Annotated in this window: 45 protein-coding genes (1 of these 45 cut by a window edge); 23 read left to right on the top strand and 22 right to left on the bottom strand. The window is 67.1% G+C overall.

The window, feature by feature from the left end; translation table 11 throughout:
- Positions 1 to 3,357, bottom strand: the 5' portion of a protein-coding gene (locus tag QW863_RS14270; protein WP_315713707.1) for a VCBS domain-containing protein. Its footprint begins 2,955 nt before the window's first position; the window shows 3,357 of its 6,312 coding nt (coding positions 1-3,357); it begins with the start codon at positions 3,355 to 3,357; its stop codon lies beyond the left edge, outside the window.
- A 606-nt stretch (positions 3,358 to 3,963) separates the two neighbouring features.
- Here QW863_RS14270 and QW863_RS14275 point away from each other — a divergent pair.
- The 3 genes from QW863_RS14275 (at position 3,964) to QW863_RS14285 (ending at position 7,194) form a co-directional block, all read left to right on the top strand.
- Positions 3,964 to 4,725 carry a transglutaminase-like cysteine peptidase gene (locus QW863_RS14275; RefSeq protein ID WP_315713706.1) on the top strand — a complete coding sequence of 254 codons (762 nt, stop codon included), beginning with the start codon at positions 3,964 to 3,966 and terminating at the stop codon, positions 4,723 to 4,725.
- Between the two features lie 196 nt (positions 4,726 to 4,921).
- Positions 4,922 to 5,671: an ABC transporter ATP-binding protein gene (locus QW863_RS14280; protein ID WP_315713705.1), complete on the top strand. Its 750-nt coding sequence runs from the start codon at positions 4,922 to 4,924 to the stop codon at positions 5,669 to 5,671.
- Positions 5,668 to 7,194, top strand: a complete 1,527-nt coding sequence (locus tag QW863_RS14285) for a permease (RefSeq protein ID WP_315713704.1) — start codon at positions 5,668 to 5,670, stop codon at positions 7,192 to 7,194. Before QW863_RS14280 ends, QW863_RS14285 begins: the two co-directional genes overlap by 4 nt.
- 5 nt (positions 7,195 to 7,199) lie before the next feature.
- On the opposite strand, the gene QW863_RS14290 is transcribed toward QW863_RS14285, so the two are convergent.
- Positions 7,200 to 8,105, bottom strand: a complete 906-nt coding sequence (locus QW863_RS14290; protein ID WP_315713703.1) for an alpha/beta hydrolase — start codon at positions 8,103 to 8,105, stop codon at positions 7,200 to 7,202.
- A 110-nt stretch (positions 8,106 to 8,215) separates the two neighbouring features.
- Here QW863_RS14290 and QW863_RS14295 point away from each other — a divergent pair, with 110 nt between their 5' ends.
- Positions 8,216 to 9,034: an MBL fold metallo-hydrolase gene (locus tag QW863_RS14295; protein WP_315713702.1), complete on the top strand. Its 819-nt coding sequence runs from the start codon at positions 8,216 to 8,218 to the stop codon at positions 9,032 to 9,034.
- Here the strand turns inward: QW863_RS14295 and QW863_RS14300 are convergent.
- Complete coding sequence (locus tag QW863_RS14300) at positions 9,031 to 9,483, bottom strand: cupin domain-containing protein (RefSeq protein ID WP_315713701.1); 453 nt, start codon at positions 9,481 to 9,483, stop codon at positions 9,031 to 9,033. The genes QW863_RS14295 and QW863_RS14300 overlap by 4 nt on opposite strands.
- A gap of 327 nt (positions 9,484 to 9,810) precedes the next feature.
- On the opposite strand from QW863_RS14300, the gene QW863_RS14305 reads away from it, so the two are divergent.
- Complete coding sequence (locus tag QW863_RS14305; RefSeq protein WP_315713700.1) at positions 9,811 to 10,275, top strand: DUF4399 domain-containing protein; 465 nt, start codon at positions 9,811 to 9,813, stop codon at positions 10,273 to 10,275.
- Positions 10,276 to 10,362: 87 nt separating this feature from the next.
- Here QW863_RS14305 and QW863_RS14310 read toward each other — a convergent pair whose 3' ends face one another.
- Both QW863_RS14310 and QW863_RS14315 read right to left on the bottom strand, forming a co-directional pair.
- Positions 10,363 to 11,619 carry an aminopeptidase gene (locus QW863_RS14310; protein WP_315713699.1) on the bottom strand — a complete coding sequence of 419 codons (1,257 nt, stop codon included), beginning with the start codon at positions 11,617 to 11,619 and terminating at the stop codon, positions 10,363 to 10,365.
- Between the two features lie 1,084 nt (positions 11,620 to 12,703).
- Positions 12,704 to 13,099 (bottom strand): GFA family protein, encoded by a 396-nt coding sequence (locus tag QW863_RS14315; RefSeq protein ID WP_315713698.1) that lies wholly within the window; start codon positions 13,097 to 13,099, stop codon positions 12,704 to 12,706.
- Positions 13,100 to 13,445: 346 nt separating this feature from the next.
- On the opposite strand from QW863_RS14315, the gene QW863_RS14320 reads away from it, so the two are divergent.
- Entirely contained in the window at positions 13,446 to 14,012 is a 567-nt protein-coding gene (locus tag QW863_RS14320) for a hypothetical protein (protein WP_315713697.1), read from the top strand.
- A 59-nt stretch (positions 14,013 to 14,071) separates the two neighbouring features.
- Here the strand turns inward: QW863_RS14320 and QW863_RS14325 are convergent, their stop codons facing one another.
- From QW863_RS14325 to QW863_RS14345, 5 genes are read right to left on the bottom strand one after another with little or no spacing between them, the layout of a single operon-like run.
- Positions 14,072 to 17,245, bottom strand: a complete 3,174-nt coding sequence (locus QW863_RS14325; RefSeq protein WP_315713696.1) for a CusA/CzcA family heavy metal efflux RND transporter — start codon at positions 17,243 to 17,245, stop codon at positions 14,072 to 14,074.
- A complete protein-coding gene (ihpB, locus tag QW863_RS14330; RefSeq protein WP_315713695.1) occupies positions 17,238 to 18,221 on the bottom strand; it encodes a divalent metal ion exporter adaptor subunit IhpB in 984 nt (327 codons plus the stop codon). The genes QW863_RS14325 and ihpB overlap by 8 nt, the downstream gene beginning before the upstream one ends.
- Positions 18,218 to 19,486, bottom strand: coding sequence for a divalent metal ion exporter subunit IhpA (gene ihpA / locus QW863_RS14335; RefSeq protein WP_409977919.1), 1,269 nt, complete (start codon positions 19,484 to 19,486; stop codon positions 18,218 to 18,220). The genes ihpB and ihpA overlap by 4 nt, the downstream gene beginning before the upstream one ends.
- Positions 19,487 to 19,544: 58 nt before the next feature.
- Positions 19,545 to 19,964, bottom strand: a complete 420-nt coding sequence (locus QW863_RS14340; RefSeq protein ID WP_315713694.1) for a hypothetical protein — start codon at positions 19,962 to 19,964, stop codon at positions 19,545 to 19,547.
- 21 nt (positions 19,965 to 19,985) lie between these two features.
- Positions 19,986 to 20,573: a LysE family transporter gene (locus QW863_RS14345; protein ID WP_315767894.1), complete on the bottom strand. Its 588-nt coding sequence runs from the start codon at positions 20,571 to 20,573 to the stop codon at positions 19,986 to 19,988.
- 282 nt (positions 20,574 to 20,855) lie between these two features.
- Between QW863_RS14345 and QW863_RS14350 the strand changes: the two genes are divergently transcribed.
- From QW863_RS14350 to QW863_RS14385, 8 genes are all read left to right on the top strand, one after another.
- A complete protein-coding gene (locus tag QW863_RS14350) occupies positions 20,856 to 22,331 on the top strand; it encodes an amidase (RefSeq protein ID WP_315713692.1) in 1,476 nt (491 codons plus the stop codon).
- A 206-nt stretch (positions 22,332 to 22,537) separates the two neighbouring features.
- On the top strand, positions 22,538 to 22,717 hold the full coding sequence (locus QW863_RS14355; protein WP_315713691.1) for a DUF2256 domain-containing protein: 180 nt from the start codon (positions 22,538 to 22,540) through the stop codon (positions 22,715 to 22,717).
- 4 nt (positions 22,718 to 22,721) lie between these two features.
- Positions 22,722 to 23,174: a DUF3429 domain-containing protein gene (locus QW863_RS14360; RefSeq protein ID WP_315713690.1), complete on the top strand. Its 453-nt coding sequence runs from the start codon at positions 22,722 to 22,724 to the stop codon at positions 23,172 to 23,174.
- Positions 23,175 to 23,239: 65 nt separating this feature from the next.
- Positions 23,240 to 23,989 carry an aspartate/glutamate racemase family protein gene (locus QW863_RS14365; protein ID WP_315713689.1) on the top strand — a complete coding sequence of 250 codons (750 nt, stop codon included), beginning with the start codon at positions 23,240 to 23,242 and terminating at the stop codon, positions 23,987 to 23,989.
- Positions 23,990 to 24,205: 216 nt separating this feature from the next.
- The gene (locus QW863_RS14370) at positions 24,206 to 25,291 is read left to right on the top strand and encodes an ABC transporter ATP-binding protein (RefSeq protein ID WP_315713688.1); all 1,086 of its coding nucleotides are present in this window, start codon (positions 24,206 to 24,208) and stop codon (positions 25,289 to 25,291) included.
- Positions 25,292 to 25,316: 25 nt separating this feature from the next.
- Positions 25,317 to 26,363: an ABC transporter substrate-binding protein gene (locus QW863_RS14375; RefSeq protein WP_315713687.1), complete on the top strand. Its 1,047-nt coding sequence runs from the start codon at positions 25,317 to 25,319 to the stop codon at positions 26,361 to 26,363.
- Between the two features lie 4 nt (positions 26,364 to 26,367).
- On the top strand, positions 26,368 to 27,237 hold the full coding sequence (locus tag QW863_RS14380; RefSeq protein WP_315713686.1) for an ABC transporter permease: 870 nt from the start codon (positions 26,368 to 26,370) through the stop codon (positions 27,235 to 27,237).
- Positions 27,234 to 28,049: an ABC transporter permease gene (locus QW863_RS14385; protein ID WP_315713685.1), complete on the top strand. Its 816-nt coding sequence runs from the start codon at positions 27,234 to 27,236 to the stop codon at positions 28,047 to 28,049. The genes QW863_RS14380 and QW863_RS14385 overlap by 4 nt, the downstream gene beginning before the upstream one ends.
- Positions 28,050 to 28,243: 194 nt before the next feature.
- On the opposite strand, the gene uraH (QW863_RS14390) is transcribed toward QW863_RS14385, so the two are convergent.
- Positions 28,244 to 28,585, bottom strand: a complete 342-nt coding sequence (gene uraH / locus QW863_RS14390) for a hydroxyisourate hydrolase (protein WP_315713684.1) — start codon at positions 28,583 to 28,585, stop codon at positions 28,244 to 28,246.
- Positions 28,586 to 28,614: 29 nt separating this feature from the next.
- Here uraH (QW863_RS14390) and QW863_RS14395 point away from each other — a divergent pair, with 29 nt between their 5' ends.
- Entirely contained in the window at positions 28,615 to 29,808 is a 1,194-nt protein-coding gene (locus QW863_RS14395; RefSeq protein ID WP_315713683.1) for an MFS transporter, read from the top strand.
- Positions 29,795 to 31,147 (top strand): amidase, encoded by a 1,353-nt coding sequence (locus tag QW863_RS14400; RefSeq protein ID WP_315713682.1) that lies wholly within the window; start codon positions 29,795 to 29,797, stop codon positions 31,145 to 31,147. The genes QW863_RS14395 and QW863_RS14400 overlap by 14 nt, the downstream gene beginning before the upstream one ends.
- On the opposite strand, the gene puuE is transcribed toward QW863_RS14400, so the two are convergent.
- The 3 genes from puuE to QW863_RS14415 all read right to left on the bottom strand — a co-directional run bounded on the left by puuE (position 31,138) and on the right by QW863_RS14415 (position 33,914).
- Positions 31,138 to 32,565: an allantoinase PuuE gene (puuE, locus tag QW863_RS14405; protein WP_315713681.1), complete on the bottom strand. Its 1,428-nt coding sequence runs from the start codon at positions 32,563 to 32,565 to the stop codon at positions 31,138 to 31,140. The two genes, QW863_RS14400 and puuE, sit on opposite strands and share 10 nt — an antisense overlap.
- 5 nt (positions 32,566 to 32,570) lie before the next feature.
- Entirely contained in the window at positions 32,571 to 32,927 is a 357-nt protein-coding gene (uraH, locus tag QW863_RS14410; protein ID WP_315713680.1) for a hydroxyisourate hydrolase, read from the bottom strand.
- A gap of 81 nt (positions 32,928 to 33,008) precedes the next feature.
- On the bottom strand, positions 33,009 to 33,914 hold the full coding sequence (locus QW863_RS14415; RefSeq protein ID WP_315713679.1) for a LysR family transcriptional regulator: 906 nt from the start codon (positions 33,912 to 33,914) through the stop codon (positions 33,009 to 33,011).
- A 131-nt stretch (positions 33,915 to 34,045) separates the two neighbouring features.
- On the opposite strand from QW863_RS14415, the gene QW863_RS14420 reads away from it, so the two are divergent.
- From QW863_RS14420 to QW863_RS14430, 3 genes are all read left to right on the top strand, one after another.
- Positions 34,046 to 34,984 carry a ring-cleaving dioxygenase gene (locus tag QW863_RS14420; RefSeq protein ID WP_315713678.1) on the top strand — a complete coding sequence of 313 codons (939 nt, stop codon included), beginning with the start codon at positions 34,046 to 34,048 and terminating at the stop codon, positions 34,982 to 34,984.
- Positions 34,981 to 35,613 (top strand): alpha/beta hydrolase, encoded by a 633-nt coding sequence (locus QW863_RS14425; RefSeq protein ID WP_315713677.1) that lies wholly within the window; start codon positions 34,981 to 34,983, stop codon positions 35,611 to 35,613. Before QW863_RS14420 ends, QW863_RS14425 begins: the two co-directional genes overlap by 4 nt.
- 112 nt (positions 35,614 to 35,725) lie before the next feature.
- On the top strand, positions 35,726 to 36,931 hold the full coding sequence (locus tag QW863_RS14430) for an amidohydrolase family protein (protein ID WP_315713676.1): 1,206 nt from the start codon (positions 35,726 to 35,728) through the stop codon (positions 36,929 to 36,931).
- On the opposite strand, the gene QW863_RS14435 is transcribed toward QW863_RS14430, so the two are convergent.
- The 4 genes from QW863_RS14435 to QW863_RS14450 all read right to left on the bottom strand — a co-directional run bounded on the left by QW863_RS14435 (position 36,915) and on the right by QW863_RS14450 (position 42,055).
- Positions 36,915 to 38,171 carry a carboxylate-amine ligase gene (locus QW863_RS14435; protein WP_315713675.1) on the bottom strand — a complete coding sequence of 419 codons (1,257 nt, stop codon included), beginning with the start codon at positions 38,169 to 38,171 and terminating at the stop codon, positions 36,915 to 36,917. The two genes, QW863_RS14430 and QW863_RS14435, sit on opposite strands and share 17 nt — an antisense overlap.
- A 20-nt stretch (positions 38,172 to 38,191) precedes the next feature.
- Positions 38,192 to 39,967 (bottom strand): N-acetylglutaminylglutamine amidotransferase, encoded by a 1,776-nt coding sequence (locus QW863_RS14440; RefSeq protein WP_315713674.1) that lies wholly within the window; start codon positions 39,965 to 39,967, stop codon positions 38,192 to 38,194.
- A 25-nt stretch (positions 39,968 to 39,992) separates the two neighbouring features.
- Complete coding sequence (locus QW863_RS14445) at positions 39,993 to 40,820, bottom strand: class II glutamine amidotransferase (protein WP_315713673.1); 828 nt, start codon at positions 40,818 to 40,820, stop codon at positions 39,993 to 39,995.
- 353 nt (positions 40,821 to 41,173) lie between these two features.
- Positions 41,174 to 42,055 carry a LysR family transcriptional regulator gene (locus QW863_RS14450; protein WP_315713672.1) on the bottom strand — a complete coding sequence of 294 codons (882 nt, stop codon included), beginning with the start codon at positions 42,053 to 42,055 and terminating at the stop codon, positions 41,174 to 41,176.
- A 111-nt stretch (positions 42,056 to 42,166) separates the two neighbouring features.
- Here QW863_RS14450 and QW863_RS14455 point away from each other — a divergent pair, with 111 nt between their 5' ends.
- Positions 42,167 to 42,586 (top strand): CidA/LrgA family protein, encoded by a 420-nt coding sequence (locus QW863_RS14455; protein ID WP_315713671.1) that lies wholly within the window; start codon positions 42,167 to 42,169, stop codon positions 42,584 to 42,586.
- Positions 42,561 to 43,271 (top strand): LrgB family protein, encoded by a 711-nt coding sequence (locus QW863_RS14460; RefSeq protein WP_315713670.1) that lies wholly within the window; start codon positions 42,561 to 42,563, stop codon positions 43,269 to 43,271. Before QW863_RS14455 ends, QW863_RS14460 begins: the two co-directional genes overlap by 26 nt.
- Before the next feature lie 5 nt (positions 43,272 to 43,276).
- On the opposite strand, the gene QW863_RS14465 is transcribed toward QW863_RS14460, so the two are convergent.
- The 4 genes from QW863_RS14465 to QW863_RS14480 form a co-directional block, all read right to left on the bottom strand.
- Entirely contained in the window at positions 43,277 to 44,107 is an 831-nt protein-coding gene (locus tag QW863_RS14465; RefSeq protein ID WP_315713669.1) for a type 1 glutamine amidotransferase, read from the bottom strand.
- 23 nt (positions 44,108 to 44,130) lie between these two features.
- On the bottom strand, positions 44,131 to 44,961 hold the full coding sequence (locus tag QW863_RS14470) for a hypothetical protein (protein WP_315714356.1): 831 nt from the start codon (positions 44,959 to 44,961) through the stop codon (positions 44,131 to 44,133).
- A gap of 131 nt (positions 44,962 to 45,092) precedes the next feature.
- Positions 45,093 to 45,557, bottom strand: coding sequence for a hypothetical protein (locus tag QW863_RS14475; RefSeq protein ID WP_315713668.1), 465 nt, complete (start codon positions 45,555 to 45,557; stop codon positions 45,093 to 45,095).
- Positions 45,558 to 45,706: 149 nt separating this feature from the next.
- The gene (locus QW863_RS14480; protein WP_315713667.1) at positions 45,707 to 46,402 is read right to left on the bottom strand and encodes an HAD-IA family hydrolase; all 696 of its coding nucleotides are present in this window, start codon (positions 46,400 to 46,402) and stop codon (positions 45,707 to 45,709) included.
- A 106-nt stretch (positions 46,403 to 46,508) separates the two neighbouring features.
- Between QW863_RS14480 and QW863_RS14485 the strand changes: the two genes are divergently transcribed.
- Together QW863_RS14485 and QW863_RS14490 are read left to right on the top strand one after the other, a co-directional pair.
- Positions 46,509 to 47,195, top strand: a complete 687-nt coding sequence (locus QW863_RS14485) for a hypothetical protein (RefSeq protein WP_315713666.1) — start codon at positions 46,509 to 46,511, stop codon at positions 47,193 to 47,195.
- Between the two features lie 132 nt (positions 47,196 to 47,327).
- Positions 47,328 to 49,352 carry a YgiQ family radical SAM protein gene (locus QW863_RS14490; protein ID WP_315713665.1) on the top strand — a complete coding sequence of 675 codons (2,025 nt, stop codon included), beginning with the start codon at positions 47,328 to 47,330 and terminating at the stop codon, positions 49,350 to 49,352.
- The last annotated feature ends 550 nt before the right edge of the window (positions 49,353 to 49,902 follow it).

Consider the following 49,902-nt stretch of genomic DNA (forward strand, 5'->3'; position numbering starts at 1 on the left):
TGTGCCGGAATTGTCGACGGTGACACCGGCCAGGGTCGCGGTCTCGTCTGCAGCAACCTCGAGCGTCGAGCCGTCGCCGATCGTGATGTCGACATCGGTCAACGACGCGCCGCCCTGAACGGTCAGGATCGCCGTCATTTCCGCAAGCGGACCGGTCTCGCCGATCAGCAGCTCTCCGCCAGCGACGGCGCTGCCGTCGATCGTGCTGTCGCCGTCGACGGAGATCGTCCCATCGCTGGTGATAGCGCCGCCGGCGATGCTCGTGCCGCTCAGAGAGAGAGCACCAGCCAGCGCAATGGTGATCGCGGCGGCGTTCGCATTCGTGATCGTCTCGTCCTCGAACGCATTGCCGCTGCCGGACACGGCGATCGTGTCGAAATTGTCGAGCGTCCCGCCGATCAGCGCGGCGTGGCCGATCAGGGCCACCGCTCCGCCGGACTCGTTGATCAGCGTGCCGCCGCTGACGCGCGCCTGTGACAGGGTCAGCGTTCCGGCGTCTTCGACCGTGATCGTACCGTCGGTATTGTCGATGCTGGTGTCGTTGGCGAGCGCAAGCGCGCCACCCGCCTTGATGTCGATCAGGCCGACGTTCGTGACGATCTCGTTCGAGATGGCATTTCCGGCGCCAGACACGTCGACCGCGCCGAAATTGGTCAGCTGGCCATTGCTGATGTCGGCTCCGCCTTTCAGGACGAGCAGACCGTTGGCTTGCGGTGGCGTTTGCCCGTCGTTCTCCAGCGTGCCAAGATTCTGAACGATCGGCATTCCCTGGATCAGAATGGTGCCGCCATCGATGCTGCCACCCTCCAGGGTCAGCGTCGCGCCCAGGTCGACCTGGATGAGGCCGGAGCTGTCCTCATCGGCGTTCGCAACGTCACCATGCACGGTCAGCGTACCGCCGGACAGCTCGATCGTTCCGGTGTTGAAGATGCCGGCGTTCGCCCCGAACACGCCGCCGCCAGCCAGCAGCACGGTGCCGGCATTGTGAAACTCGCTTTGTTCGAGGATCTGCGCGGAGCCGCCGACGGTGATCGTCGCACCCGAGAAGTTGTAGATGAGCGAGTCGGCCTTGGCCGTCAGCGCGCCGCTGATCGTCAGCGTGCCGTTATTGTCGAGCTCCGGAACGGCGCCGCCGCCGAAATCATTCAGCGTGACCGATTTGGCGTAGGCGTAGGCGTCGTCGTCGACCGTCACCGGAAAGGCCGGCGTCAGGCCGTGCAGCTGATCGGTGATGATGATGACGTCATCATCGGCGGTCGGAGCCAGACCGGTTGCCCAGTTCGCGCCGTCGCTCCACAGATGAACCTGCCCCCCGCTGCTCTCGCCAGGCTGCGTCGTGGCGATCCAGACCACCGCCGGATCGTCGGTGCCGGTGATCGTCACCGTGACCGTCTGCGTCGATGTCGCGCCTTGCGAGTCCGTCACGGTCACGGTGTAGGTGAGCGTCAGCGTCTGGCCTGCGGGAATGAAATCCGCGACATAGACCGGCAGGTTGGCGAAGCTCCAATTGATCTTGCCGGTGCCGCTTCCGGTGCTGTCGGAGGCCAGAGACGCAGTCAGGGCCTGTTCGAACAGCGCGAACGGGGCCGGCGGAATGCTGCCGCCGCCCTCCAAAACCGCGCTGGTCAGCTTCGCCGAGACGGTATGGCTGTCCGTGAGATCAACGTCCTTGAAGGTCAGCGTGCCCGAGGTCGGATCGTCCGATGTCAGCGGGCCGCCGGGCACGCTGGTGCCGCCCTCGAACGCGATGGTCTGGACGCTCGCGACGATCTCGGGCTTGTCGTTGGTCCCCGTCACGGTGATCGTGATCGGGACCAGAGCGAATTCGTTGGACGGCGCAAAGTTGTTGTCGACGCGGACGATGTAAGTCAGCGTCAGCGTTTCACCTGCCGCCAAAAAATCGAAATACTTGTCGGGAACGCTGTAGGTCAGCGTCGCCGTACCGAAATTCTTGTTGTTCGGATCGGGCGTGACCGTGATCTTCACCGCGGTCGCCAGGACGTCCTGCAATTGTAGGGCATTCAACGAGGCCGTGACGTCGGCCTGCTGCGCGCTCTTATAGGCGTAGGAACTGAAACTGACGGACACCGTCGGCCGGTCGATGCCATTGACGTCGACGAAATTGACGCGACTGAGCACGGCGTCGAGATCGGCGCCGTTCCCGGTCTGACCGGCGCGCTCCATAATTCCGAAAGCCGTCATCAGCCGGCCGCCGGTATCGAGAATCCTGACTTCCGGCGGACCCGGGATGTGCGACAGCTGCTCGCCGGTCTGGCCAGTCCCGGTCGTCGCGCCGGTGTCGTCGACCACGCGGATGATCGGCGTCGCGCTGGTGCCATTGGGCAAGGTCAGCGGCGTCAGCGTCTGCGGCACCCCGATGTCGGTGAAATGGGTCGTCGACTTCGGATTGCTGTTGTCGGTGAACTTCAGCGTGAAGACGTCATTGATGAGCTTCTGGATATCCGGCGTGAGCGGGACAGCGCTCTGATTCACGATTCCGTTGCTGATCTGGATCTGCTGTCCGGCCTGATTCACCACAGCGATCGGCTGCAGCGTCGTCTTGTCGAACAGGACGTAGGAGCCGGTGTGGCCATCGGGCTCGACCAGCACCTGGAACTTGGCATCGGGCAGACTGCCCTGCCCCGGCACCGTGAAGTCGATCTCGACCAGCACGGCCGTGCCGCGAATGCCCATGGTCGCCACGGGCGTGTCGACCTTCATGTCGCCGTGCTTGGCGGTCTCGCCGGCCACGAACGAGATCGTGCCGGCGACGAGGCTGATCAGCGAGGAATTGTTCGACCCGTTGGGGTCGTACACCATTTCATTCAGCACCATCCGCGCATTGGACGACAGGCCGAACACGGTGCCGTCGATGAAGGTGATGCCGAGCGTCGAATCCGAGCCGGACTGGACGACGTCGCCCTTCTCGACGTTGTCGCCGTTGTGAAGGAGGATCGAAACGCCGTTGCGGATGACCGTCGCGGTGCCCTGCAGCTTGGTCACATGGCCGATGACCTTGCTCACGCTCGCGGCCGCCCCGGCCTGGCTGACCTGCACCGCGCCGGAGAGCGCGTTGACGAGGTCGCCGGTCAGATGCGCGCCGTCCGGCGAGGCCAGCGGCGCGCGTTTCTCGCCCTTGAAATAGTCCGGCAGCACCATCTCGCGTCCGTCGGACGACAGGATCAGGTCGAGACCAGACTGCTTGAAATCGGCATTGAACAGAAAATGCGCGTCCGGAACGACGATCGCGTCGGTCGGCGCATGGGCATGCGGCGTCTCCAGCCGCACGTGACCGTGCGAAGAGGCGCCCCGGCCTTCGGAGAAAAGCGCGGCGTCAAAATTGCCAGCGTAATTCAAGGGGCCACCGACTATGGTTAATGAATACATAAGAATGAGTGTTCAAGGCGTGCATATCACTGGCAAGTGTCTGGCGGAACCACCTTCAGCTTGTGCTTCAGGTGGCCAAAAACGGCGGCTTCCGCGGGATCGCTACGATGTTGTCGAGTTTCTGCCCTCTTTAAAGCTGACCCCGCCCGAGACCTGCCAAGTCAAAATTCACGTCGCTTCAGAAAATCAAAGTAATTCCAAGTATTCATAGGCCATCCAATACCTTTGCCGACATCAACATCCGCACCGGCTTACCCCTGACAACGGATTTCAAGTGGAGGACTGCGGGTAGGAGAACAAGAATCGACGAATTGCATCAATTTGGCAGGAGCTGCGGCTGAGGTCGAAGCACAACTTCACCGCGAACCCTCCAGACCTTCGCGACCATCGTTCAGCTTTCGCTAGGATTTGTCGCATCGGAGCAACACAACGTTCAGCGTAAATCCTGCGATTTGGTCGCCGGATTGCCGGTTTTAAGCAGAGGCCAAGCCTCCGCACCCATGCTGACCCCCAACAAGCATCCGGTTCCGTCAGGCGCTGCGTCGCGCCGGCCGAGATCCGGGCACGGGGCGTCACATGAATTTTCTCGCGCTGATGCGCGCATCGCTGGCGGCCGCGGCCGCCAGCGCCGCCATATGGATCGGCAGCCCAGCGGGCGCCGGTCCTGTCGCGCAGCCATTGGGGTTCGCAAACGCCATCGAGGATACGGCCGAGCCATTCGGCCTGCCGCGGGTCGGCCTGGAAGCAGGCCCGTTGCGCGACAAGTGGTTGGCGCTCGCGCGCAAGCTCGAAGACGAGCGCGTGCAGCTTGCGCTGTGCGATGGCGACCGCGAGCGCTGCGTCTCCCCTGCCGCCCTCAGCCTGCTGGCGATCGTCGATCAGGGCCGTCTCCGGGCGGGACGGGCAAGGCTCGGCGAGATCAATCGGGCGGTCAATCTGGCCATCCGGCCGGCCAGTGATCTCGCTCAATATGGCCAGGTGGACGTGTGGGCCTCCCCTCTCGCTACCTTCGAACGCCGTGCCGGCGATTGTGAGGACTACGCGATCGCCAAGCTCGTCGCGCTTCGGATGGCCGGCGTTGCCATCGACGATCTGCGGATCGTGATCCTGCACGATGTCGTCCGGGACGAGGATCACGCCGTCGCGGCGGCGCGCCTCGACGGGCATTGGCTGATGCTCGACAATCAGCGCATGGCGATGATCCAGGACAGCGATGCGCGGCAGGTGCGGCCGTTGTTCGTGATCGACGAGACCGGCATCTCCCGGTATCAGGCCTTGCCCCTGATGGCGGAGGTCCGGGCGCTGTCGCCTGAGGGGACGGCTTCCGTGAACTATTGACGATCGCGCATCGTTGCCGCGTGCCCACAACTTGAGACGTGGCCGGGAGTTCACGGGACGAGGACGGCAGGAATGCGGCCAGTGCGCCGACGGAACCGGCCGGCACCGAAGGACACGATGCGGCGGCTCGTTCACCGCGCCGCAACGAGTTGCATCCACATTGCAGACGCGAACCGAACGAGGCGATAGTGCCGTCATGACCCCAGGCAGCCCCGCCCTCGCCGTGCGAGGACTGACGAAATGTTTCGAGCGGCCGGCGGTCGATGCGCTCGACCTCGTGGTGCGCTCGGGTGAATTCTATGCACTGGTCGGCCCGAACGGCGCCGGCAAGACGACGACGCTGCGCATGGTCGCGGGCCTGCTGCGGCCGGATGCCGGGCGGATCGAGATCTTCGGCATCGATGCACTGCGCGACCCGATCGCCGCCAAGCAGGTGATGGCCTGGGTCTCCGACGAGCCCATGATCTACGACAAGCTCACGCCGCTCGAATATCTCGAGTTCGTCGCCGGACTGTGGGGCATCGATCCGGCGGCCTCGAGTAACGCGGCAACCGAACTTCTGGTCTCGCTCGGGCTGGAGCCGCATCTGCACGAGCGCTGCGAAGGCTTTTCCAAGGGCATGCGCCAGAAGGTCGCGCTCGCCGGCGCGCTGATCCACGACCCGCGGCTGATCATCCTGGACGAGCCGCTGACGGGCCTGGACGCGGTGTCGGCGCGGCACGTCAAGGGCCTGCTCGCCGAGCGCGTCCGCCGCGGCGGCACGGTGATCATGACCACGCACATTCTCGAAGTCGCCGAGCGCATGGCCGACCGGATCGGCGTGATCGCCGCCGGGCGCGTCGTCGCCGAAGGCACTCTGGCCGAGCTGCGCCAGCAGAACGGTCGCACCGACACCAGCCTGGAGGAGTTGTTCATCGCACTGGTCAACGTCGCGTCCGCGGCATGACGCGGGCGGCGACGCTCGCCTGGTTCGCCCGTCACGAGCTCCGGCTCGCCTGGCGGGAATGGCTCGGCATGATCACGGCCGGCAGGCGCCGCCGCACGCGGGCCGCCATCATCGGTCTCGTGCTGTTCGGCGCCCTCATGCATCTGCCGGCCTGGGTCGTGGTCGGTCGCTACGCCGATCTCGAGCTGCCGCTCGACAAGACCGCGCTGATCGTCATCACCGCGACCATCATGCTGTCCTGGGCGCTGATGCTGTCGCAGGCGATCGAATCCGTCACACGCGTGTTCTACGCCCGTGCCGACCTCGATCTCATCATGTCGTCGCCGGTGCGGCTGGCCGAGATCTTCTCCGTCCGGATCGCGGCGATCGCGCTCTCCGTGACCAGCATGGCGCTGCTGCTCGCGACCCCCTTCGTCGACGTGCTGCTGATCGAGGGCGGCGCACGCTGGCTCGCGGCGTTCGTCGTGGTCGCAGCCGTTGGCCTGTCGGCGGCCGCGGTCGCCATTGCCATCACGATCGTCCTGTTCCGCCTCATTGGTCCGGCGCGAACGCGGCTGGTCGCCCAGATCCTGGCTGCCGTGATCGGCGCCGGCTTCGTCATCGTGCTGCAGATCGCGGCGATCGTCTCCTACGGCACGCTGTCGCGCTTCGCCATCCTCACCTCGGATGCCGCGGCCGCCATCGCGCCCGATCCCGACAGTCTTGTTTGGCTACCGGCTCGAGCGGCGCTCGGCGACGGCCAGGCGCTGCTGATTCTGCTGGCAGCCGGACTGTTGTTGCTCGGCGTCGTCATGATGGTGTTCTCGCCGCGCTTCGCCGACACCGCGATCAGCGCCGCGGCCCAGGGCATCTCCAGCCGCGCCGGCGCACGCGTCAGGTCGTTTCGGGGCGGCTCGCGGCAGCAGGCGCTGCGGCGCAAGGAGTTCATGCTGCTGCGGCGCGATCCCTGGCTGATCTCGCAGACGCTGATGCAATTGCTCTATCTGGTGCCTCCGGCGCTGCTGCTGTGGCGCAGCTACTCCGACAGCTCGCAGGCGGTGTTCCTGATCACGCCGGTCGTCGTGATGGCGGCGGGCCAGCTCGCGGGCGGCCTCGCCTGGCTCACCATCTCCGGCGAGGACGCGCCCGAGCTGGTGGCGACGGCGCCGCTGCCGGCGACGCGCATCGTGCGCGCCAAGGTCGAGGTCGTGCTGATCACGATCGCGATGATCTTCGCTCCGCTCGTGCTTGCGCTCGGTTGGGTCGCACCGGCGCAGGCGGTGGTCACGGCCGTTGCCGTTCTGGTCGCGACCGTCTCCTCCACGGCCATCCAGCTCTGGTTCCGGATCCAGGCGCGTCGCAGCCAGTTTCGCCGCCGCCAGACCTCGTCGCGGCTGGCGACCTTTGCCGAGGCGTTCTCCTCGATCGGCTGGGCGGCGACCGCGGCGCTGGCGCTCGCGCTGCCCGAGGCCGCCATCGTCTGCGGCCTGATGACCGCGGGCCTGTTGCTCGCGGCCTGGAAGCTGAGCCCGGCGCGGGCGTGAAGCGTTCAGCGCAGCAGCTCCGTCACGGCGGCGGCGAACGCCTCCGGCTCTTCCTGCGGCAAATTGTGGCCGGCCCGCGCGATCACGCGATGGCCGATCCGGTTGCTGAACTTCGCAGCATGCGCCTGGCCGTCCGTTGCCGGGATCACGCCGTCGGCGTCGCCATCGAGCGTGATCGTAGGCACGGTGATGACGGGCAGGGTCGCCAATCGCCGCTCCAGCTCCTGATAGCGCGGATCCCCATCGGCCAGCCCGTAGCGATGCCGATAGCTGTGGATCACGACATCGACGTGATCGGGATTGTCGAACGCCTCCGCCGCGCGCGCGAAGGTCGCATCGTCGAAGCGCCACTGCGGCGACCATTGCTGCCACAGCAGCCGTGCGATGTCGGCGCGGTGGGCGGCGAGCCCGGCGCGGCCGCGCTCGGTCTGGAAGTACCACTGATACCAGAACGCGAACTCGCGCGGCACCGGCGCCGGCTCCAATGCCCGCGCAATGTCCTGGATCAGATAGCCGTTCACGGAGACCAGGCCCGTGCAGCGCTCGGGCCACAGCGCCGCGCCGACGCAGGCGGCCCTGCCACCCCAATCATAGCCGGCGAACACGGCGCGCGGGATCGCCAGCGCATCCATCAGCGCGACCAGATCGGCGCCGACCGCGGCCTGCTGGCCCGAGCGCGGCGTCGATGCGTCGCGGAAACGAGTGGGTCCATAGCCGCGCAGATAGGGCACGATGACGCGGCAGCCCTGCGCGGCGAGGCGCGGCGCGACCTCGACATAGGAGTGGATATCGTAGGGATAGCCGTGCAGCAGGATGACGACGGGGCCATCGGCCGGCCCGCTCTCGACATAGGCAATGCGGAGCACGCCTGCGTCGATCTCCCGCAACGGCTGCAACACCCGATCCGTCATGCCATCTCTCCACGTCGTCGCGCCGCGCTCTCGAGCCGGGCGTTGCGCCGAGGATAGTTCTGATCCGGATTCCCCGCTACACTCACACGCGCTGTCGAAGGGGAACTGCCATGCTGCGCTCGCTGGTCTCGCTGCTTGCCGTGCTGGTCGCGTTCGCATCGCCCGCTCTGGCGCAATCGGGGCCGCGCACCAGCGAGTGCCTGGCGATGGCCGGCAACCAACCGCGCGCGATGCCGGTCAGCCTGCGCCGGACGGCGGCTGCCGGCAACGAGGTGACGATCACCTATGCCGGCCACTCGACCTACTTCATCGACACGCCGATGGGCATCCGCATCGCGACCGACTACAGCGGCGCCTATCAGGTCGGACGGCTGCCCGACGTGATCACCATGAACCGCGCGCATTCGACGCACTACACGCTGGCGCCCGATCCGCGCATCCCGCATGTGCTGCGCGGCTGGGGCGACGACGGCAAGCCGGCCCAGATCTTCGAGCGAATCGGCGACGTGCTGATCCGCAACATCACCACCGACATCCGCCGCTATTTCGGAGATTCCATCGGCATCGACATGATCAAGGACGGCAACTCGATCTTCATCTTCGAGGTCGCCGGCCTGTGCATCGGCCATCTCGGCCACCTGCACGTCAAGCTCGACGAGACTCATTTCGCCGCAATCGGCCGGCTCGACGTGGTGATGGTGCCGATCGACGGCACCTACACGATGTCGCTCGACGGCATCTCGGAGATCACCAAGCGTCTGCGCGCCTCGGTGGTGCTGCCGATGCACCGCTTCGCGACGCCGCTCGACGAGTTCATGCGCAAGATCGGCCAGCAGTTCGAGATCGACCGCCGCGCCGAGCGCACCTTGAAGATGTCGCGCGAGCTGCTGCCACAGGTCCCGACCGTGATCATCCTCGACGGCGTCTAGGCGCCCGCAAGGCTGGTGCCGCGGCGGCCTTCCGGCGTCAGGAACATGCGCTTGAGCTTGTTGATGACCCGCACCGCGAGGCCGAGCACGTAGGGCTGGGTCTTCAGGCAGAAGGCGAGCTTCTTGACGTGACCCTCGACATGCCATTTGGCATGCGCGCCGTCGCGGAAGAAGATCACGTCGCCCGGCCCGTAGCGCTTCGCCGGCATGCCCTCGCTCTCCAGCGTGATCGCGCCTTCGAGGATCAGGATGGTCTCGTCGAAATCGTAGTACCAGTTGAACTTGCCCTCGGTGCAATGCCAGACGATGGTCGAGCCCAGCCCGTCGCTGCTGCGCGCGATGGTGCAGGAGGTCGCGGTCGGATTGCCCTCGATGATCCAGGACGGCTCGATCGGAGCGGGCGCCAGGTCGACGGTGAGATTGGCGGTTTCGATCAAGGACGGAGACATCTTGGACCTCAAATGCATGGGACTGAAATGACCGGGCGAACGCCGGCACGAGCTTGCGACCGTAGCCGATTGCACCTAATGGCTGCTTTCCGCGATCGTTAAGATTTGAACAGACCACCGCGACCAGCCGTCGCATCACAAACACGCAAGCGCTATAAACTTCACGCGAACGCCGCAATTTGTTCGCGGCCTCGCCAAACCTGCTGATCTACTGTTTGCTCGCACTGCAAGATGCGGACAGGTGCCCCTCCGGTCGCCCTGCCCATCCTGCGCCGTGCCGTCACCTTTAAAGATTTTCCGCCTTCGCAGAGATAAGGATTTCCCAGGATGCGCCGACTGAGCCTCGCACTCGCCCTCACGCTGTCCGCCGCCGCCCTTGCAACCAGCAACCTCGTCATGGCGGGCGAAACGCCCGCCCCCGAAAACGCCAAGGCCTACTTCATCAACCTGAAGGACGGCGACACCGTCTCCTCGCCGGTCCTGATCCGCTTCGGCCTGTCCGGCATGGGCGTCGCGCCGTCCGGCACCGAGGCTCCCAACACCGGGCACCACCACCTGCTGATCGACGCGCCCGCGCTCGAGGGCGACGCACTCAACGAGGCGATCCCGGTCGATGCCGGCCACGTGCATTTCGGCAAGGGCCAGACTGAAGCCTCGGTCAATCTCACGCCGGGCAAGCACACCTTGCAGCTCGTGCTCGGCGACTGGAGCCACATCCCCCACAACAAGCCGGTGATGTCGGAGCGGATCACGATCGACGTTCAGGCCACCACCGGCAGCGCCAAGCAGTAGGCAGGTTCGATCGACGACGACACCGCCGCGAGCATCGCTCGCGGCTCGCTTCGGGCCGGTGCACGCGTGGCGCCGGCCCGTCATGCGTCAGGCCCACTCGCCCTTGCGGAACACCGGGACGCGGCGGCCATCTTCATGGAGGCCGTCGATGTCGGTGTCGGCCGCGCCGATCATCCAGTCGATGTGGATCAGGCTTTGGTTGCCGCCCTGGGCTGCGATCTGCTGCGGCGACAGCGACGTGCCGTTGACGAAGCATTTGGAGTAGCACTGGCCGAGCGCGATGTGCGAGGCCGCGTTCTCGTCGAACAGCGTGTTGTAGAACAACAGGCCGCTCTTGGAGATCGGCGACGAGTGCGGCACCAGCGCGACTTCGCCGAGCCGGCGCGCGCCCTCGTCGGTGTCGAGCACCTTGTTCAGCACCTCCTCGCCCTTCGAGGCCCTGGCCTCGACGATGCGGCCCTCCTCGAACCTGACCTGGATGTTGTCGATCAGCGTGCCCTGATAGGACAGCGGCTTGGAACTGACGACGTGACCCGACACACGGCGGCAATGCGGCGTCGTGAACACTTCCTCGGTCGGAATGTTGGCGTTGCAGGTGATGCCGTTCTTGGCAGTCGAGGCGCCGCCCTCCCATTCATGGCCGTCGGCAAGACCGATCGTCAGGTCCATGCCGGGTCCGGTGTAATGCAGCGCGCTGAAACGCTGGCCGTTGAGCCACTCGGTGCGCTCGCGCAGCACCGCGTTGTGGCGCTCCCAGGCAGACACGGCATCCTCGCGGTCGACACGCGACGCTGCGAAGATCGCGTCCGCGAGCTTCGCCACCGCGACCTCCTCCGGCACGTCCGGGAAAACCAGCTTGGCCCAGGACGGGCTCGGATAGGCAATGATGTTCCAGTTGGTCTCGAAATTGGTGATCTTTTCCAGCGCCGGCTGATAGGCCTTGGAGTTGGCCTTGCTGGCGCGCGCCACCTTGGCCGGATCCTGGCCGGACAGCAGCATCGGATTGTCGCCGACGATGGCGAGCCGCGCGGTATTCTCCGAGAACGCCTTGGCCATGCCCTGATAGAGCCAGTCGGCGGCGCGATCGAAGCTGTTGTCACGGCCAAAACGGTAGCGCGCCAGCGTCAGTTCCTCGTCGGAGAAGAACGAGGTCACGATCCCAGCGCCGGCCTTGTAGGCGTGCTCGGCGACCTTGCGCACCAGCGGCAGCGCCACCGACGGCGCGGTCAGCAGCAGATCCTGACCCGGCTGCAATTGCAGGCCCACCTTCACCGCCACCTCGGCCAGGCGGTCGAGCTTGACGGGATCGATGGCGGCATCGAAGTTGCGCGGATGTGCGGTCATCAGGGGATCCAGTTCCGTTTCTTTGCGGTGTTGAAGAGATAGGCCAATCGATGGGGCGGTCAATGGTGAACGGGAGACGGCTCCTGCATCGCCTCTCCGCCCTCGTCGCCGTGCAGGGCATGGCCCGGACAACTGCCGTGAAGGTGTTCGGAAACATAGCCGACACCTCAAAACGGGCCCTATGGATCCGCATCAGTCGCTCTCCAAAGCTAAGCCGCGAGCTCGGTGCCCGCCCTCCCCTGGAGGGGGGAGGGTCGCCTCGTGGTGAGCGAAGCGAAACGTGAGCCGGGGTGGGGTGATCTCTCCACGTGCACAAGCGCTCGCGGAGAGATCACCCCACCCCGCTCGCCCGCTTCGCGGGCGACCGACCCTCCCCCTCCAGGGGAGGGTGGGCACCGAGCCATTGGCGCCGTCGTGATCAACAATTTTGAGGCATATGGGATGTGCATATGGGGATGTGCGTCCGTAGCCTCGCGGCGCCCCGGGCGTCCGAGTGATACAGTGGTCTCACCCTCTTCAAACGAGAGGGTGCAGGGAAGGCCGGACCTCGACTGAGGCCCGTGGCCCGCCTGCTCAAAAAATGCAGGCGGCAGGTACCACAGGTCCAGCCGGATGATCCGGCCCTCCCTGCGCGATGGCGCTACGGCTGCTTCGCGTTCTCCCCGGTGCGCCGGGCTTTTGGGTCACCGTCACCCACGCGGCGCCATTGGCGCCAGCGCAGGCTTGATACTGGCATCGGAGTATCAGGACCACGCGACTTGACCGTGCGAGCCGATGTTGTTCGTCCGCGCGAATGACCACGCTGCAAACCGGCCCGCCCATCACATCCCACCTCCACGCTTCGTGACGACCGCGCAGCGCCCCTCGTCGATGAGGCGGGACAGCGACAAACAATCATGATTTTCCGAAATTGCCAAGCAGGATATTTTTTCTGCCGGGACTGGACAGCCCAAATCAGCCTGGACTTGCTCGTGAAATCGGATTCCGGACGCAGCGGCGATCGGGCGGATATGAAGCCTCGACAGGCTTGTCCGATCTCGGCGTGAGGGGCATGAGTCGCCCGACGAGCGGCATTCTGATTGCGTCAGTCCTCGACGCGCAGCCCGTCACCATCGACGTACCAGTCGGCACGTGACGCCCAATGCACGTGGCGATCGGGAGCGGTGCCGAGCGGCTCGTCGAAGCTCCCGGCGGGAATGATCGCCTCGCGGCCGCTGCGCGTCAGATGCGGCATCGTGCTGCCGCAAGTGCTGCAGAAGGCGGTGGCGAAGCTGCGCGCCTGCGGCAGGTCGAACCGTGTGACGTTCGCCTTGCCCCGCATCCAGCGCAGCGCCGACGCCTTGACGATGACCTCACAGGAGTGCGCCGTGCCGCTGGCCTTGCGACAGCGCGAGCAATGGCAATTGAGGAAGTTGTCGAACGGCCCATCGACCTCGAAGCCGACCCGGCCGCAGAGGCAACTGCCGCGGAACGTGGTCATGACGATCTCCTGTCGTGGTCTGGAACGGAATGCCCAAGAGCGCGGCACGCGTGGAGGATGTTACTTATCCTGATTGCATCTTTGTGGCTATTAGGACGACTGAAGGCCAGCCGCGGTCGCCGCGCTGTTAGTAGGTAGTCTGATCTTCCCAAAGCGGAACATCCATTTGTTGTGAGTCATCCTCGACGCCGAGAGTCAATCTTTTCGAATGATTTGGAACCAGTCCGAGCGGGCAGCGCCGTCCCGCATTTGCATGGCTCGGGGGCGATTCGGTCACTTTGAGGACATGTTTGGACGTTGATTGGCGCGCGGCAGGGGGATTTCACAGTGTACAGGAGTCCTCCGAATGTACCGCGTTGTAATTGTCGTCGCCGCATTGCTGGCTCTCTCCGTTCAAGCCGAGGCCCGTCCTCGTCACCATCATCATCACTACTCGTACCGACACCATCACTCCTTCATGAACGCCATGGCCTCGATCCCCGGCGAGGGCCGCGTCGTCGGTGGCCGGCCGTCGGGATGCCCGCATGCCTTCTGCGGCTGCGAAGCGTCGCTCTACACGTTCGGCCGGGTCATTCCCGAGTTGAATCTCGCATCCAACTGGCGTCGCTTTCCACGCGCGGCTCCCGCACCGGGCATGGCGGCGGTCCGCTCCGGCCACGTCATGATCCTGCAGCAGCAGGTCGCCGGCAATGTCTGGTATGTGCATGACGGCAATTCCGGCGGTCACGTCACCCGCGAGCATCCGCGGTCGATCGCCGGCTACGCGATCGTGAACCCGAACGGCGGTTCCACGATGTTCGGCGCAGCGGCTCGTGTCACGCGCGAGGCCCGTGCGCCGAGATATCAGCGGTTCGCCCGCAATGCACGCTCCGACGGCTGGATGGCCAGCGCGGCGCCGATAGCCTTCAACTAGGTCCCGACGCCGTCGCGGGCGGGCGGCATGCAGCTATCAAGTCGGGAACTGCATGCCGCTTATGCCGACGCGGACCGCACCTCGCGTCTGAACAGCACGTAGAGCGCCGGCAGCACCAGCAGCGTCAGCATCGTCGACGAGATGATGCCGCCGATGACGACGGTGGCGAGCGGGCGCTGGACCTCGGCGCCGGCGCCGGTCGCGATCGCCATCGGCACGAAGCCGAGCGAGGCGACCAGCGCCGTCATCAGCACCGGCCGCAATCGCGCCAGCGCGCCCTCCTCCACCGCGGCCCGCACCGAGCGTCCCTCGCGGCGTAGCCGTTCGATGAAAGCGATGATGACCAGGCCGTTGAGCACGGCGACGCCTGACAGCGCGATGAAGCCGACGCCGGCCGAGATCGACAGCGGCAGGCCGCGCAGCAGCAGCGCCGCGATGCCGCCGGTCAGCGCCAACGGCACGCCGGAGAACACCAGCGCGGCATCGGCGAACGAACCCATGCTCATGAACAGCAGCAGGAACACCAGCGCGAGCGCGATCGGCACCACGATCGTGAGACGCTTGGTCGCCGACACCAGTTGCTCGAACTGTCCGCCCCAGCCGATCCAATAGCCTGGCGGCAGCTTGACCTTCTCCGCGACGGCGGCCTGCGCCTCGGTCACGAACGAGCCGAGGTCGCGGGCGCGAACATTGGCTGACACGACGATCCGCCGCTTGCCGTTCTCGCGGCTGACCTGGTTCGGCCCCGGCGCCGAAGCCACGGCCGCGACCGACGACAGCGGCACGTAGCGCGGCTGTGCGGCCGAGGAGAAGGCGGTGCGCAGCGGCGCGGCATTCGCCTCCTCACCCGCCGGCAGTGGAATCGGGATCGCGCGGATCGCATCGAGATTGCCGCGCAGACGCTCGGGGAGGCGGACGACGATGTCGAAGCGGCGGTCGCCGTCGAACAGCTTTCCGGCCGCCTTGCCGCCGATCGCGATTTCGACCACGCTCTGCACCTCGGCCACGCTGAGGCCGTAGCGCGACAGCGCCTGGCGGTCGATCCTGACCGTCAGGATCGGCAGCCCCGCGACCTGCTCGGTCTTGACGTCGGTCGCGCCATTGACGCCGCGGATCGCGGCTTCGACCTGGCGCGCCGCGCCCTGCAGGATATCGAGATCGTCGCCAAAGATCTTGATACCGACGTCGCTGCGCACGCCGGAGATCAGCTCGTTGAAGCGCAACTGGATCGGCTGCGAGATCTCGTAGTTGCTGCCGGGGATCTCGTCGGCCGCCGCCTCGATCTCGGCGACGAGCTGCGCCTTCGGCTTCGCCGGGTCGGGCCACGCCTGGCGCGGCTTCAGCATGATGTAGCCGTCACCCTGCGACGGCGCCATCGGATCGGTCGCGACCTCGGCCGTGCCGATGCGGGTGAACACGTCCTTCACCTCCGGGATGCGTCGCAGCCGCGCGTCCAGCGCCTTCTGCAGGTCGACCGAGAGGGTGTGGCTCGTTCCGGGGATGCGCAGGGCCGCGAGCGCGACGTCGCCCTCGTCAAGGCTCGGAATGAACTCGCCGCCCATGCGCGTCGCGGCAAAGCCGCTCGCCGCGACGATCACCACGGCCAGGGCTACGACCATCAGGCGGTGCGCGATCACGCCGCGCAGCAGCGGCGCGTAGACCCGCCGCGCGCCGCGCATGATGAGGTTCTCCCGCTCGGATACCTTGCCGGTGACGAAGATCGCGACCGCTGCCGGCACGAAGGTGATCGAGAACAGCACGGCGGCACCGAGCGCCATCAGCACCGTCAGCGCCATCGGCGTGAACATCTTGCCCTCGACGCCGGTCAGCGTCAGCACCGGAAGATAGACCACGGCGATGATGCCGGTGCCGAACAGGCTCGGCCCGATCACCTCGCGCGCGCCGCTGATGATGGTCTGCAACCGCTCGGCGGTCGTGAGCAGTCCGCCCTTGCGATGCTGCGCCTGGGCCAGCAGCCGCAGGCAGTTCTCGACGATGATGACGGCGCCGTCGACGATGATGCCGAAATCGATCGCGCCGAGGCTCATCAGGTTGGCGCTCACCCTGCTCTCGACCATGCCGGTGATGGTCATCGCCATCGACAGCGGGATGATGCAGGCTGTGACCAGTGCGGCCCGGATGTTGCCGAGCAGGAGGAACAGCACGACGACGACCAGCGCGGCGCCTTCGAGCAGGTTCTTCTCCACGGTGCGGATCGTCGCTTCGACCAGATGGGTGCGGTCATAGAGCGTGCGCGTGACCACGCCCTCGGGCAGCGACTTCGCGATGTCGTCGAGCCGGGCGGCGACGCGGCGCGCAACGGCGCGACTGTTCTCGCCGATCAGGAGCATCGCCGTGCCCAGGATCGCCTCCTCGCCGTTGAGCGTCGCCGCCCCCGTGCGCAGGTCGCGCCCTTCGGTCACCTCGGCGACGTCTCCGATGCGCACCGGCGTGCCGCCGCGGGCGCCGATCACGATGTCCTTCAACTCGGCGGCGCTGCCGACCTGGCCGGGCGCGCGCACCAGATATTGCTCGCCATTGCGCTCGATATAGCCGGCGCCGACATTGGCATTGTTGGACGCCAGCGCCGCGATCACGTCACGGAAGCTGATCTTGTAGGCCATCAGACGGCCGGGATCGGGCAGCACGTGGAATTGGCGCTCGAAGCCGCCGATCGTGTTCACCTCGATCACGCCCGGCACGCCGCGCAGTTGCGGTCGGATGATCCAGTCCTGGATGGTGCGCAGATCGGTCGGCGAGTAGTCGGTGCCATCAGGCGTCTTGGCGCCGGGCTTGGCTTCGACCGCATACATGAAGATCTCGCCGAGCCCGGTCGAGAGCGGTCCCATCGCGACCTCGACGCCCGGGGGCAGCTGATCCTTGATCTGCTGGATGCGCTCGTTGACGAGCTGGCGCGCGAAATAGATGTCGGTGCCGTCCAGGAACACGACGGTGACCTGGCTCAACCCATAGCGCGACAGCGAGCGCGTGTAGTCCAGCTTCGGCAGGCCGCCCATCGCGGTCTCGACCGGGAAGGTGATGCGCTGTTCGGTCTCGAGCGGCGAGTAGCCGGGCGCCTTGGTGTTGATCTGCACCTGCACGTTGGTGATGTCGGGCACGGCGTCGATCGGCAGCCGGGTGAAATTCCAGGCGCCGAAGCCGGCGGCGGCGAGCGCAGCGATCAGCACCAGCCAGCGCTGGCGCACGGCGAACGCGAGGACCGCGTCAATCATGCTCGGCCTCCCCCTTGCCCATCTCCGCCTTCACCACAAAGCTGTTCTCGGCAACGTAGTGTTCGCCGGCGGCGAGGCCATCGCGGATTTCGACATAGGTCGGGTCGGACTCGCCAGTGACCACGGGGCGCGCCTCGATCTTGTCGCCCTCCTCGCGCACGAACACGACGGTCTTGTTCTCCAGGGTCTGGATCGCGCTCGCGCGGACCGCCACGGCGACGCTGCGCTTGGCGAGAACCAGCCGCGCGGTGACGAACAGGCCCGGGCGCAGCCGGCCGTCGGGATTGGCCAGCACGACGCGGGCAAGCGCGGTCTGCGTCTCGCTGGCGCCGACGGGGGCGATGTAGGACACGTGGCCGCGGATCGCGCCGCGTCCGTCATCTGGATCGATCAGCACCTCGTCGTCGAGCCGGACGCGCCGGAGATCCTGGCGATAAATCGACAGGTCGACCCAGATCGTGGAGAGATCCGCGACCACGAAGGCCGGCTTCTGCTCGGAGGCGTATTCGCCGAGCGAGATCTGGCGGTCGATGATGGTGCCGCCGATCGGCGCCTTGAGATCATACGAGGTCAAGCTCTGATTGCTCTCGATCGCGGCGAGCAGCTCGTCCTTGGCGACGGTGTCGCCGATGCGCTTTTTGATGGCACGGACGATGCCCGGAAAGCGCGGCGTCACCTGCACCAGCGCTTCCTGATTGGCGCGCAGCACGCCGTTGAACGCCAGCGTATCCGACAAGGTCGCAGGGCCGGCTTCGGCGAGCGCGACGCCGGCCGCGGCGAGCTTCACGTCGCTGATGCGGATGCGGTCGGCGCCATGCTCGTCCTGCTCGACATGGTCCTTCGGTGCCTTCTCGGCATGATCGGCATGGCCGACGGTTGCCTGGGCCTGCGGCTCCGCCTCGACCAGCAGGCGCGATGCGCCGGCGCCGGCGGCGGCCGCCAGGATGACAATGAGGATGACGGTGGATGGTCTCATCGCGCAGTCTCCCGTTCCAGGGTGAAGGGACGGCCGACCAGGCCTTCGATCGTCGCCACGGCGACATGGATGTTCTGCAGCGCCTCCTGCTCGCGCAGCCGCGCCTGCGCCACGCTCGCCTGTGCGTCCAGCACCTCGAGCAACGAGAAGCGGCCGGCGCTGTAGCCCTGCGCGATCTCGTCGGCCGCCTCCTGCGCCTTCGGAATTGCGATCTCGCGCAGCACGGACAATTCCCGCAGCGAGCCCTGCAGCGAGTCGTAGGCGCGACCGGCGATCACCAGCAGCGCGTTGCGGTTGGCCTTGCGCTCGGCTTCGGTCTTGGCGAGGCTTTCCTGCGCCGAGAGGATATTGCCCTGGTTCTGGTCGAACACCGGGATCGGCACGGAGACGCTGAGCCTGACGGCGTCGTCCTGCGTGTCGTTGAAATGCCGCCAGCCGGCACCGATGCGGACGTCGGGGTACGGCTTCAGCCGCGCCAGCAGCAGCTCGGCATTGCGCTGCGCGTAGACCGCGGTCCAGCGGACGAGCTGCGGATTGGCATCGATCGCCGCGATCACGGTCTGGAACGCCGGCGGCTGGCCGGTCGCATCGAACCGGCCGGTGACGGCCGGGAGCTTCGCCGAGCTGTCGCCGATCAGCACGGCGAGCTCGCGGCGTGCGCTCGAAAGCGTCGCCTTAACGCGCTCGCGATCGGCTCGCACCAGCGCCGAGGCGACCTCGGCGCGGCCGGTCTCCGCCGGCGACGACGCGCCCGCCTCGACGCGACGGCGCAGCAGCGGCGTCAGGCGATCGAGCGCTGCGACCTGATCGTCGAGGATCTGGATGCGCCGCTGCGTGGCGAGCACCGTCACGAAGGCGATCGCGGTCTCCGACAAAATCTCCAGCCGCACCGCCTGGCGCTGGATCTCGGCGGTGCGCACGCCGGCCTGGCCGGCGGCGATGCGGGCGTCGCGCTTGCCGAACCATTCGAACGCCTGGCTGATCTGCAAGGTCGTCTCGGCCGATCGCGTGCCGCGATATTGACCCGAGCCGAATGAATTGTCCTGCTCGTAGGACAGCTCGGGATTGAGCAGCGCGCCGGCCTGGAGCCGCTGGCCGGAGGCGATGCCGATGTCACGATCGGCGGCGGATAGCCGTGGATTGGCGGCGAGGGCGCGCGACAGCGCCGCGCGGAGGGTCAGCGTCTGCGCCGCGGAGGCGTGCACGGACAGAGCGAGCAGGGCTGCGGCGCCGATGGCACGCGCAGCCATCCCGGGGAATGGCATGAGATGAACCTGTCTGGACGGGCAAGGATGGACGGCATCGGCCGTCCGGCACGTTGCGTCAGCTCAGGCGTTTTGGCGGCGGAGACTCGGACTCGGGGAGGACGCCTGCACTGAGCAGGGGAACGGCCCAGCCGGTTGCGGCCACGACCTCGGCCGGGACGGCGGCGAACTGCGGCTGCGGCACGGCCACCGAGAAGCAGCCATGGCAATGATGGTCGGCGATGCCGCGCTGATCGGTGTGGCCCGCTCGGTCGAGCAGCGACGCGATCTCCGGCTTGCCCGCGGAGGGATGGGCGACGTCGATGTCACAAGCGCCGTGCAGCGCGCCCGCGAGGACATAGGCGAGCATCAGGCAGGCGGCCACGATCCGGCGCAGCATGCGCGGACGGCTCGTGATGTCTCGTTTGCCAATGCTGCGCACCGCGCCCCCTGTTCGGCGAGCGGATAGCACGTGGCCGGCGCGGTTGTCGATCAGCAACAATGTAACAAGCGGAACCGCTCACGGCGCGCCAAGGGCGGGCGCCAGGATCACGCAGGCGAGCAGCGCCAGGGCCGCAGCGCTGCAGCGATAGCCGAGCCACGCCGGCACGACATGCCCGAGGCCGCAGCGCAGCGTCGCGCCGAGCGCGATCCAGGCTCCTCCGATCGTCGCGGTCGAAAGCCCGAGCACGACCAGGAACGGCCATAGGCTCGCCGCATCGCCTTCCGGCGGCAGCAAGGTGAAGGCGAAGATGATGGCCTTTGGATTGAACAGCGTCGTGATGAACACTCCGCGCAGGGTGACCGGCGCCGCATCGCTTGCGCCGCTGCTGCTGCCGTGGCGCCAGAGCGCGGCCGCGAGGTGCAGCAGATAGAGCACGACCACGACACGGAGAGCATGTCCGACCAGCGGCGCGGTCGCAACGAGCGGACCGAGCGTGATGCGCAGCGTCGCGATCGCGAGCAGATAGCCGGCAAGCTCGGCGAGCAGCAGATGAACGGATGCGCGCGCGCCACGGCTCGCACCGGCAGTGGCGAGCAGCGTGTTGGTTGGGCCGGGCGTGACGAGCAGCGCGGCGCCCGCCGCGCCGAAGGTCAGGATATCCATGACCGCATCAAGCACGCGCGCCATGCGCCGGCCTTGACGCGCGTCAACGTCCGGCGCCGCGGGCCGCAGTCCCGTTTTCCGGAACGGCTCGTATGTCGGCTTCATTGCGGACGATGGTCGGCCGCGCCGCATGATAGGATCGTATGGCAGCATGCAGGGCGATTGATTGACTTGGCTCTCGTGCAAACTAAGGTTCGCGGCGCCGGAAGTGGAACAGCGCCTGATCATCGCACCGTTCGGACGCGTAGCATCGATGGTCGGCGCGCAAGGATCGGAAGACAGATGACGTTGGCGATGAGCTGGGACGAGTGGGCCCGGCAAGATGGCATGGCGCTGGCGGCGCGCGTTCGCAGCGGCGAGCTGACGGCGGCGGAGCTGGCAAGGCAGGCCGCCGAGGCAATCGCAAAAGTCGATCCCGCACTGTCCGGCGTGATCGAAGTCTTCGCCGACGCCGTCGAAGATCCGGCGAAGGCCGGCGCCAATCTCGCAGGCCCCTTCGCCGGCCTGCCGTTCCTGATGAAGGATCTCGGGCCGACCATGGCCGGGCGCCTGCAGGAGCAGGGCTCGCTGTTCATGCGCGGCAACCGTCCCGCCGCCGACACGCACCTGACGGCGAAGATGCGCAAGGCCGGCCTCAACCTGATGGGCCGCACCACTACGCCGGAGTTCGGCGTCTGCAGCTCGGCCGAGAACCCGGCCGTCTATGTCACGCGCAATCCGTGGAATACCGACTACACGACCTGCGGCTCGTCGGCCGGCAGTGCCGCGATGGTCGCCGCCGGCGTGGTGCCGATCGCGCATGCCACCGATGGCGGCGGCTCGATCCGGATTCCCGCAGGCGTCAATGGCAATATCGGGCTGAAGGTCTCGCGCGGGGTGTTCTCGATCGCGCCGCATCTGTCGGATCTCTCCGGCCTCGTCTCGATCCAGGGCTGCCAGTCGCGCAGCGTGCGCGACACCGCGGCGTTCGTCGATCATTGCCGCGGCGGCGCGCCGGGCGAGTTCATGCCGTATTGGACCACGCCGGAGCCTTACGTCGAGCTGATCAAGCGCGATCCCGGCAAGCTCAGGATCGCGCTGTCGCATCAATGGGGCGACTATCGCGCCACGCCGCACATCGCTTCAGAGCTGGCGCGTGTCGGCAAGTTCCTCGAGGGCCTCGGCCACCACGTCGGCTACGCGCTGCCCGACGTGGATTATCGCGCCGCATTCGCGGCGCAGACCACCTGCTACATCTCCAACTTCGCGATCGTCATCAACAACCTGCTCGCGTCGCGCAAGCTCGAGCGGCCGCCGGCCGAGCTGATCGAGCCCATCAACATCCGCATCTGGGAGGCCGGCCGCGATACCAGCTTCGCCGAGCGCGCGGCGATGCAGGCGGTGTTCAACACCACCTCGCGCGCCTTCGGCGCCTTCTTCGAGGACTGGGATATCATCCTGACGCCGATCACCGCGCTGCCGACCCCGAAGATCGGCACTACCGAATATCTGACGATCAGCGACAATCCGGACGTGCTCAACTGGTTCGAGAATCTCTGGCGCAACTTCGCGTTCACGCCGCTCGCCAACCTCTGCGGCATTCCGGCGATCTCGCTGCCGCTCGCGACCAACGAGCACGGCCTGCCGCTCGGCATCCAGGCGATCGGCAAGCAGGCCGACGACGGCCTGCTGCTGCAGTTGGCCGCCCAGATCGAGCGCGCGATCGAGGGCAAGTGGAACGGCGGTACCACGCCCGCCGTCCACGTGACCAAAGCCTGAGCCGCAACCACGAGCGCCCCGCCGGCCACTGATCCGGCGGCGCCCATCGATCGTTGTTCAGCGTGGACGGTGCCGGCCGGAAGCCGGCGCGTCGCACTGATCGGCGAGGGCGAACGTGACGGACGAGCGGACCGCGACGCGTTCCGGCAGGGAGGCGGCAGATGCCGCCCTGCCCCGGCGCGGCATGCGGGTCCCGTGGTGACGCCATGCCGAAGATGCGGCGCAAGGCCGACTTGCCGACCAGGATATGCGCTGCGTGCGGCCGCCCGTTTGCGTGGCGGCGCAAATGGGCACGCGACTGGAACGAGGTGAGATACTGCTCGGACCGCTGCCGATCCGACCGCGGCCGGACGCCCACTGCGATCGCCAGGAGCCGCGGAGGCTAGCGTCATGATGTCCGGCGTCCCCGCTCCGATGCGCATTCTCGGCCTCGCCGGGCTGATTCCGTTCGCGGGCCTCGCCGCATTGGTGATTGCAGGTGACGATCCGATCCGGCTGGCCGCGCTGCGCGCGCAGATCGGCTATGGCGCGGTCATCGTGAGCTTTCTCGGCGCGATCCATTGGGGCGTCGCCGTGCAGACGCCGGCGCTGGCAGTCTGGCCGCGCATGAGCTGGGGGGTGACGCCGTCCCTGCTCGGCTGGGTCGCGCTGTTGCTGCCGCCGCTGCCCGCGTTGGTGCTGCTCGAAGCCGCGCTGCTGACCGCGTTGGTCTACGATGAGTTCAGCTTCGGCGGCGACGATCGACGAGCCTGGTTCCTGAAGCTGCGGCGGCTGCTCAGCCTTGGTGCAATACTGTCTCTGCTCGCCACGCTGATAGGCATCGTGGTCAAGGGCGCGCTCTGACGGTCACCGTTGTGGACAATGCGGCAATCCCTCGGGCAAGCTCGCATATCCACTCGCGAGGCGCCATGAACATCCTGCTGCTCAATCCCAACATCCGCACCGACATCACCGACCTGATGCTGCAGGTCGGCCGGGAGGCTGCTGCGCCCGGCACCACCCTGATCCCCTGCACCGCGCCGCGCGGCGTGCCCTACATCGCCACCCGCGCCGAGGCGCAGATCGGCGGCGCCGTCGCACTGGAGATGCTGGCGGAGCGTCACGGCACCTTCGACGCTGCGATCATCGCTGCGTTCGGCGATCCCGGCCTGTTCGCGGCGCGCGAGCTGTTCGACGTGCCGGTGATCGGGCTTGCGGAGGCCGCGATGCTGACGGCCTGCATGGCTGGACGGCGCTTCGCGATCGTCACCTTCGCGCAGGCGCTCGGCCCCTGGTACGAGGAGTGCGTGCGCATGCACGGGCTGATGGAGCGCTGCGCCGGCATCCGCATGCTCGACGGCAGCTTCAAGCAGATCTCCGACGTGCAGCACGAGAAGGAGGAGCTGCTGGTCGAGCTGGCGCTGCGCGCGGTCGAGGAGAACGAGGCCGACGTCCTGATCTTCGCCGGCGCGCCGCTGTCCGGCCTCGCGGCCCGGGTCGCGCATCGTATCCCGGTGCCGGTGGTCGATCAGGTGATCGCGGCGGTGAAGCAGGCCGAAGCACTGCTCGCCTTGAAGATGCGCAAAGCCACCGCCGGCACCTTCCGCCGCCCGGCCGCGAAACCGACGACGGGCTTGCCCGCGGCGCTGGCCGCACGGCTGGAGCATCGCGACGGTTAGCTGGACGACACTGTTAGTGGGCTTGCTCGATCCTTGCCTCTCCCCGCTTGCGGGGAGAGGGAGCGCATCGCCGTCGGCGCACGCCCGTGCCTCCTAGCTGGAATGGCATCTTAATACTGGCGTACCTGTCATATCCTCTTTTGTACACAAGCAGCCGCCACTGCCTGAAAAGGCGGCACGCTTCTTGCTTTTTCAAACGAATAGAGCAGGAAGCCCATGGCCAGCGTATCGGACGCCAAGTCGCTCGTTCTGGATCGGATCACGCACCGCTTCGCCAGCGGCACGATGGCCGTCTCCGACGTCAATCTCGATGTGAAAGGCGGCGAGATCATCGCCCTGCTTGGGCCCTCGGGCTGCGGCAAGACCACGCTTTTGCGCATCATCGCCGGCTTCATCGGCCAGAGCGAGGGGCGCGTCATCATCGGCAACGACGTCGTCGACGCGCTGCCGCCCAACCGCCGCGCCGTCGGCATCGTGTTCCAGAACTACGCCCTGTTTCCGCATCTCTCGATCACCGAGAATGTCGGCTACGGCCTCGCCGCGCGCGGCGTCGACAAGGCGACGCGCAACAAGGAAGCGCAGCGGCTGCTCGACATGGTGCAGCTCGGCCCGTTCGGCGAGCGGCTGCCGCGGCAGTTGTCCGGCGGACAGCAGCAGCGCGTGGCGCTGGCGCGCGCACTGGCGATCAAGCCGTCGATCCTGCTGCTCGACGAGCCGTTCGCGGCGCTCGACAAGAATTTGCGGCTCGACATGCAGATCGAGGTCAAGCGGCTGCAGCGCATGGCGGGCACCACAACCTTGATCGTGACGCACGACCAGGAGGAGGCGCTGTCGATGGCCGACCGCGTCGCCGTGCTCAGCCATGGTCATCTCGAGCAGTTCGGCACGCCGTCCGAGATCTACGACCAACCGCAGACGCTGTTCGTGAACAGCTTCGTCGGCACGGCGAACAAGATGAAGGGGACCGTGATCGCGACCGACGCGGGCAGTGTCAAGGTTGGTCTGGAGGCCGGCGGCGAGATCATCGCGCGCGCACCGCATCCGGTCAGTGCCTCAGACAAGGTCACCGTCTGCCTGCGTCCCGAGCACCTCACCTTCGTCAGCGACGACACCGGCTTTGCCGGCGAGATCGGCATGGCGTTGCCGCTCGGCGCCACCGTCGTCCACGAGATCAAGGCCAAGGACGGATCCAGCATCAAGATCTCGCAGGCCCGCACCGGCGGCACGCCGCTGCGCGAGGCCGGCGCCCCGGTGCGGGTCGCACCGATCGCACCCGGCCTCGCCACCGTCTTCCCGCAATAGACCAACAGACACATCGGAGTGGAACATGATGCTTGATCGCCGCCGGCTCCTGACCAGCGCCTTGACGCTGGGAGCCATGCACGCCTTCCCGGGCTTGAGCCTCGCGCAGGCGCGGCCGCTGGTGTTCGCGACCTTCACCGGCAGCTGGGAAGAAGCACATAAAGCCGTGCTCGTCCCTGCCTTCCGCAAGGCCAACACCGATGCGGCGATCGTGCTCGATCCGATGCTGTCGGTCGACCAGATCGCCAAGGTCAACGCCGCCAAGGCCAATCCGCCGATCGACGTCATGCTGCACGACCCGGGTCCGGCGCTGGTCGCGATCGGCCAGGATCTCGTCGAGCCCTACCCAGCCGACAAGAGCACCTATTTCAAGGACCTGATTCCGGAAGCGCAGGACGCGATGGGCCCGGCGCCGTTCTTCCAGGTCGTCGGCCTCACCTACAATCCAGAGACGGTGAAGACGCCGCCGACCTCGTGGGCCGATCTGTGGAAGCCCGAGTTCAAGGGCAAGGTCGGCATCACCAATCTGAACTCCACGCTCGGCACCGGCTGGCTGGTCGAGATCGCGCGCATGCGCGGCGGCTCGGAAGCCAATGTCGACGAAGGCTTCAAGGCGCTGGAGGAGCTGAAGCCGAACCTCGCCGCCGTCGCCGCCAATCCCGGCGCGCTGGCGACCCTGTTCCAGCAGGGCCAGATCGACATCTCGCCCGGCAACTTCAACGCCATCCAGATCCTGAAAGCGCGCGGCGTGCCCGTCGAGTTCGTGGCGCCCAAGGAAGGCGCGATCGCCTTCAAGACCACGATCCACATCGTCAAGAACTCACCGAACAAGGAGCTTGCCTTCAAGCTGATCGAGGCGGCGCTGTCACCGGAGGTGCAGACCACGCTGATGAACTCACCGTATCTGATCGTGCCGACCAACACCAAGGTCGCGATGTCCGGCGAGATCGCAAAGGTGCTGGCCAAGGACACCGCGGAGCTGAAGAAGAAGTTCGTGTTCCAGGATTGGAAGAAGATCAACGAGCAGCGCGCGTCCTGGATCGAGAAGTTCAACCGCGACATCAAGATCTGACGCGATGAAGAGCGCCACGACCGCACCTGGAGACGTGACCAGCTTCAGCCTAGGGCTTGCTCTGCCCTTGGGCCTGGTGTTCGCGATCTTCTTCGTGCTGCCGCTGGCGCAACTTCTTTTTCTCTCGCTGCACAACGACACCGCGGCGACGGTGTGGGGGCTCGGCCAGTACGTCAAATTCCTGACCGACCCCTTCAGCCTCGCCGTGCTCGGCTCGACGCTTCTGCTCGGCGCCGAGGTGACGCTCGCCTGTCTCGTGCTCGGCTATCCCATCGCCTGGCTGTACCAGCGCTCCGGCAGCCGGGTGCAGACCCTGATCATCATGATCGTGCTGCTGCCGCTGCTCACCAGCGTCGTCGTCCGCACCTTCGCCTGGATCGTGATCCTGGGCCGGCAGGGCATCATCAACTCCGTGCTGCAATCGCTCGGGCTGATCGGCACGCCGCTGCGCATGATCTACACGCAAGGCGGACTGGTCGCGGCGCTCGCGCAGGTACAGATGCCGCTGATGGTGCTTCCCCTGATCACCGCGATCGGCCGCATCGATCCCAATCTCTCCGACGCCTCGGCCTCGCTGGGCGCCGGAAGCTGGCGCACCTTCGTCAAGGTGATGCTGCCGCTGTCGATGCCAGGCATCATCGCGGGCTGCACCCTGACCTATGCGGCTGCGATCACCGCTTTCATCACGCAGTCGCTGGTCGGCGGCGGTCAGATGCTGTTCATGCCGATGTATCTGTATCAGCAGGCCTCGACCTTGCAGAACTGGCCGTTCGCGGCGGCGATCTCGATCATCTTCCTGTTCGCAGTGCTCGCCATCGTCGCGCTGTTCTCGACACTCGGGCGGCGTGCGCGCGGCTATGGAGACGCCAGATGAGCCAGCGCCAGCGCAACTGGGAAGCGCTGAGCTTCCAGATCGTGATGACGGTGGTTGCCGTGCTGGCGCTGATCCTGATCGTGTCGCCGTCGCTGGTCGTGGTGATCGTCTCCTTCACGTCCGGCTTCTCGCTGAAATTCCCGCCGCCGGGCTATTCGACCCGCTGGTACGTCGAATTGTGGAACGCCTGGCAGCTGCAGTTCGCCGCACGCAACAGCGTCGTCGTCGCGCTATGGTCGACGGGTCTGTCGATCATGCTCGGCGTCGCCGCGGCGCTGGCGATCTCGCGCTCGAAGACGCTCACGGCGAAGCTCCTGGACTCGTTGTTCATGTCGCCGCTGGTACTGCCGGCACTCGCCTTCGGCTTGGCGGCGCTGATGTTCTTCTCGCTGATCGGCCTACCGGTGTCGCTGCTGACCCTGGTGATCGGCCACACCATCGTCTGCGTGCCCTATGTCGTCCGCAACACCGTCGCGGCACTGGCCCAGCTCGAGCCGACCCTGCTGGAAAGCTCGGCGATCCTCGGCGCCTCCAGGCTCTACACGTTCCGCCGCATCGTCTTGCCGCTGATCCGCCCCGGCATCATCTCCGGTGCCTTCATCGCCTTCATGTCATCGTTCGACAACGTGCCGGTGTCGCTGTTCCTGCGCGACGCCGCCACCGACATGCTCCCGATCCGCATGTGGCAGGACCTCGAAGGCAAGCTCGACGTCACCATCGCCGCGCTGTCGAGCGTGCTGATCATTGCCACGATCGCGCTGATGACGATCATGGAGCGCACCACCGGACTGTCGAAGCGGCTGACGGGTTGAGGCTGAGTGCCCGTTCCTGAAATTGGGAGTTCGTGCCCGTCCAACTCCAAGCCGTCATGGCCGGGCTTGTCCCGGCCATCCACGTCGGCCGGCGATCGTGGATGGACGTGGATGCCCGGGACACGGGCATGACGAGTATTTCCTTGGCAGGCAGGATCGTCCAACCATCAGCGTACGACGGCGCGAGCTGTACCTCAGGCCCCACGGAAGATCGAATAGCCCCAGGGAGTGAATTTGAGCGGCAGATGAAAGTGCTCCTCGACCTTGTCGATCGCGAAGCGAAACGGCACTGTGGTGAGGAATTTCGTCTGAGCGCCAGTCCCGAAGAACTCGCCGACATGAAACAGCACCTCATACTCGCCGGCGGTCACGCCGTCGCCCTCGACGACCGGCGCCTGCAGAGTGCCATCGGCGCCGAGCTGTCCCTCCGCGAGCAGCGTGCGATCGGGCGTCACGCGCCAGATCGCGACGCGCAGGCCACGCGCGGGGCGCCCGTTCGCCACATCAACCGCATGAACCGAGATTCCACCGGCCATTTCGTGCTCCGCCATCAGGTTGTCGCGGCATGATAGCCGCGAAGCAAGCATCAACGCCAGCGCCGCCGCTGTGGCCTGCAGTCGCTGCGATGACCGCGCTGCAGGCCCTGGTGTCGCTGGCGCTGTTCGCGCCGGGCGTCGTGGCGCCGCGCGCTGGACTGAGCATCGAGCAACTGTCGCTGTTCTCCACCACAGCCTTCACCATCAGCCTCGTCTCCTCGTTCTGGGGCGGCACGCTGGTCCAGCGCGTCGGCTCGCTGCGCGTGGCGGCCCTGTGCGCGGTCGCCGTCTGCGCTGGCATGTCGCTGGCGCTGTTCGAGAGCGGATGGGCGCTGCTCGGGGCCGGGCTGATGCTCGGCCTTGCGGTCGGACCGGAGACACCGGCAAGCTCGGCGCTTCTCGGACGGCTCGTGCCGGCCGAGAAGCGCGCGATGGTGTTTTCGATCCGGCAGACCGGCAACCAGATCGGCGCCGTCGTCGGCTCGCTGCTGCTGCCGCCGATCGCCGTGCTGCTGGCGCCGAGCTCCGCCTATGCCGCCGTGATCGTCTGCGCCGCCATCGCCGTCGCCGGCTTCGAGCGTCTCAGACCGGCCTATGCCATGACGCCGCCAACCATGCCGCGGCTCGGCCTGTTCGATCGATTGCGACTGATCAGCGCCGACCGCCGCATGGCCGCGCTCGCCGTCGCCTCGATTCCGTTCAGTGGCATGCAGGTCATCCTCAATACCTGCTTCGTCAGCTTCGGCACGTCAGAGCTCGCGCTGAGCCATGTCGAGGCCGGCTGGGTGCTGGCGTCGGCGCAAGGCGCCGGCCTGATGGGACGGCTGGGCTGGGGCGTGGTCGCGACGCGCCTGCGCTCGGCGCGCGCCGTGCTGGTGATGGCGGGCGTGGGCATGGCCGTCTGCGCGATGCTGCTCGGTCTCTGCGGGCCACTGCTGAGCCGATCGATCCTGATCCTGCTCACGATCGTGTTCGGGCTGACGGCGAGCGGCTGGAACGGCGTGTTCATCGCCGAGGTCGCCAATCTCGCCAAGCCCGGACGCGTCGCCGAGGCGACAGGCGCAGTGCTCACCGCCTCGTTCCTGGGCCTTGTCGCCGCACCGCTGCTCGTCGCGCTGCTGACTCCCCGCGTGGGACTCGGCGGCAGCTTCGTCGCACTCGGATTGACGGCGGCCGCAGGCACAGCCGTACTGCTGATGGAGCGATCCCATGCGCGCAAGTGACATCGCACGCGCTGTCATGGCGCGGCAAAGCACCGCCAGAGAGATGGCCGAGCAGGCGCTGGCGCGGATCGCGGCGGCCCATGACCTCAACGCCGTCGTCACCACAGATCCGGCGCGAACGAGCGCCGAGGCCGTTGCCGTCGATGCGCGCGTGGCCGCCGGCGAAGCAATGCGGCTCGCCGGCGTGCCGATCGTGGTCAAGGACAACATCTGGGTCGAGGGCTGGCGCATCACGCAGGGCTCGCGGCTGTTTGCTGATTTCATCGCGCCCGAGGATGCGATCGCGATTGCGCGGTTGCGCCGCGCTGGCGCCGTGATCGTTGGCATCGGCGCAACTTCCGAGTTCGCCTGCAAGGGCGTGACGACCTCGCGGCTGTTCGGACCGACCGTTCATCCGCAGGACCGGCAGCTCACGCCCGGCGGCTCGTCGGGCGGTCCCGCCGTTGCGGTGGCGGCTGGGCTCGTGCCGCTCGCGATCGGCACCGATGCCGGGGGCTCGAGCCGCCGGCCGCCGGCCCATGTCGGCGTGGTCGGCTTCAAGCCGTCGTTCGGCGCCATTCCCTACGGCCCGGGATTCCCCGAGCCATTCTGGCGCATCTCGGTGATTGCGCCGATCGCGGCCGATGTCGGCGATGCCAGGCTTGCGTTCGAGATCATGGCCGGCGCCGACCCGCGCGATCCTGATACGTTCGATGTGGCCGCGGCGGATCATGCAACGCCGCCGCGCGTGGCGTTCTCGCCGCGGCTCGGGCTGGACGTCGCGGTCGATGACGACATCAGCGCTGGCCTGCGGCGGGCGGTCGACCGCCTCCGCGCCGGCGGCATGCCGATCGTCGACAAGGATCCCGTCTGGCCGGCCGGCCTTGCCGAGGACGCGGTGATGCCGCTCCAGCATGCCGGGCTGGCCGCGCTCTACGGCGATGCCTTCCACAATGATCCGGCGCAATTCGATCCAGATATCGCCAAGCAGATCGAGCGCGGGCTCGGCCTGAGCGGCGCCGACGTCGCGCGTGCGCTCGAGGCAAGCGCGCAGATCGCGCGGGCCTTCGCAAGCTTCTTCACACAGGCCGACGTGCTGCTGGCGCCGACCGTGCCCTGCGTCGCCTGGCCGTTCACGCAGCTCGGCCCGTCCGAGATCGGCGGCAAGCCGGCGAGCCCGCGCGCGCATGCGGTGTTCACGCCTTACGCCAATCACGCCGGCGTGCCGGCGATCTCGATCCCCTGCGGCGCCAACGTTCACGGGCTGCCATTCGGTCTGCAACTCATCGCGGCCCGCGGCCACGACCGCCTGCTGCTCGATGTCGCTGCCGACGCCGAGCGGATCCTTGCTCAGTCCTGATCGAACTTCTTCGCCAGCCGGGCCCGGGTGATGTGGCCGATCTGGTCGATGGCGTTGGCGATCTCGCTGTCCGGGTCGTTGCCGATGCGACGCTCCATCTCGGCGATGACCGAGGGGCGGTCGGCGTGCAGCGCCAGAGCGACGATCAGCGGCATGCCGAACTTGTCGCGATAGCGGCGGTTGATGTCGGCGACGCGCTCGAACTCGGCGCGCGACAGCGAGGTGAAGCCGAGCCGACCCTGCTCGCCGATCGAGTCGTTCGTCATCTCACCCGCCAGTGCCTCGCGGCCGGCGAGCTCCGGATGGGCGCGGATCAGCTTCAGCTTCTCGTCGCGGCTCATGGCGCGGACGACGTTCATGAGCGTCGTATGCAGCGCATCCGCGGCGTCGTCGAATGCGGACAGGCCGGCGCGATAGGCGCGGTCGGCAATCTCCGGGGAGTGCTCGAAGATGTCGCCATAGCGCTCCACGAACAGCACGCGCGACATCTGCGAGGGCCGCCACGCGCCGGCCGGCGGATGCGTCCGGATCCAGTGCCGCGCGATGTCGAGCCGGGTCGCGACCCAGACCTTGTCATGACCCGTGATGTAGTCGAGGAAGCGCGCCAGCGCGGCCGCGCGCCCGGGGCGGCCGACCAGCCGGCAGTGCAACCCGACCGACATCATGCGCGGGCTCTCCGCGCCCTCCGCGTAGAGCGTATCAAAACTGTCCTTCAGATAGGCGAAGAACTGGTCGCCGGAATTGAAGCCCTGCGGGGTGGCGAAGCGCATGTCGTTGGCATCGAGCGTATAGGGCACGATCAGTTGCGGGCCGTGCGGCCCTGCGATCCAGTACGGCAATTCGTCCGCATAAGAATCGGCGCTGTAGACGAAGCCCTGCTCGTTCAACACGATGTCGAGCGTGCGCTCCGACGTGCGGCCCTGGTAGAAGCCGAGCGGCCGCTCGCCCGTCAGCTCGGTATGGAGCCGGATAGCCTCCTCGATATCGGCGCGCTCGTCGACCTCGGGGACATCGCGGTAGTCGATCCATTTCAGGCCGTGGGAGGCGATCTCCCAGCCGGCTTCCTTCATCGCAGCAACAGCATCCGGATTGCGCGCCATCGCGCTCGCGATGGCGAACACCGTCACCGGCAGCTTGCGCGCGGTGAACATCCGCCACAGCCGCCAGAAGCCGGCGCGCGAGCCGAACTCGTAGATCGATTCCATGTTCATGTGGCGCTGGCCCGGCCACGGCTGGGCGCCCACGATCTCGGAGAGGAAGGCTTCGGAGGCAGCGTCACCGTGCAGGATGTTGTTCTCGCCGCCCTCCTCGTAGTTGATCACGAACTGCACCGCGATGCGGGCATCGCCGGGCCAGCGCGGATGCGGCGGCGTGCGGCCGTAGCCGACCATGTCGCGCGGATAGACGTCAGCACTCATCCGGATCAGCTCCCGCGATAGGTCTGGTAGCTCCAGGGCGTCGCGAGCAGCGGCACATGATAGTGCGCGCCGGCGTCGGCGACGGAAAAGCGGAGCGGGATCAAGTCCAGAAACAGCGGGTCTTCAGAGGCGAGGCCATGGGCCTTGAAATAAGCTCCCATATGGAAGGTCAGCATGTAGGTGCCGGTGGTGAAGTCATCGGCCGCCAGCACCGGCTGGTCGGTGCGCCCGTCGGCATTGCTCCGGACCTGCTTGACGCGGCGCCAGGAGCCGTCCGGCTCGAGGACATCGAGATCGATCGCGACGCCGGCCGCGGGCTTGCCCCTGACCGTATCCAGAATATGCGTGCTCAGCCGCCCCATGCATCGTTCCCTCTGCTGCCGGTTCGGAACACTATCAGCGCCAGGTTAAAGGTTCGAGGCGATTTGCAGTTCAGTCTCAGCCTACGGGCTGGTCACGTCGCGCTCCTTGCCGAAGCGCTCGACCAGGAAGTCGATGAACAGCCGCACCTTCACCGAGAGGTGCCGCGTCGGCGGATAGATCGCATACAGCGCGAGCGGCGGCGCGGCGTAATCGGCGAGGATCGCGGTCAGCGCGCCGCTCTCGAGCGCGTCCGCCGCAATGAAGCGCGGGATCAGCGCAATGCCCTGTCCCCTGATGGCGACGTCGCGCAGCACCTCGGCATTGTTGACGCACAACGACCACGCCGGCTGGACCCAGTGGTCGCCGTCGCGGCCGGTGAGCTTCCACTGATTGCCGGTCAGCAGGAAACCGTAGGTGAGAGAGGTGTGACGACGCAGCTCCTCCGGGCTGCCAGGCGTGCCGTGCCGCGCGAGATAGGCCGGCGCGGCGCAGATCACGCGCTCCACCGGCATGATCCGCCGCGCCACCAGGCTCGACGATTCCAGCTCGGCGATCCGCAAGGTCACATCGAAACCGTCCTGGACCGGATCGAGCAGGTCGTCGCTCAGCACGATCTGCAACTGCAGCTCGGGATAGCGGGCCATGAAATCGGCGACGACGGGACCGAGCCGCATGGTGCCGAACGACATCGGCGCGTTGACGCGCAAGAGCCCGCGCGGCGCGGCCTGCGACTGGCTGACGGCCTGATCGGCGGCGTCGAGCTCGGCGAGAATCGAGACTGCGCGCTCGAAATAGAGCTGTCCGGTCTCGGTCGGGCTGGCATGGCGGGTGGTACGGACGATCAGCTGGACGCCGAGGCTCGCCTCCAGCTCGCCGATATATTTCGAGATCGCCGAGCGCGACAGCCGCAACTGCCGGCCGGCCTCGGCGAAGCTGCCGCTCTCGACCACCTTCACGAAGGCCCGCAGGCTGCTCAGCTTGTCCATAGGCCCGCCATTGTCGCCAAATCGTAGACAGAGACGTCACAAGAGCACGGATTGTCTCCAAATCAAAGCCGGCCAATATTGTGCCCAGGAATTCAACGGTCCTTTCGGGGGCCCATCGACAGGAGACCCACATGCCCGGACTGCACCACGTGACTGCGATTGCCGGCGATCCGATCCGCAATTTCGGCTTCTACACCCGCGACCTCGGGCTGCGCTTCGTCAAGAAGACGGTCAATTTCGACGATCCCGGCACCTATCATTTCTACTACGGCGATGAGACCGGCCGCCCCGGCACCATCCTGACCTTCTTCCCCTGGGCCGGCGTGCGGCCGGGCCGCCGCGGCGTCGGCGAGACCCACCAGACCGCGTTCCGGGTGCCGCAGCGCTCCCTTGGCTACTGGACGCAGCGCCTGACCGAGAAGGGCATCGCCTATGAGGCGCTGGAGAAGCGCTTCGGTGAATCCGTGCTGCCGTTCGCCGATCCGGACGGCATGGCGCTCGCGCTGGTCGGTGTCCCCGGCGCGGAGAACGAGCCCGGCTACAGCAATGGCGACATTCCGGCCGAGCACGCGATCCGCGGCTTCCACGGCGTGACCCTGCTGCTCGACTCCGCCGAGAAGACCGCCGCCGTCCTCACCGATGTGTTCGGCTTTGCAGAGCAAGGCTGCGAAGGCTCGGTCATCCGCTTCAAGGCGCCGGGCGACGCGCAGGGCAGCGTGGTCGACATCTACGAGGCCAAGGGCTTCCTGCGCGGCGCGCAGGGCGCCGGGTCGGTGCATCACATCGCCTTCCGCGCCGCCGATGACGCCGCACAGGGCGTGATGGCGCAGCGGCTGGTCGATCGCCACGGCCTGCATCCGACCGAGCAGAAGGACCGCAACTACTTCCGCTCGATCTACTTCCGTGAGCCTGGCGGGGTGCTGTTCGAGATCGCGACCGATATCCCGGGCTTCGCGGTCGACGAGCCGGTCGCCGAGCTCGGACGAAACCTGAAGCTGCCCGCTTTCCTCGAATCGCACCGCAAGCAGATCGAAGGCGTGCTGCCCAACCTCGAAGAGGCCGCATCATGACCGTGGCATTGTCCTTCACCCACCGCTTCCAGCCCGGACACACGGCGGGAGCAGCTCCACTGCTGCTCCTGCACGGCACCGGCGGCGACGAGAACGATCTGCTGCCGCTCGGCGCCACGCTGTCGCCCGGCGCCGCCCTGCTGTCGCCGCGCGGCCAGGTGCTCGAGCATGGCATGCCGCGCTTCTTCCGCCGGCTTGCCGAGGGCGTGTTCGACGAGGACGACGTCCGCCGGCGCGCGCTGGAGCTCGGCGCCTTCGTCGGCGAGGCGCGTCAGCACTACGGGATCGGAGCGCCGGTCGCGGTCGGCTACTCCAACGGCGCCAACATCGCCGCCGCGCTGCTGCTGCTGCAGCCGGAAGCGCTGACCGGTGCAGTGCTGTTCCGCGCCATGGTGCCGCTGGCGCATCCTCCGGCCGCCACGCTCGCGCGCCGGCCGGTGCTGATGCTGTCGGGGCTCGCTGATCCGATCGTGCCCGCCAGCAATTCGGCGAAGCTGTGCACGCAGCTCACCGAGGCCGGCGCCGACGTGACCCACACGACGCTTCCGGCGGGGCACCAATTGTCGCAGGCGGATGTGACGTTGGCGCGCGACTGGCTCGCCGGACTGCCGCAGGCGATCGCCGCCTGAAGACGCTTGCGGCTGTCGCGGCTCCTGGCCAAGAATGTGGTCTCATCGGCACCAGCATCGGACCGCCCCTCCGGCGGCTCCGATGCTGGCGGATGGATGGGAAGGATCGTGCATGGCCGTCGACAAGCTGTTCATCAATGCGCGGCTCGACCATGGCGCGCGCCATGCGATCACGGTCGACGGCGGCCGCATCAGCGGTGTTCTCGCTGAGACCGAGCGCCCCGAGGCGTGCGAGGTGATTGATCTCGGCGGCGCGCTGCTCGTGCCAGGCTTGGTCGAGGGCCACATCCATCTCGACACCAGCTTCTACGGCGATGCCTGGAAGCCGCACAAGCCGTGCACCAACGGCTTCGACGTGCATGAGCGCGTCACGTTCCAGGCGCAGAACATGGCGGCGGCGGCGCCGATGGACGTGCGCGCCCGCAACCAGCTCGATCTCTGCATCGGCCACGGCACCACGCGGATGCGCAGCCATGTGATGGTCGACGGCTCCGTCGGCCTCACATCGCTGGAAACGATCCTGCGCGTCCGCGACGAGTATCGCGAGCTGATCGAGATCCAGCTCGTCGCCTTTCCGCAGAGCGGCATCCTCAAGAGCCCGGGCACGCCCGAGCTGCTCGACGAGGCCATCCGGCTCGGCGCCAACCTCGTCGGCGGGCTCGACCCCGCGAGCTTCGACCGCGACGTCGAGAGGCATCTCGACGTCGTGTTCGGCACAGCCCACAAGCACGGCGTCGATGTCGATATCCATCTGCACGATCCGGGCATGCTCGGCCTGTTCGAGCTGGAGCAGATCGCGGCGCGCACGCGCGCCCTCGGCATGCAAGGGCGCGTCGCGGTCAGCCACGCCTACGCGCTCGGCGACCTGCCTGCTGACCCGCTGAAGAAGATTGCCGACGTCCTGGCGGCGTCTGGCGTCGCCATCATGACCAACGCTCCGGGCGCGCGGCCCTTCCCGCCGGTGGCGGTGCTGCGCGCGGCGGGGGTCACCGTGTTCAGCGGCAACGACAACATCCGCGATTCCTGGTGGCCCTATGGCGACGGCGATCTGTTGAACCGCGCCATGATGGTCGGCTATCGCTCCGGCTTCTATGTCGATGACGAGTTGCGGATGGCCTTTGACCTCGTCACCGAGGCCGGCGCCAAGGCCTTGAGGCTTGCGGACTACGGCCTGCGCGTCGGCGCGCGGGCCGACTTCATCACCCTCGATGCCGAGCACGTGCCGGAGGCCGTCGTCGCCGTGCCAAAGGGCCGCTCAGTCTACAAGGACGGCCGCCTCATCGCGCGCGACGGCCGTGTGATCAGGCAGCCGACCTAGGCCCGCGTCGTTGTGCCGGCTCGACCGGTGCCTGTGAGCGCGGCGGCTCGGCGCGCGACACCGTCGCGGACTCGATCCAGCGCGTCACGGCCGACAATTGTCCGCCGGACTCGCGATAGGCCTGCAGCTGATAGTCGGCCGAGCTGCCGAACTGCATGATGATGCGGCAGTGCTCGACCTCGGCGAGACATCCAAGAGCCTCCGCATGCGGTGCGACATCCGCGATCATGCGGTTGAGGATCTCCTGGCCCGTCACGGGACCGTCCTCGGTCACGAACAGACAGTCGGTGCCATAGCGCTGCGCCCGCCACTTGTTCTCGACCGCGATCGCGCGCTCGACATTGCCGACGGTCTCCGCAAGATCGGGATTGAGATAGAGGTAGCGTGCCAAAGCGCGATAGAGCGAGGCAATCGCCACGGCGTCATCCATCGACGTGCAGACGTCGGGCGCACGCAACTCCAAGGTCGGATGCCGCAGCGACGGCCGCATCGCCCACCAGACATGGCTCTCGTCCGGCATCACGCCGGACTTCGTCAGCGCCGCGACATAGCGATCATATTGCTGCTTCGAGGTGAAAAGCTCGGGCAGGCCGCTGCGCGGCAGCTCGTCATAGGCGGCGAGCCGATAGCCCTTCAGGCCCGTCTCGCGCGAATTCCAGAACGGCGAGGACGCAGACAGCGCGACGAACACCGGGATGTGAGGGAGCATCGCCCGCATCACCGCGAAGCGCAGGTCCGGGTCCGGCAACTGGACATGCACGTGCATGCCGCACAGCATGTTGCGCTGGCCGACGATGCGGAGGTCCTCCATCATCTCCGCGTAGCGCGGCTTGGGGCTCGGTTGCGAGCTGCGCCACGTCGCGGTCGGATGCGTGGAGCAGGCCAGGATGGTCAGGCCATACTGACTCGCCACGCTGGCAACCTCGCGCCGCAGGAATTTCAGCTCCTCGCGCGCATCGCCGACATCGACATGGACGTTGGTGGCGACCTCGAGCTGCACCTGCAGCATCTCGCGCATGGCCTGTCCGCCGGTCGACCAGTTGGCGGCCTCGAACAGATCGTCCGGCGTGCGGATCGCGACATCGCGCGTCTGCGCATCGACGAGAAAGTACTCCTCCTCGATGCCGAACGAATATTCCGTGACTTCCTCGCTGCCGGTGGCCGAGCGGATCACCAGACGACGCTCGTCATCGCTCAGGCCGAGCCGCAGCTTCTCCAAGATGCGTGGATCCAATCCCATGTGATCAATCCTGTCAGACGTCAAATGCCGTGAGTCTGCAGCCATGCCTCGAGCAGGGCCGCCTGCCACAGCCGCGAATGTCCCTTGGGGCTCATCTCGGCTTCGGGGTTTTGCAACATGTGGTCGATCAAGTCGCGTTGGTAGAGACCGCGTGCGCGCGCCTTCTCGTCGTTGAGCACGTCGCGGACATAGTCGAGAAACGGGCCGCGCAGATAGCGCAGCGACGGCACCGGGAAGTATCCCTTGGGACGGTCGATCACCTCCGCCGGCACGCAGCGGCGTGCCGCCTCCTTGAGAATGTGCTTGCCGCCGTTCTTCACCTTCAGCTCGGCGGGCATGCGCGCGGCGAGCTCCACCACGTCGTGATCGAGGAACGGCACGCGGGCCTCCAGCCCGAACGCCATCGTCATGTTGTCGACCCGCTTCACGGGGTCGTCGACCAGCATGATCTCGGTGTCGATCTGCAGCACCTTGTCCACCGCCGAGGCGCCAGCGTGAGCTGCGAAGAAGCGCTCCACGAATGCCAGGCTCTCGTCGTCTTCGCCGAGCAACTCCGGCGCCAGCAGCCGCTGCAGATCCGAATGCGTCCAGTCGAAATAGGCATTTTGATATTGCTGAACGGGATCGTTGGCCGAGAGAAAGCCCGGATACCAGCTGTACCCGCCGAACACCTCGTCCGCACCCTGCCCGCTCTGCACAACCTTGACACGCTTGGCGACCTCGGACGACAGGAGATGGAACGCGACCGCGTCGTGGCTGACCATGGGCTCGGACATGGCCGCGATGGCATGGGGCAAGGCGTCGAGCGCGCAGGTGCCGCCTATCCTGATCTGCTCGTGGTGAGTGCCGAACGTCCGTGCAATGATGTCGGAGTAGTGGAATTCATCGCCGGTGTGCTTCCCCACCGCGTCAAAGCCGATCGAGAAGGTGCGGATGTCCTCGTGTCCCAGCTTGGACAGCAGCGCGACCAGCAGCGACGAATCCAGCCCGCCCGACAACAGCACACCGACGGCCACGTCGGCGACACGGCGACGGTCCACCGCCGATGTCATCGCGTCCAGCAATGCATCCGACCATTCTTCCTGGCTCATGGCGCGATCGGTGGAGCGCGACGCGCCGACGCTGAACTGCCAGTACCTTTCGCGGCGCTGCGTTCCATCGGGCTCGATCGTCAGCAACGTCGCCGGCTCGAGCTTCTTCACGCCATTGAGGATCGTACGCGGCGCCGGAACGGCGGCGTGAAAACTGAAGAAATGATGCAGCGCCGTTCGGTCGATCGAGGTGTCGACATCACCACCGGCGAGCAGCGCCGGCAGGGACGAGGCAAAGCGGAGGAAGCCCGGCCCCTCGGTGTAGTACAGCGGCTTGATGCCGAGACGGTCGCGCGCGATCACGACGCGTCCGCTGTCGCGCTCCCACAGTGCGAAGGCGAACATGCCCTTGAAGCGCTGAACACAGGTCTTGCCCCAGGCATGATAGGCCTTGAGGATCACCTCGGTATCGCCGTCGGAGAAGAAGCCATAGCCCTTCGCCTGCAACTCGGCGCGCAGCTCGCGGAAATTATAGATGCACCCATTGAACGCGATGCCGAGACCGAGCGCGGCATCGATCATCGGCTGCTGCGCGGCGGCTGATAGATCGAGAATGCTGAGACGACGGTGGCCGAGCGCGATTCCGCCCTGCACGTAGAGGCCGGCGGCGTCGGGACCGCGCGCCTGCATTGCATCGTTGACTCGGCCGAGCGCCGCGAGCGCGGGCTGTCCGGAAGTCCTAACTTCACCACAAATGCCGCACATCGCGGATCATCCAGTTTCTGTTGTGTTATGTGCCGCCGACAACCCTCTGTGATCGTTTGCGTTCCGCGATGAAACCGGCAGAGTCCGTGGCAAATAGCGGAACGATTTCGGCGGGTCTGGACGCGCGCGCGACCAGCACGTGATCGGGCGGAACCTCGATCCAGTCCGGCTCCTTGTCAAAAGGCTCGGAGACGACGATCACTTGATCGCCATCTTCCCGGTAGTAGAGCGAGTTGGCGCGATCATTCGCAGCGAAGCGAAATGCGTAGAGATCGTGGCCGTTCGACAGGGCGGACGTGAAGCGCAGGTGCTCACGCAGACCGTCCTCGTTGACCAGCTGGCGGAGCGCGCGCAGCACGTTCGATGTCGCACCGATCGGGTCCTGATCGATGCCGGCGCCGACGATGGCGAGGAACACGGCTTCGGAATCGGTGGTGCCGAGCCGCGATGGATACAGCGCGTCCGGAATCATTGCTTCGACCTTGCGGCGCAGTCTGTTCCAGCTACCGACGAAGCCGTTGTGCATGAACAGCCAGCGGCCGCAGGCAAACGGATGGCAGTTCTGACGGGTCACGGCCGTGCCGGTCGCGGCGCGCACATGCGCGAAGAACAGATGTGAATGCAGGTGTCGGCAGAGATAGCGGAGGTTCTCATCGGACCACGCCGGGCGCGTCTCGCGATACAGGCCGGGCTCAGGATGATCCCCATACCAACCCAGACCGAAGCCATCGCCATTTGTGCCTGCGGTGGATTCCAGCGCGCGGATGCTCTGCGTCACCAGGGAATGTTCCGGCTCGGTCACATAGTGCTCGAAAGCGGTCGTCTCACCGCGATACGCGATCCAGCGGCACATCCTGCCCCTCCGGTTCAATCAATGGGCTCGCGGCACGCCTGCGCGTTCTTTCGGAGCAGGCGGAAACGCGTCAAAGCACCCCTGGTTCCCGCGCACTCAGTCACGCACGGGACGTCAGCCTGTGGGAGCGCAGATCAACGAGACAGCGCGCAGAGGCAATCGTCGTCAGCTCCTGCCGTTCCCATCCGCACGTCCGAGGTCGCCTCTCCGGGCTCGCGCTTTCGCGGCGTTGCGACAGGTGTTCGATCGTTGCGAGTTGTGCGTAGAGCTCAGGTCCTCGCCAATCGCCATGGCGACACCGACCGTCTCGCCGCACGTCCCTTACAGATGAAGCGCCATCGTCGCACTCATGTTCACGCCTCGCCGCGCTCACGCACCAGCCGGAGCCACGCCGCCGCGGCCGGCGAGAGATAGGCGCCACGACGCCAGGCCATCGCCAGCGTCCATTCGGTGCCGGGCTCGTCGAGCAGCACGAGACTGATCGGCACCTGCGTGCGCTGGGTCGCAATCATGCGCGGCAGAAAGGCAACCCCGAGACCGGCGCCGGCGAGTTCGGCGATGAAATCGATCTGCGTGCTGCGCGCGGCCACAACCGGCTCGAAGCCGTTGCGGCGGCAGGCCTCGCGGAGGATGCGGTTGAGTGCGAAGCCGGCCTCGAACAGCACGAACGGCGTGTCGCGCAGCTCGGCGAGCGTGATCGTCGCGCGGCGGGCCAGCGGATGCTCGACAGAAACGAGCGCCATCAGCGGCTCGCGGCGCACGATCTGCGCGGCAAACTCATCGGCGATCGGCGGCAGCAGGCCGGCAAAATCGATGTCGCCTGCAGCCAGCAATTCGCTGAGCCGGTCGCTGCCGTGCTCCACCAGCCGGATCTCGATCTCCGGATGAAGCTGGCGGTAGAGCGCGAACAACGGCGCGAAGAGCGTGCTCGATCCGATCGGCGGCAGGCCGAGGCGCAGCACGCCGCGCTTCAAGCCGCGCAGCTCGGCGAGCTCCGCCTGCAGATCATCGCGCTCCGTCAGCAGCCGGATCGCACGGCGATAGACGATCTCGCCAGCCGCTGTCATGCGGCTCTTGTGGCCAAGCCGGTCCAAGAGCGGCAATCCAAGCTCGTCCTCGAGCTGCTTGACGGCCTTGCTCACGGTCGACTGGGTCGCAAACACCACCTTGGCGGCCTGGGAGAAGCCGCCTTGCCGGACGACCTCGACGAAGGTCCTGAGGGTACGGAGTTCCATAATCGCGCCCTAGTATTCTATTTTGGACTTATTACCATTCATTCAATTCGCTTTCTACATGCTGCGATGCGGCATACCTTGAAAGCACGATCACTTTTTGGACGCCGCCACATGATGCATCGCAACATTTCCATTGGGGTCCATCGCCTGTTCCGCCGCAACCGACTGGTGCAGATCGGCCTGCTCGGCCTGTTCTGGGCTGTCGGCGAGGCGCTGGCCCGGACGACCGGGCTGCCATTGCCCGGCGGCATCATCGGAATGGCACTCGCGCTCGCCCTGTTCCTGGCCGGCGGGCTGAAGGTCGCCAGCATGAAGCGCGGCGCGAACTGGATGCTCGCCGAGATGCTGCTGTTCTTCGTGCCGGCGGTGCTGGCGCTGCTCGACCATCGCGAGCTGTTCGGCCTGCTTGGCCTGAAGATCTTTGCCTTGATCGTCGTCAGCACCACCGCCGTGATGTGCGTGACCGCGCTCACGATCGACCTCTGCTACCGTTGGACCGAGCGTCATGACCCTCGCCGCGCTGTGGCGTGAGCCGCTGATCCAGGCGGCTGTCTGGTCGCTCGCGACGATCCTGCTCTATGTGCTCGCCAAGCGCATGCACCGGCGCTGGCCGCGCTGGTGGCTGATGCCGCTCGCGGTGGCGCCAGCACTGCTGATGATCGCAGCGCTCGCGCTCAACGTCTCCTATCGCGACTACATCCGCGGCACGCATTGGCTGGTGGCGCTGCTCGGCCCGGCCACCGTCGCCTTCGCCGTGCCGATCTATGAGCAGCGGGCGCTGATCTGCCGCCGCTGGCCGCTGCTGCTGGCCGGCATGGTCGCGGGGAGCCTCACCGCGGTGGCGACCAGTTGGGCACTGGCCTATGTCCTCGGCATCGATGGCGAGCTGCGTCTGAGCCTGTTGCCGCGCTCGATCAGCACGCCATTCGCGATGGAAGTCTCCGGCGAGATCGGCGGCATCCCCGATCTCACCGCCGTGTTCGTCGTGCTTACCGGCATCATCGGAGCCGCCGTCGGCGACCTCGTGCTCGCGCGGCTGCCGCTGCGCTCGACGCTGGCCAAGGGCGCACTGTTTGGCGTCGGCGCGCACGGCGCGGGTACCGCGCGCGCCAACCAGATCGGTCGCGAGGAGGGCGCGGTCGCCGGCCTCGTGATGGTGCTGGTCGGGCTGATGAACGTGGCGCTGGCGCCGCTCATCATTCAGTTCATGCGGTAGCGCGCTCAGCCCCGTGCGAGCGAGGCGATCCAGTTGCTGATCTCGGTCTGCCGCATCCCGTCATTCGCCACGTCCTGGTCGAGCCCCAGCCGCCACAGAATGTCGCGCCGGGCACGGTCGTGGTGCAGGATCGCGAGATCGGCGGCGTAACGCTCGAGCTCGGCCGGAGCGGCGAAGAAGCCCTCCTCGACCAGCGGCTGGCCGATGCGGCGGAGCACCCAGGCGACGTCCTGCAGGCTGAATTCGGGATGATACTGCACGCCCCAGAACCGGCCGCGGCCGCTGCGGATCTCCGCGGCCTGCACCTCGCTCATCGCGTTGCGTGCGGTGACCGTCGCATCCGGCGGCAGCCTGGTGACGATGTCGCTATGGATCGCCGGGGCATCGAACACGGCGCCCCGCGCCGCATGCATCGGATGATCGCGGCCCGCCTCCGTCAGCGCGATCTTGCGCGCGAAGCCGACCTCGCGGCCGGCCGGATTGAGCGACACCTCGCCGCCGGCCGCGACGCTGGCGAGCTGAAGTCCCCAGCATGAGCCGAACATCGGCACGCCCTGCGCGAAGATCGCGCGCACCAGCTCGATCTGACGCAGGGATTCCGGCTCGCGCTGATAGATATTGAGCGCCGATCCCGTGATGACGATGCCCTGATAGGCCTCGATCGGCTGCGGCAGGCGCGCATCGGCATCGGCGGGCGTGGCGATGTCGATCGCCGCGTCCGGCGCGAGTGCGCGCAGCACGGCCGCGTAGCTCTCCGACGGCGTCGCGCCCGCGACCTCGGCCCAGCGGCGCCGGCCGTCCAGCGAGTTGCCTTCGAGCACGAGCAGTCTCAGCACTCGTCAAACCTCCGCCCGCCCGATCACGGATCCAACGCGCCGCGCAGGAATCGCGCGCTCCGCTCATGCACCTCCGGCCGGTTCAGGATCGTATGGACGTCGGCATCGATCACCATCACCTCCGCCTTCGCATCGTCCTTGAGCGCGGCGGCGCAGGAGCCGGTGACGGCGCGGTCCTTGTTCCAGGGATTGGCGGCCGAGAAATAGGGATCGCGCGCCGAAATCGCGTTCAGCACCGGCTCGGTCGGGCCGATGCCGAGCCCGGGCGCGGTGACGAAGTAGTTGTCCTCGCACGACCACGAATAGATCAGCCGCGCCGCCACGTCCTTGCCGGCGTAGCGGCCGACCGCCACCGCGCCCTCGCTGGTGCCCGCCAGCACGATCCGCAGCCGGTCGACCCAGCTCCAGTCGCGCGACGCCTTCAGCGCGTTCTCCAGCTCGGCCAGCCGCAAGGCGTGGACGTGCTCATAGGTCGCGACGTCGACCGGCGAGGTGTAGGTCAGCCGGTCGGGAATCGCGAGGCTGTCGGGCGCCACCGATGCCACTCCGAGCTCGTCGGCGAGCCAGGCCTGGAACTCCTTCACCGCCGGCGCGACGCCGCTCGACCCGTGCATCACGATCACGAGCGGCGCGATCCCGATCACGTCGGGCGCGTCCTCCGCACGGCCCTCCCAGCGCCGTCCGCCGGCGAGTGTCGCCGGCAACACCAGGTTGGCCCGGCTCCAGGTCAGCGCAAGATTGGCCGGCGACGGCTCCAGCACCGTACCCCTGGTCTCGCCGGGCTTGTCGGCCGCGAGCACGGCGGTCGCGCAGAGAAAGGCGGCGGCCATCGGCAGGACACGCGCCACGAACATGATCGATCCGTCCTTCTGCGAGGCGAGCACAGCGAACCTGGCGCGCACCGTCCGTTTCAATCACGGCATCGGGCTGCGGACAAGCAAGGTGCGACGGACGGTGCATGCAGGGCACCCATGCGGTGATGCGATCAGCAGGCGCGCAGCCGCCGGCGCTGGGCACGCGGCGTCTCCATCGACCGGACGTGATGGCGCGGCGTGGCCGCAGCGCAGACCATCGCATTGAGCGCGCCGGCCGGCACGGCGGCGACCTCGCGCGCTCCTCCGCAGCCGCTGACGGCGCGTAGCCGCGGCACAACCGGCGACATGTCCCGCAAGGCCTCCCGGCGTACGCTCACATCGCTCCGGACCTCCACGGGAGAGAGCGCCAGCAGCGTCGCCCGCAAGCCGCGAAGGATGGCGGCCATTGCGCGCGACGGCTGCGCCCAGCGAAACGGCCGGGCCGAACGCTTGGCGCGGCCATCGGCGCGCTTGGCTCGCCCGGCTCCGCTGGCGCGACGGCCGCGCTGATTGGATGCTGATCCCTCGTCATCGACCTGCAACATCAGCCGGAACGGCTGTTCCGAGGGGCCGGCCGCGATCAACAACTTGCGCATGCGTCTCACCTTGATCTCGTCACGGCCAACCCGGCGGCCGCGTTCGTCGACACCATGGCGCAAGCGCGGTGACCGCAAGCTGTTGCCCGATGTCAGCGACATGTCAGCTCCGCCGCAGGCGGCATTGTCGCCGGATGGCGACGCGTCGCTCACAATCTCCCTCCCAGCCGGGCCATCACCAGATCCAGCACGTCGGCCTCGTCGAACGCCGCCGCGGTCAGCGCCGCGCCCGCCGCGATCAGCTCGTCGTGACCGAGATTGGTGCGCATGCCGACGGTGGCGATGCCGGCCGCCGTCGCCGCCGCGATGCCGGCGCGGGAATCTTCGAAGGCGACCGACCGTTCCGGCACGGCATCGATCGCGCGCAGGCCTTCCAAATAGGGCAGCGGGTGCGGCTTGCCGTGCGGCAGTTCGTCGCCGATGACCACGGCGCGAAATCGGTCCGCCAAGCCGAGCCCGTGCAGGATCAGTTCGGCATTGGCCCGCGGCGCGTTGGTGACGGCCACGATGGGTATCGCAGCCGCCGCGGCCCGATCGAGCAGCACCGTCAGGCCCGGCAGCGGCTGCACCGCGCCGGCGGCGAGGCTGCGAAACACCTCCTCCTTCTGCGCCATGACCGCCGCGCGCCGCTCGGGCGGCTCATCGGGCAGAAATTGGGCGGAGATCGACAAATTGGATCGGCCGAGCAGTTCGCGTGCCGCCCGCGCGCGGTCGAACGCATGGCCATATGGCCCGAACACCGCGTTGAAGGCCTGCAGATGCAGCGCATCGGTATCAGCGAGCGTGCCGTCGATGTCGAACAGCAAAGCCCGCCCCCTTTTATTGATAACGCCTCGCATCAGCAAATTGACCTCAACTCATCCGGATGTTGACGCGATCTGATCCAACTCTCGACCAGACCAGCTGTCGTTATTCCTCAAACGGCGTGAAACCGCGACGGGGGAAATTGCGATGATCGGCCAGTTGAGCGCATTGCCTGTTTTGACATCGTCGAGGCTCGGAGCGGCCGCCGCGCTGGTCTCCGTCATCTGCATTGCCGCGCCCGGCGCCGCGCAGGCCGGCTCCGCCAACGGCGACATGGTCAACGGCCAGTACTGCAACGATCTCTGCAAGGCCTATATGGCCTGGTCCGACCGCATGCTGGCCGTCACCCAGCCGGCGTCCTATTCGCGGCCGCAGGTGCGGGTCGCGGTGCCGCAGAGCATGACGCCGAAGAAGATGGACAAGGCCGAGAAGCCGGACCGGATGGCGCAGCACGGACCGAAGCCGCATCGGCCGGCGAACCTGAACTCCTTTGCGCAGCTGCCCTCCGGCACCCAGGCCGCGCAGTCTTCGATGGAGCCGCCGCCGAGCGACCTCGCCGCGTCCGACGCACCGGCGACAGGTCGGCTGTTCGCGTCCGACCCGCTGCCCCACTCCGCCATCGCCGACATGCGGCGCGCGACCGACGCCGCCGGCCTGCGGCTGGTGTCGATGACCGAGCCCGGCATGGCGCCGGTCACGGTCGGCGAGGCCGGCAGCAGCCCGCGCTCGAAGATGCCCTCGATGTGGATCATGCTTGCCGCAGCCGCGCTGCTGGCCTATTTCGGCCATGGCTGGCTCAAGCGCCGCAACGGCGCGTCGCATCACCTCAACTGAGACGGCAGGAACCGCGACGTCAGGTCGGCCGCGCAACGCCGCGGGAACCATTCCGGACAAATTGACCACCTGCCCTCGCCTGCGACCGGGGCTTCGGTTGAACTCGCAGCGCCGCGGCTCTATGCGTGGGCGATGAACATCGCCCTCACCGCCCCACCGCTGAGTTCCTGGCCGCGCCATCGCGCGGACCTCAAGCCTGCGCCGTTCCTGCCGATGAGCCGCAAGGAGATGGACGCGCTCGGCTGGGACGCGTGCGACATCGTGCTGGTGACCGGCGACGCCTATGTCGACCATCCTTCCTTCGGCATGGCGATCATCGGCCGGCTGCTCGAGGCCCAGGGCTTTCGCGTCGGCATCATCTCGCAGCCCGACTGGCACTCCGCCGAGCCGTTCAAGGCGCTCGGTAGGCCGCGCGTGTTCTTCGGCGTCACCGGCGGCAACATGGACTCCATGGTCAACCGCTACACGGCCGATCGCCGCATCCGCAGCGACGACGCCTATACGCCCAATGGCGAAGGCGGCAGGCGGCCGGACCGCTGCACGCTGGTCTATGCGCAGCGCTGCCGCGAGGCGTTCAAGGACGTGCCCGTCGTGCTCGGCGGCATCGAGGCGTCGCTGCGCCGCATCGCGCATTACGACTACTGGTCCGACAAGGTGCGCCGCTCGGTGCTGGCCGACGCCAAGGCCGACATCCTGATCTACGGCAATGCCGAGCGTGCGGTGATCGAGGTCGCGCATCGGATCGCCGGCGGCGAAGCGCCCAAGGACATCCAGTCGGTGCGCGGCACCGCGCTGTTCCGGAAAGTGCCCGAAGGCTTTGTCGAGCTGCATGCCGACGATCTCGACTCCGCCGACGAAGGCGCTGCGCGCGAGAAGGGCGACGTCGTGGTCCGGCTGCCGTCCTGCGAGCAGGTCGAGGCGGACAAGGAAGCCTATGCCCGCGCCTCGCGCGTGCTGCACCGGGAGAGCAATCCGGGCAATGCGCGTCCCCTGGTGCAGCGTCATGGCGACCGCGACCTCTGGCTCAACCCGCCGCCGATCCCGCTGACCATGGCGGAGATGGACAGCGTCTACGATCTGCCCTATGCCCGCGCGCCGCATCCGTCCTATGGCAACGCCAAGATCCCGGCCTGGGACATGATCAAGTTCTCGGTGACGATCATGCGCGGCTGCTTCGGCGGCTGCACCTTCTGCTCGATCACCGAGCACGAGGGCCGCATCATCCAGAGCCGCTCGGAAGGCTCGATCCTGCAGGAGATCGAGCGCATCCGCGACAAGACACCGGGCTTCACCGGCGTGATCTCGGACATCGGCGGCCCCACCGCCAACATGTACCGGATGGCGTGCAAGGACCCCAAGGTCGAGGCCGCCTGCCGCCGGCCGTCCTGCGTGTTTCCGGAGATCTGCCCGAACCTAAACACCTCGCATGACGATCTCATCCGGCTCTATCGCAAGGTGCGCGAGGTCAAGGGCGTCAAGCGCGTGATGGTCGCCTCCGGCGTGCGCTACGACCTCGCCGTCGAGAGCCCGGCCTACATCAAGGAGCTGGTCACGCATCATGTCGGCGGCTACCTGAAGATCGCGCCGGAGCATACCGAGCGCGGCCCGCTCGACAAGATGATGAAGCCGGGCATCGGCAGCTATGACCGCTTCAAGCAGATGTTCGACGCCGCCGCCAAGGAGGCCGGCAAGAAGTACTATCTGATCCCGTATTTCATCGCCGCGCACCCCGGCACGTCAGACGAGGACATGATGAACCTCGCGCTGTGGCTCAAGCGCAACCGCTACCGCGCCGATCAGGTCCAGACCTTCCTGCCCTCGCCGATGGCGACCGCAACGGCGATGTACCACACCGGCGTCAACCCGCTGCGCGGCGTGCGTCACGGCGGCAGTGACAAGGTCGAGGCCATCAAGGGCCTCAAGCAGCGAAGGCTGCACAAGGCGTTTCTGCGCTATCACGATCCGGACAATTGGCCGGTGCTGCGCGAGGCGCTCCGCGCGATGGGCCGCGCCGACCTGATCGGCTCCCGTCCGGACCAGCTGGTGCCGGCGCATCAGCCGCCCGGCACCGGCAAGGCCGCAACGACACGGCGGCCGGTGCGCCCGGAGCAGCGACCGCAGCGTTTCACGACCAAGGGCGTGAAGATCAGGAAGTAGTTCGGGTTGGTAACGGCTTCGGCCTCGTAGTACGGCACGCAGCCCATTCCACCCTCCGCTGTCGTCCCGGACGAGCGCGCATCGCGCGCGAAGATCCGGGACCCATAACCACAGGGAGACGTGTTGGGCACGCTCTGAGCCACCAGCCTGCCTCATACGACCGCCTGTGGTTGTGGGTCCCGGCTCAAGGCCGGGACGACATTGAGTTTGTAGGGCCGCCACTCCGTCTCACACGCATCGCAAGCGCCGGCGCGCATGACGCATCCGCGCCCCCTACCACCGCATCCACTCCACGATGTTTGCAAACAGCCCACCGCAGCCCCGCGGCGCATCCGCGCCCGGGTCATGCTGCCGACATCGCCCTCGACCAACGAGAGGGCGCGGGGAAGACCGGACCTCGACTGAGGCCCGTGGCCCGCCTGCAGAAAAAAATGCAGGCGGCAGGTACCACAGGTCCAGCCGGACGACCCGGTGGATTCAATTGGTCGTCGCAACACTCGATGAGGAGGTTGCGATGGGCATTCGAAAGAAACGGTCAACGCGGGGCAAG

The organism is Bradyrhizobium sp. SZCCHNR1017, assembly GCF_032381375.1.
Taxonomy (GTDB): Bacteria; Pseudomonadota; Alphaproteobacteria; order Rhizobiales; family Xanthobacteraceae; genus Bradyrhizobium.

Excerpts from the sequence above, each read along its gene's own strand:
- QW863_RS14275 (WP_315713706.1), top strand. The coding sequence starts at position 3,964 with ATGAATTTTCTCGCGCTGATGCGCGCATCGCTGGCGGCCGCGGCCGCC.
- QW863_RS14280 (WP_315713705.1), top strand. The coding sequence starts at position 4,922 with ATGACCCCAGGCAGCCCCGCCCTCGCCGTGCGAGGACTGACGAAATGT.
- QW863_RS14285 (WP_315713704.1), top strand. The coding sequence starts at position 5,668 with ATGACGCGGGCGGCGACGCTCGCCTGGTTCGCCCGTCACGAGCTCCGG.
- QW863_RS14290 (WP_315713703.1), bottom strand. The coding sequence starts at position 8,105 with ATGACGGATCGGGTGTTGCAGCCGTTGCGGGAGATCGACGCAGGCGTG.
- QW863_RS14295 (WP_315713702.1), top strand. The coding sequence starts at position 8,216 with ATGCTGCGCTCGCTGGTCTCGCTGCTTGCCGTGCTGGTCGCGTTCGCA.
- QW863_RS14300 (WP_315713701.1), bottom strand. The coding sequence starts at position 9,483 with ATGTCTCCGTCCTTGATCGAAACCGCCAATCTCACCGTCGACCTGGCG.
- QW863_RS14305 (WP_315713700.1), top strand. The coding sequence starts at position 9,811 with ATGCGCCGACTGAGCCTCGCACTCGCCCTCACGCTGTCCGCCGCCGCC.
- QW863_RS14310 (WP_315713699.1), bottom strand. The coding sequence starts at position 11,619 with ATGACCGCACATCCGCGCAACTTCGATGCCGCCATCGATCCCGTCAAG.
- QW863_RS14315 (WP_315713698.1), bottom strand. The coding sequence starts at position 13,099 with ATGACCACGTTCCGCGGCAGTTGCCTCTGCGGCCGGGTCGGCTTCGAG.
- QW863_RS14320 (WP_315713697.1), top strand. The coding sequence starts at position 13,446 with ATGTACCGCGTTGTAATTGTCGTCGCCGCATTGCTGGCTCTCTCCGTT.
- QW863_RS14325 (WP_315713696.1), bottom strand. The coding sequence starts at position 17,245 with ATGATTGACGCGGTCCTCGCGTTCGCCGTGCGCCAGCGCTGGCTGGTG.
- ihpB (WP_315713695.1), bottom strand. The coding sequence starts at position 18,221 with ATGAGACCATCCACCGTCATCCTCATTGTCATCCTGGCGGCCGCCGCC.
- ihpA (WP_409977919.1), bottom strand. The coding sequence starts at position 19,486 with ATGCCATTCCCCGGGATGGCTGCGCGTGCCATCGGCGCCGCAGCCCTG.
- QW863_RS14345 (WP_315767894.1), bottom strand. The coding sequence starts at position 20,573 with ATGGATATCCTGACCTTCGGCGCGGCGGGCGCCGCGCTGCTCGTCACG.
- QW863_RS14350 (WP_315713692.1), top strand. The coding sequence starts at position 20,856 with ATGACGTTGGCGATGAGCTGGGACGAGTGGGCCCGGCAAGATGGCATG.
- QW863_RS14355 (WP_315713691.1), top strand. The coding sequence starts at position 22,538 with ATGCCGAAGATGCGGCGCAAGGCCGACTTGCCGACCAGGATATGCGCT.
- QW863_RS14360 (WP_315713690.1), top strand. The coding sequence starts at position 22,722 with ATGATGTCCGGCGTCCCCGCTCCGATGCGCATTCTCGGCCTCGCCGGG.
- QW863_RS14365 (WP_315713689.1), top strand. The coding sequence starts at position 23,240 with ATGAACATCCTGCTGCTCAATCCCAACATCCGCACCGACATCACCGAC.
- QW863_RS14370 (WP_315713688.1), top strand. The coding sequence starts at position 24,206 with ATGGCCAGCGTATCGGACGCCAAGTCGCTCGTTCTGGATCGGATCACG.
- QW863_RS14375 (WP_315713687.1), top strand. The coding sequence starts at position 25,317 with ATGATGCTTGATCGCCGCCGGCTCCTGACCAGCGCCTTGACGCTGGGA.
- QW863_RS14380 (WP_315713686.1), top strand. The coding sequence starts at position 26,368 with ATGAAGAGCGCCACGACCGCACCTGGAGACGTGACCAGCTTCAGCCTA.
- QW863_RS14385 (WP_315713685.1), top strand. The coding sequence starts at position 27,234 with ATGAGCCAGCGCCAGCGCAACTGGGAAGCGCTGAGCTTCCAGATCGTG.
- uraH (WP_315713684.1), bottom strand. The coding sequence starts at position 28,585 with ATGGCCGGTGGAATCTCGGTTCATGCGGTTGATGTGGCGAACGGGCGC.
- QW863_RS14395 (WP_315713683.1), top strand. The coding sequence starts at position 28,615 with ATGATAGCCGCGAAGCAAGCATCAACGCCAGCGCCGCCGCTGTGGCCT.
- QW863_RS14400 (WP_315713682.1), top strand. The coding sequence starts at position 29,795 with ATGCGCGCAAGTGACATCGCACGCGCTGTCATGGCGCGGCAAAGCACC.
- puuE (WP_315713681.1), bottom strand. The coding sequence starts at position 32,565 with ATGAGTGCTGACGTCTATCCGCGCGACATGGTCGGCTACGGCCGCACG.
- uraH (WP_315713680.1), bottom strand. The coding sequence starts at position 32,927 with ATGGGGCGGCTGAGCACGCATATTCTGGATACGGTCAGGGGCAAGCCC.
- QW863_RS14415 (WP_315713679.1), bottom strand. The coding sequence starts at position 33,914 with ATGGACAAGCTGAGCAGCCTGCGGGCCTTCGTGAAGGTGGTCGAGAGC.
- QW863_RS14420 (WP_315713678.1), top strand. The coding sequence starts at position 34,046 with ATGCCCGGACTGCACCACGTGACTGCGATTGCCGGCGATCCGATCCGC.
- QW863_RS14425 (WP_315713677.1), top strand. The coding sequence starts at position 34,981 with ATGACCGTGGCATTGTCCTTCACCCACCGCTTCCAGCCCGGACACACG.
- QW863_RS14430 (WP_315713676.1), top strand. The coding sequence starts at position 35,726 with ATGGCCGTCGACAAGCTGTTCATCAATGCGCGGCTCGACCATGGCGCG.
- QW863_RS14435 (WP_315713675.1), bottom strand. The coding sequence starts at position 38,171 with ATGGGATTGGATCCACGCATCTTGGAGAAGCTGCGGCTCGGCCTGAGC.
- QW863_RS14440 (WP_315713674.1), bottom strand. The coding sequence starts at position 39,967 with ATGTGCGGCATTTGTGGTGAAGTTAGGACTTCCGGACAGCCCGCGCTC.
- QW863_RS14445 (WP_315713673.1), bottom strand. The coding sequence starts at position 40,820 with ATGTGCCGCTGGATCGCGTATCGCGGTGAGACGACCGCTTTCGAGCAC.
- QW863_RS14450 (WP_315713672.1), bottom strand. The coding sequence starts at position 42,055 with ATGGAACTCCGTACCCTCAGGACCTTCGTCGAGGTCGTCCGGCAAGGC.
- QW863_RS14455 (WP_315713671.1), top strand. The coding sequence starts at position 42,167 with ATGATGCATCGCAACATTTCCATTGGGGTCCATCGCCTGTTCCGCCGC.
- QW863_RS14460 (WP_315713670.1), top strand. The coding sequence starts at position 42,561 with ATGACCCTCGCCGCGCTGTGGCGTGAGCCGCTGATCCAGGCGGCTGTC.
- QW863_RS14470 (WP_315714356.1), bottom strand. The coding sequence starts at position 44,961 with ATGTTCGTGGCGCGTGTCCTGCCGATGGCCGCCGCCTTTCTCTGCGCG.
- QW863_RS14475 (WP_315713668.1), bottom strand. The coding sequence starts at position 45,557 with ATGCGCAAGTTGTTGATCGCGGCCGGCCCCTCGGAACAGCCGTTCCGG.
- QW863_RS14485 (WP_315713666.1), top strand. The coding sequence starts at position 46,509 with ATGATCGGCCAGTTGAGCGCATTGCCTGTTTTGACATCGTCGAGGCTC.
- QW863_RS14490 (WP_315713665.1), top strand. The coding sequence starts at position 47,328 with ATGAACATCGCCCTCACCGCCCCACCGCTGAGTTCCTGGCCGCGCCAT.